We start from the raw sequence: 56,788 nt of genomic DNA, 5'->3' as shown, positions 1-56,788 counted from the left end.
CAGGCTCGCCCTGGCCGCGACGCTGGCCGCCGCGCCTGAGCTGCTGCTGCTCGACGAACCGACCAACGACCTGGACGACCAGGCCGTCGCCTGGCTCGAACAGCACCTGCGCGAGCACCGCGGCACGGTCGTCGCGATCAGCCACGACCGCGCGTTCCTCGACCGGGTCACCACGGTGATCCTGGAGGTCTCCGACGGGCGGGTGCGCCGCTACGGCGACGGCTACTCGGGCTACCTCGCGGCCAAGGCCGCCGAACGGGCCGCGCACGTGCGGGCCCACGAGGAGTGGCGGTCCGAGCTGGCCCGGCACGCCGGGCTGGTGGCGGCCAACGCGGGGCGGCTGGCGGCCGTCCCGCGCGTGATGGCGAAGGCCGGGATGGGCACCGGCGCGTGGCGGGCGAGGTCGCGGACGCACGGCGCCGCCGGGCGCGTCCGGCAGTCGCACGCGCGGATGCGATGGCTCGAAGAGCACCCGGTCCCGCCGCCCCCCGTGCCGCTCCGCTTCACCGCCACCATCACGCCCCCGCCACCCGCCGACGTGCGTCTGCCGGAACGGCCCCAGGACGACGTGTGCGGGCCGGGGCGGCGGTCCATGGTGGCCGTGCTCGACGGGGTACGGGTGTCGGGGCGGCTGCGGATCGACGGGCTCGCCGTCCGGCGGGGGGAGCGGCTGCTGGTCACCGGGCCGAACGGCGCGGGCAAGACCACGCTCATGCGGGTGCTCGCCGGCGAGCTGCGTCCCGACGCGGGGACCGTACGCCGGACCGGGCGGGCCGGTCTGCTCCGCCAGGAGGAACGGGCGGTCCGGCTGGACCGTACCGTCCTCGCGGCCTTCGCCGAGGGGCGGCCGGGCAGCCCCGGCGAGCACGCCGACCGGCTGCTCGGCCTGGGGCTGTTCCGGCCGGACGACCTGCGGCGGCGGCTGGCCGACCTCTCGTACGGGCAGCGCCGCCGGGTCGAGCTGGCCCGCCTGGTCACCGACCCCGTGGACCTGCTGCTGCTCGACGAGCCGACCAACCACCTGTCGCCGATGCTGGTGGAGCAGCTCGAGGAGGCGCTGGCCCACTATGAGGGCGCGCTGGTGGTCGTCACCCACGACCGCCGCCTGCGCGCCGCCTTCACCGGCACACACCTGGAGCTCGCCCCCGCCACGCTCACCGGCCGGGCCTGCTGACGGCCGGGCCCGGCCGCGCTCAGGGATCGGGCCTGCTGACGGCCGCGCTCAGCGGTCCGACTCCCTGATGGCCGTGCCCACCTCGCTCACCCGGTCGGCGAGGAGGCCGAGGGCGCCCACGGCTCTGGTCATCGGGTCGTCGCCGGATCCGCCGAGCGCCCTGGCCCTGAGGAAGGCCGCCTTGATCTCCGCCCAGCGCGCCGCCTGGGCGGGGGTCAGGCGCCCGCGCAGCTCGGCCAGCTTGAGCAGGTTGGCCTCGGCGTCCTGGGTGAGGGTCTGCGCCTCGCCCAGGTAGTGGTCGTCGATCACCGCCTCCAGCTCCTCGTCGTTCATGGCGGGCACGATGCGCTCGGCCAGCTTGTTCATGTTCCGGTACGACCCCTGCAACCGGTACGGCGGCTCGGTCCTGGACGCCTCCGCCTGGGACGCCGACGCGATGTAGGCCGCGTTGTTGGCCAGCACCACCTCCTGCGCCCGCACCAGCTTGCCCAGCACGCCGAGCACCTGCTCCAGCTCGGCCTTGCCGTACGGGTGCCTGAGCTGGTCAGGGCGGACCGCCGGGTCGCCCTTGGCCAGGCGTACCAGGAGTTCGACGTCGGCCCGGTCGCGACCCGAGAGTGGGGCCAGCACCGGGTTGGAGGTCAGCGCGTTGTCCACGTAGCTCAGCGCGAACAGCTCGTCCCTGCCGGAGAGCACGTCGCCCAGGTTCCACACGTCGGCGCGGTTGGCCAGCATGTCCGGGATGCGGAAGCGCTGCCCGGACTCGGTGTACGGGTTGCCCGCCATGCACACCGCGAAGCGCTTCCCGCGCAGGTCGTACGTGCGGGTCCGGCCGTTCCAGACGCCCTCGATGCGGCGCTGGGCGTCGCACAGCGAGATGAACTTCTGCAGCAGCTCCGGCGAGGTGTGCTGGATGTCGTCCAGGTAGAGCAGGGTGTTGTTGCCGCTCTCCAGCGCGAAGGAGATCTTCTCGACCTCCTGCCTGGCCGTGGCGTCGGGCGCGTCGGCCGGGTCGAGCGAGGTGACGCCGTGGCCGAGCGCCGGGCCGTTCACCTTGACGAAGACCAGGCCGAGGCGGCTGGCGACGTACTCCATCAGCGTGGTCTTGCCGTAGCCGGGCGGTGAGATGAGCAGCAGCAGGCCCATCTGGTCGGTGCGCTTGCCCGCGCCCGCCGCGCCGAGCTGCTTGGCCAGGTTGTCGCCGATCAGCGGCAGGTAGACCTCGTCCAGCAGCCGGTTGCGGACGAACGCGCTCATGACCTTGGGCCGGTACTCCTCCAGGCGCAGCCGGCGGCGTTCCTGCTCGATCAGCTCGTTGCGGCGGCGCTGGTAGGCCCGGTAGGCCGGGACCCGGTCCTGGCTGAAGGCGCGCGCCCTGGTCAGCAGCTCGTCGAGCCTGACCCGCAGCCTGCGGTCCCGCACCCGCGGATGCGCGCCGAGCAGGCCCTCGACGGTCTCCTCGACGGCGGCGCCGGAGTCGTGGCGGGGCAGGTCGCACAGGAGCACGGCGACGGCCTCGGCCACCTCGGGGCCCTGGCGGTAGGCGCCGATCCAGGCGTGGGCGAGCTGTAGCCGCTCGGGCAGGGGGAGCGCGGCCAGCTCCGCCTCGAACTCGCGCGTCCTGGCCGGGCCGAGCGCCTGCCTGAAGCCGTCGAGGAGGTCGCGCGCCGCCTTGCCGGTCACGAAGCCGGACGGCGTCGCGCCCAGCTCCTCGACCAGGTACTCGCCGGCCAGCGCGGCCGTGCTCTGGCCGGTGTCCTGGCCGGGGGAGAAGGCGGCGATCCGGGTGCCGAGCTCGGCGGCCAGCGCCTCCAGGGCGGGCGTCCGGCCGAAGACCGCGCGGGCGCGGACCAGGGAGGCGGCCCTGGTGGCCAATGTTTTACGTGAAACCTCGTCCGTGCCGAAGGCCCAGAAGAGCTGCGCCGCCGCGCGGGCCTCGGACGGATAGCGCAGCAGGCCGGCGCCCTCGCGCAGCCGGACCAGGCTCTCCAGGACGAGGATCGCGTCGTGGTCGTGCACGCCACGCTCGTAGCCCTCGTCGTAGCGCTGCTCGGCGGCCTGGCGTACCAGGTCGGCCAGGGGAGCGCCGGGCCCCGCGGACTCCAGGAGCGAGGCGGCCAGATGCTCGGCCCGGTACATCTCCGGCGTCTCCGACACCAGCAGCTGATCCCAGAACGGCCGCGTGTCGGCGAACGACGCCGGCACGGGCGCGCGGTAGTCGGTGCCCGTGATCGCGAAGTGCATCTCGCCGTCGTGCGGGACCAGCGTCAGGTCGATCGGCTGGGTGTTGACGGCGAACAGGTGACGGCCGAGGCGCAGCGTCTCGCCGCCGTCGGTGAACAGGTCCAGCCGGTCCCGCAGGGCGCGGCCGGCCTCCTGCTGGGCCGCCTTGACCCGGCCGTCCAGCTCCTCGGCCCGGACGGCGTCGCCCAAGGAACGCAGCTCGGCCGCCGCCGTACGGACCCGGCCGACCATCGGATCGGTGGCGAAGTACGTGTTGACCTCGTCCATCGACCCCAGCGACGCCAGCCGCCTGGTCACGCTGCCCAGGATGCGCCCGGCCGAGGCGAAGACCCGGTCGGCCCGCCGGGCCAGGCCGTCGAGCTGGGTCTGCTTCCTGGCCGAGAACGCCTCGTAGACCTCGTCCCGCTTGCCCGCCAGCTGGGCGGCGAAGTCGTCGAACTCGCCGAACCGCGCCTCCAGGTTCTCCACCTGGAGCATCAGGCGGCCGAGCTGCTCGTCGCACTTGTCCGGCGTGTCGGCCATCGCCAGCGCACCCGAGACGGCCTGCCCGAACAGGGCGAACTCGGCGGCGAAGGCCGCGCGGCCCTCCGAGCCCAGCAGCTCGCGGCGCCGCCCGTCGAGCACGGCCCGCGCCCGGTTCACCCCGGCCAGCACCTCGGCGATCCGGCCCAGGATCGACGTGCGGACCGTGGCGTCGGCGATCTCCAGCGAGCCGACGACCTCCGTCACCACCTCCAGGCCCTCCGCCTGCTCGGCCAGCCGGTCGGCGACGGGCGCGGCCTCGGCCACGGTCGCGATCGCGGCGGCGTCGGCGGCCAGCCGTTCGACCGCCGCGTGGTAGGCGGTGAACGCCTCCGCGCCCTCCAGGAAGGCGACCGCGCGCCTGCCGGTCGCGGCCAGCTCCGCGGTCAGGGCGGCGGACAGCTCGTCCAGGCGGGCAGGGTCCAGGTAGCGGACGTCGCGCAGGGTCACCAGGCGGCCCTGCTGCCTGCGCAGGCCGGCCAGCGTGGTGACCCAGGCGTCGGCGGTGGCGGGGGTGTCGGCGGCGGCCTCGCGTAGCAGGTGGGCGGTCTCCTCGGCGGCCGCCGCCAGGGTGTCGGCGGCCTGGCGGGTGAGCTGCTCGACGTTCTCGTACTCGTCGAGCACCTGTTCGGCGGTGGCGCGCACGTCGGCGAGCGGCGCGGCGAGCCCGTGCTCGCCGAGCCAGTGGTAGGAGTCGGCGGCGCGGGTGCAGGCGGCGATCAGCGCCTCGAACGTGGCCTCCGACGCCGCCATCTCCTCGACCATGCGGGCCACGGACAGGCAGTCGGAGATGCCGCGCACCAGCTCGGCGTTGCCGATGCGCTCCAGGGGCCCGGTCCCGGCGGGCTGGGCGGCGGCGTAGGTGTCGGACACGTACGGCGTCTGCCACACCTGCATAGGGTGGACCCGGGTCGGCTCCTCGGAGAGGGCGCGGAAGACCACCATCGTGCCGTCGTCGAACAGGGAGTACCCGTGGCAGACGATGGGGTTGGCCACCTCCTTCCTGATCACGTTGTACGGCAGCAGCAGCGAGCGGCCGTCGCCCCGGGCGTGGAAGACGTACAGGACGTCCTCGCCGTTGGGCGAGCGCACGACCCGCTCGAACTCCAGGTCCGTCACGTCCGTGTCGAACGTCTTGCTGATCCCGGTGGCCAGGTAGTAGCCGCCCGGGAAGATCAGCCCCTGGTCCTCGGGCAGCCGCTGGCAGGACTGGCCGATGCCGTCGAGCCTGGTCACCGCCTTGGTACGGGTGTTGAACACCAGATGCCGCCAGTCCGGCTCCTTGTACGGCCTGATCCGCATGAGGACGAGCGGCCCGACCCTGGCGTACTCGACGTCGGCGTCGGCCAGCGACTGGAGGCGTTCGGTGACCGGCTCGGAGTAGACGCCCGCGCCGGTCTCGGTGTTGTTCTCGACCTTGATGGTGAGGTCGCCGCCGATCGTCTCGACGAAGACCTCGCCCTGGATGGAGATGTGCGGATGGCGGCCGAGCACGTGGTCGTCGCGGGTGGCCGGCGTCCACTCGAAGTCGTGGGACGGGGGGAAGACGTGGTCCCGCTCCCCCCTGTTATCCAGATATTTCGGGATACCGCCGTTGCTGACCGTCCACCTGAGCACCCGCGTGTCCGCCGGGCCCGTCCGGAACACCGCCAGCAGCTTGCCCTCGACCCGCCGCAGCTGCTGGAGCCTGGTCTCCTTGTAGTACCGGTACAGCTCGGCGAAGTCCTTCCTGAACGCCGGCTCCTCCAGCGTCTCCAGCTTCCCGGTCTCGAACGTGAACGCGTCCCCGTCCCTGGTGAAGCGGTGCACGGCGAACACGTCGGCCACGGTCGTCTCGGGCTTGAGCCCGATGAAGACGTTGTAGCCGAACAACATCACCTCGCCCAGCGAGACGATGTCCCTCGGGACGCAGTTGTTCTCGGTCCTGATCCGCTCGGTGCCGAGCAGGCGCAGCTCCGCGCCGCCGAAGACGCGCAGCCGCTGCCCGTTGATCTCCTCCGTCGCGACCGCGAGGGCCTTGGCCTGCGACTGGAGGCGGTTCCGGAGAACCTCGTAGGTCCCGGCTTCCAGCTCGGTGATGCTCACGTCAGCCCTTCGCCGCCGCCAGCGCGGCCACGGGGGAGTCGGCCACGCCCAGCCGGCGCGCGGTGTCCAGCAGCTCGCCGAGCGCCGACGACTGCGGGCCGCCGTCCTGGATGAGCCGCATGAGCAGGGCCGAGACGGTCAGGTTCTTGATGTCCTCGGTGCGCACCCCGCCGACCACGCTCGCGATGTCCGCCGCCAGGCTGGCCGTCCCGTTGAGGTACGGCGCCGCGAGAGCCCCGGCCACGTTCGAGTGGCCGACGAAGCCGTCCACCGCCTTGCCCATGGTGATCGAGCCGACCACCTTGTCGAAGAACATCGTGTCGCCGCCGACGATGTCGATGTTGGCCTTGGCCAGGCCCGCCGCCAGCACGCTGGCCTGCGACTCGGCCACCTGGCGGGTGACGTCGATGTGCTTGAGCCTGATCTCCTTGTCGGCCTCCAGGCGCAGGCGGTACTCCTCGTGGCCCCGGCTGGCCTCGTCCAGGGCGGCCATCGCGGCGGCCTTCTGGGTCAGGCCCTCGGCCTCGGCCTTCAGCTTCTCGCCGATCGCGGTGGCGCCGGCCAGCGCCATGGCCTGCTCGCCCTCGGCCTGCGCCTTGAGCCGGTCGCCCTCGATCAGCGCCATGGCCCGCGCGCCCTCGGCCTCGGCCCGCAGCTTCTCGCCCAGGGACAGGGCCTCCGCGCGGCCGACCTTCTCGATGGCGTCCGCGTCGCGCTCCTTGACCTGCACCTGCGCCAGCCCGGCCGCGGCGGACTCGGCCTGCACGCCCTCCGCGAGCCGGATCTTGGCCCGCGCCTCCAGCTCGGCGGCCTGCTGCCGGGCCTCGGCCAGCACCAGCTCCTCGCGGGCCCTGAACTTCGAGGCCGCCTCCGCGGCCTCGGCCGCCTTGATGTCCTTGACCAGGTTCTCCTGCGCCTCGGCCTCGGCCGCGATGATCACCTGCTGGCGGGTGCGCTCGGCCTCCTCGACCACGCGCAGCCGCTTGATGCTCTCCTCCTGCTCGGCCACCGTCTTGTCGACCGCGATGCGCTCCCGGATGACCTCGGCGATCGACCGCTTCTCGGTCTCGACCTCCTTGTCCTTGGCGATGCGCGACAGCTCGGTCTCCCGCTCGCGGGCGATGACCTCCAGCAGGCGGTCCTTCTCGATGCGCTCGCTCTCGATCGCGATCACCCGCTCGCGGTTCTTCTCGGCGACCGCCACCTCGCGGGCCTGGTTCTCCCGCTGCACGCCGATCTGCTCGTCGGTCTTGATGCCGGCCGTCTGCGCGCGCAGCCGCTCCTCGGCCTGCACGCGGGCGATCTCCGCCTCCTCGCGGGCCTTGACGGTCTCGATCTCGCGGCGCTGCTTGAGCTCGGCGTCGGTCTGGCGGCGCTGGAGCTCCAGGATGGCCTCGCGGGCGTCCACGTTCTGGCGGGTGATCTCCTTCTCCTCGGCCCGCTGGAACTCGTTGGTCCGTACGTGCTCCAGCGCGGTCAGCTCGGTGATCTTCCTGATGCCCTGCGCGTCCAGGATGTTGCTGGAGTCGAGCTGGGTGAGCGCGGTCTGCTCCAGGTAGTCGATGGCCGCGTCTTCGAGGCTGTAGCCGTTCAGGTCGGTGCCGATGAGCCGGATGATCTCGTCGCGGAACTCGTCCCGCTTGGTGTAGAGGTCGACGAAGTCGAGCTGCTTGCCGGCCGTCTTCAGCGCTTCGGAGAACTTGGCGCTGAACAGCTCCTGGAGGGTGTTCTCGTCGCTGGCCCGCGCGGTGCCGATGGCCTGGGCGACCTTGATGACGTCCTCGGCGGTCTTGTTCACCCGGACGAAGAACGTGATCTTGATGTCGGCCCTGATGTTGTCGCGGCAGATCAGCCCCTCACGCCCGGTACGCGTGATCTCGATGGTCTTCACCGAGATGTCCATGGTCTCGGCCTTGTGGACGACCGGCAGCACGATGGCGCCGGTGAACGTCACGTCCACCTTGTTGACCTTCGACACGATCAGCGCCTTGCCCTGTTCCACCTTGCGGAAAAGGCGGCCGATGATGACGAGCAGGCCAATCACGATGACCAGGACGACGGCGAGAAATACGCCGAAGCCCGTGGAGATGACGTCCATCAGATCTCGCTTTCGTAGGGCATGACCCAGAAGAATTCGCCGTCTTTGTCGTATTCGAAGATGAGTGCTTTGTCGCCGCGGCCCAGGCGGTCCCGTCCGGTCGTCCGGACCTGGACGACCGCGGTCGAGCCGTCCTCGGCGGTGACCTCGGCCTGGCCGAAGTCGGGGGTGGCGGCCCCGGTGCGGATGACGCACGGGCGGCCCACGAGATCGCCGCGCGAGTGCTGCCCGCCGTCCTGGAACGCCCTGCGCAGCGGCCCGATCAGGGCGCGCGTGGCGAGCCAGCCGCCCGCCGCCGCGGCGAAGGGCACGGCGGCCAGTGCGGCGTCCGGCAGCACCTGGCCGCCGACCAGACTCAGCAGCCAGGCGACCGCGACCAGCAGGGAGATCACGATCCCGGCGGGGACGCCCCCGAGCCCCAGCCATGGCGCGTCGTGGTCGAGGTCCAGCAGGCCCGCGATGACGGCCAGCCAATAAGCCAGGACCGCCGTGAGGAGGAAAGTGAAAATGACGGTCGGAAAGCCCAGAGCGGCGTGGAAGAACTCGGTCATCAGCCCTCGGTTTGCCCCATCCCCCGGTGTGTCCTGACGGACTATATACATATAAAGGGCGACTAAAGCGGAAAGTTCCCGACTTCATATCGAAAGTTAGCCGACTTGACCTCAAGGGCGGTTGAGGTAGCACGCTCGACGACATGACTGACGTGATGAGGGCGGCGGCGTTCGCCGAGCCGGGCGGCCCCGAGGTGCTGAAGGTGATGGAGGTGCCCGCGCCGCAGGCGGGCCAGGGACAGGTGCGCGTCCGCGTGCGGGCGGCCGGCGTGCAGCCGTTCGACGCGGCCGTACGGGCGGGGTGGCTGCCGCCGTACATGGAGGAGGTGCCCTGGCCGCGCATCCCGGGCAACGAGTTCGCCGGTGTGGTCGACCAGGTGGGCGACGGGGTCGCCGGGGTGTCGGCGGGGGACGAGGTGCTGGGGTTCTCGCGCCTGTTCGCCTACGCCGAGTACATCGTGGTCCCGGCGGCCGACGTGGCTCCCAAGCCCGCCGGGACGCCCTGGGAGGTGGCCGGCGGGCTGACCTCCGGCGTGCAGACGGCCGAGCTGGCCCTCGACGCCCTGGCGGTCGGCGCCGGCGAGACCCTGCTCGTGCACGGCGCGGCCGGGTCCGTGGGCACGGCGGCCGTGCAGATCGCCCGCATGCGCGGCGCCACGGTGATCGGCACCGCCCGCGAGGTCAACCACGACCACCTGCGCGACCTCGGCGCGATCCCGGTCGCCTACGGTGACGGCCTCGTCGGCCGGGTGCGCGCGCTCGCCCCCGGCGGCGTGCACGCGGCACTCGACGGCGCCGGCGGCCACGCCCTGGAGGTCTCGCTCGACCTGGTCGCCGACCGCGGGCGCATCGTCACGCTGGTCGAGCACGGCCGGGCGGCCGAGCTGGGCGTCAAGCTCGTCCAGGGCGAGCGCACGGCCGAACGGCTCGGCCGGTACGCCGCCCTGTACGCCGAGGGCCGCTTCGCCTTCCCGGTGCGGCGGACGTACCGGCTGGAGGAGGCCGCCGACGCCCACCGCGAGATCGAGACCGGCCACGGCCGGGGGAAGGTCGTCCTGGTGACGGACTGAGCCCTCCCGGCCCCCTCGCATTCCGGGCGGGCCGGTTCAGCCGGCGTTCTTGTGGCGCTGGTTGAACCGGCCCGCCTTCGCGCGGTTGCCGCACACCTCCATCGAGCACCACCTGCGGCTGCCGTTCTTGCTCACGTCGAGGAACCACAGGACGCAGGCCGGGTTCGCGCACTTGCGCAGCCGTTCGGGACGTTCGCGCAGCAGGGGGACGACGGCGGCGGCCGCCGTCCAGGCCGCCGCCCAGGCCGGATCGCTCACCACGACCGTGTCGCGCGGCCCGTCGTCGCCCACCTGCGGTCTGGTCGCGCCCTCGTCGAGCACCGCGTTGAGCCGGTCGTGCCCGCCTCCTTCGAGCAGCCCGCGCAGCGCGTCCCGTGCCAGGACGAGGCGGTCGCGCACCCGTTCCAGATCGTCCTCGCCCGGCAGGCCGTGGTCGCCGAGCCAGGCGCGCACGCCTTCAAGGTCGTCGAACTGGTCCAAGAGAGCGCCCTGGTCCACCCACACGGTGTCCACCAGGTCCAGAGCCAAGGGCTCGTCGCGGAGCGGCCGTATCCTCACTGCCTCTAACCCCTCAAAGCAATTTGACTGGTTAACTCTCGCCATGCTATCACTTAACCAGCAAAAGGGATTTAGCTGGTTAGGGAAGTGTTGACATGTCTGTTCAGTACCGCACCGCTGTGATCGACGGCCTCGACGTGTTCTACCGGGAGGCGGGCGATCCCTCGGCGCCCACGCTGGTGCTGCTGCACGGGTTCCCGACCTCGTCGGTGGCCTACCAGGAGCTGATCGCCGAGCTGGCCGACGAGTTCCACCTGATCGCGCCCGACTACCCCGGATTCGGCCACAGCTCGGCCCCCGCCGCCGACGAGTGGGACTACACCTTCGACCACCTGGCCGACGTCGTCGACCAACTCCTCGACACCCTCGGCCTCACCAAGTACGCCCTCTACGTGCACGACTACGGCGCCCCGGTCGGCTTCCGCCTCGCCGTCCGCCATCCGGAACGCGTCACCGGCATCGTCACCCAGAACGGCAACGCGTACGAGGAGGGTCTGACGCCCTTCTGGGAGCCGCTGCGCAAGGCGTGGGCCGACCCCTCCGAGGAGAACACCTCCGCGCTGCTCGGCCTGCTCACGCCCGAGGCCACCCACTGGCAGTACACGCACGGCGTCCGTGACGCCGGCCTGGTCAACCCGGACAAGGCGGTCCTCGACCAGGCCCGGCTCGACCGGCCCGGCAACCACGCCGTCCAGCTCGCCCTCTTCGTGGACTACGGCCGCAACCTGGGCCGGTACCCGGAGTGGCAGGAGTACCTGCGTGCCAACCAGACGCCGGTGCTGGCCGTGTGGGGGCGGCACGACGAGATCTTCGGCCCCGACGGAGCCCTCGCCTTCGACCGGGACACCAAGCGCGTGCAGATCCAGCTCCTGGACGCGGGCCACTTCGCCCTGGAGACGCGCGGCCCGCAGATCGCGGCCCTGGTCCGCGACTTCCTCCGCCGCCTCTCCGACTGACGGGAGCCTCCGATGGCCCAGCCCCGCCGCCGCGGGAACACCACGGCCCGCACCGGCTTGTCCGCCGCGGCCGTCCACGCGCACCGATCCCTGGGCTCCCGCCGCGCGCCGGGGCCACGGCGGCGCTGATCGGGCTCACCGTCCCCGACCCGGTGTACCTGCTCGACCCGGTCCTCGTCGCGAGCGTCGTGGTGATCGCCGCGGGGGGCTCGGAAGGGCGTTGCCGGGCCATGAATATCCCGCCTACTGGTGGTGACCCGTCACTGCCGGTGGCGCATGGCCTCGGCGATCACCAGGGCGATCTCGTTGAGCTCGTGCTCGCCGTCCTCGACGTCCCAGAGGGCGTTCTGCAGGATCCGGCCGAGGGTCCAGCCGGCCGCCCTGGCCGGGTCGAGGCCCAATCCATCCACCATCAGGTCGAACCGCCGCAGCACGCCCTTGATCGGGTCGCCGGTGGCGACGACGGCGTCCCAGCGGTTGTCCAGGGCGGGCCACAGGTCGAAGCCGGGGTCGCCGGCCAGCGGCTTGGGGTCGATGGCCAGCCACGGCTCCCGCTCGGCGGCCAGCACGTTGTCGTAGTGCAGGTCCCAGTGCAGCAGCCGGTCGCCCGGCTCGGCGACGAGTTCGGCGACCGCGTCGGCGCACCAGCGCAGCCAGTACCTGTCCTGCTCGCGGGGCAGCGCGGCCGTCGCGCGGTCGACGTCGGCCAGCATCTGCGCGGCGATGTCGCCCAACCGGCGCAGCCCCGGCGGGGCCGGGAAGGCGGTCAACCGGCCCAGCAACTCGGTCAGGATCCTCAGCGCCTCGCTGTCGTCCGGCACGGCCGACAGCGGGCGGTCGGAGTCGAGGCGTTCCAGCAGCAGGGTGCCGGTCTCGGGGTCGTCGTCCAGCAGCAGCACCGACCCCTTCCCGGCCCACGTGCGCAGGCCGGGCGCCTCGGTGGCGTTCTCGTCGGTGACGGGCTGGAGCTTGAGCGCCGCCCTGGTGCCGTCCTGCCGTACGACGGGCAGCACGAGGGAGACCACGCCGTGCATGGGGCGGCCCTCGTCCAGCCGCAGCCCCCACTCCTCCAGGTAACGCTCGGCCAGCGCGGGCAGGCCGGCCGACCAGGCCCGCCCCCGCTCGCCGTCGATCTTCACATGCGATGCGGTCAACGCCTCGGGAACCATGATCCTCATCGCCCCAGTCTGCCTCCGGCAGGGGCGCCCGCGGCTAGAAGTGCCAGGGGAAAGGCGACCAGTCGGGCGCCCGCTTCTCCAGGAAGGAGTCGCGCCCCTCGGCCGCCTCGTCCGTCATGTACGCCAGCCGCGTCGCCTCGCCCGCGAACACCTGCTGCCCGACGAGCCCGTCGTCGATCATGTTGAAGGCGAACTTCAGCATGCGCTGCGCGGTGGGCGACTTGCCGTTGACCTTGCGCGCCCACTCCAGCGCCGTGGCCTCCAGCTCCGCGTGCGGGACGACGGCGTTGACCATGCCCATGCGGTGGGCGTCGGCCGCGCTGTAGGTGTCGCCCAGGAAGAAGATCTCGCGGGCGAACTTCTGCCCGACCTGCCGCGCCAGGTAGGCCGAGCCGAAGCCGCCGTCGAAGCTGGCCACGTCGGCGTCGGTCTGCTTGAAGCGGGCGTGCTCGGCGCTGGCCAGGGTGAGGTCGGCCACGACGTGGAGGCTGTGCCCGCCGCCCGCGGCCCAGCCGGGCACCACGCAGATCACGATCTTGGGCATGAAGCGGATCAGGCGCTGCACCTCCAGGATGTGCAGGCGCCCGGTGGCGGGGGTGCCGTCGGCGTACTGGTAGCCGTCTTTGCCCCTGATGCGCTGGTCGCCGCCGGAGCAGAAGGCCCATCCGCCGTCCTTGGGGGAGGGGCCGTTGCCCGTGAGCAGCACACAGCCGACGTCGGTGGCCTGCCTGGCGTGGTCGAGCGCCCGGTAGAGCTCGTCGACCGTCTGGGGCCTGAAGGCGTTGCGCACTTCGGGCCGATTGAACGCGACCCGCACCGTGCCCTGGTCGAGGGCCCGGTGGTAGGTGATGTCGGTGAAGTCGAAGCCCTCGACGACCTGCCACATCTTCGGATCGAACAGCTCGGAGACCATGGGGGCGAGCCTAACGGATCTGTTCCTCGGCCCACTCGGCCCACGCCTTCTGGACGGCGCCGAGCCGCAGGCCGTACTCCAGGGCGAGCCGGCCGTAGACCGACAGGTTGTCCTGGCCGCCTTCGACGAAGCCCTTGATGGCCTCCATGTGCTCCAGCTGCTTGCCCACCATCTCGGCCTGGCGGCGCAGGTACGCGCGGGCCTGCTCGGGATCGACCTGGCCGAGGAAGAACACGCGCAGCAGCATGTCGCTGCGCCCGACCCTGACCGGCTCGACGTCGGTGATCCAGCGGCGCAGCTCGGCCCGGCCCTCCTGGGTGATCGCGTACTCCTTGCGGCCACGGGGGCCCTCGGCCGCGACGCTCACGAGACCGGCGTCGGCCAGCTTGCCGAGCTCGGCGTAGAGCTGGCTCTGCGTGGCCGGCCAGACGTTGGACAATGAGACGTCGAAGGTCTTCAGCAGGTCGTAGCCACTGGCCGGCCCCTCGGCGAGCAGACCAAGCACGGCGTGTCTCAAGCTCATATTCCTATATTGACATATCTCCACAGGAGGTTCTACATTCGACATGTCTACTTAGGAATGTCAAAGGAGTTGCGCGATGCGCGGTCTGCTCGGTTTCCTCCCCTGGGTCGTCTACGCGGTCATCGCCACCGGCGACGAGTGGCGCTGGGGCGCCATCACCGGCCTCGTGATCGCCCTCGCCCTCGTGGCCATCGACCGCCGGTCCGGCCGGGCCTGGGACGAGATCGTGATCGAGACGAGCGCCGCCGCCTTCTTCGCCCTGCTCACGGTGCTCTCCCTGGCGGCCCCGCACTCGCCGCTCACGCCGTACGGGCCCGCGCTGGTCAACGTCTGGCTGGCCGGCACCGCCTGGGGCTCGCTGGCCATCGGCAAGCCGTTCACGCTGGGCATCGCGCGCACGATGGCGCCGAAGGAGATCTGGGAGACCCCGGCGTTCCGCCGCGTCAACGTGGTGATCACGACGGTGTGGGCGGTGGCGTTCACGCTCGCCGCCGTCTCGCTGACGTTCGTGCTGGCCGCGGCCCCCCACGCCACCACGGTCGTCATCGCGATCAAGGTGCTCTCGTTCGTCGTCCCCGCCGTCTTCACCGCCCGCTACCCGAAGGTGGTCAGGCGCCGCGCCGAGGCCGCCGCTAGGTGACCTCCGCGCGCAGCTCGGCCAGGAGCTCCCCCTGGTCGGCCAGCATGTCGGTGAGGATGCGGCGGGCGGCTCCGAGCAGGTCTGCCAGCTCGGGAGTGGCCAGGGTGTAGACCACCGTGCTGCCTTCGCGGATTGCGCTCACGATCCCGGCCCTGCGCAGGACCGCCAGCTGCTGTGAGAGGCTCGACGCCTCGATGTCGATCTGGGCCAGCAGGTCCCTGACGGGCAGTGGACCTTCCTGGAGTAGCTCCAACACTCTGATGCGAGCGGGGTGGCCGAGCGTCCTGAAGAAGTCGGCCTTGGCCTGGTGGACCTCCACGTGCATATTGCAAGACTAATCGAGCGCAGTTGCATAATTCTTCAAGTCACCATGTTGTTGGATAGCATGACAGCGGGGACTAGGGAGTAGCCATGGGCCGAGGAAGAGCCAAGGCGAAGCAGACGAAGGTCGCTCGCCAGCTGAAGTACGCCAACCACAACATCGACTACGACCGGCTGCGCGAGGAGCTGGGCGCGGACACGCCGCGCGAGGAGATGTACCCGTCTACGGCGTCCGAGCAGGAGTCCGAGCGCGCGCAATGACGCGCGCCGGTTTCGCGGGGGCGTCCGCGACGTTCTCGGGCCGCCTGGCCTCCGGCACCTGACCGGTCGCCACGAGCTCCAGGCGGTGTTCCCGTGCCCGCCCGGCGGCGTGCCGCGGGGCGCGGGCCGGGCCGCCGTGGCCGGCGGGCTAGCCCGTCACCGCTTCGAGCAGGCGGCGCGCGTCGGCGAGCAGGCGGCCGGTGGCGGCCTGCGACGCCGGGTCGGTGTTCTGCTGGAAACCGTGCGTGAGGCCGGGCTCCCGGCGGCACGTGACCGGCACGCCCGCCTCGGCCAGCCGGCGGGCGTACGCCTCGCCCTCGTCCCTGAGGGCGTCGTGCTCGGCGGTGACCACCAGCGTGGCGGGCATCCCGCTCAGGTCGGGCACGAGCAGCGGGCTCAGCCTCGGGTCGGCGCGCCGCGCCGGATCGGGCGCCCACTGCCGCACCGCCCAGGCGAGGAAGCTCGCGTCGAGGCCGTGACCGGTGCCCTTCTCCCGCACGCTGGGCCGGGAGAGCGTGAGGTCGGTGTTGGGGCAGATCAGGATCTGGGCGGCGGGCGACGGGTCGCCCGCGTCCCGCAGCTCCAGGCAGGCCATCGTGGCCAGGTAGCCGCCCGCGCTGTCCCCGGCCACCGCGACCGGACGGGCCTCGCGCAGCACGTCCACGACGTCCTCGACGGCCGCCGGGTACGGGTGCTCGGGCGCCAGCCGGTAGTCCACGGCCAGCACCTCCACCCCGCACTCGCGGGCCAGCAGGCGGCAGATCCGGTCGTGCGTGTCCAGGCCGCAGAACACCCACGCGCCGCCGTGCACGTACACCACCAGCGGCCGCCGCTCCGGCGCGGGCCGGTAGTGCCGCAGCGGCAGCCCGCGCGGCCCGGTCAGGTCGGTCACCTGCGGCAGCTCGGGCCCCCGCGCACGCAGGTGCGCCCGCTCGGCACTGCCCCTGCGCAGCTCGTGGACGTCGGGATCGTTCATGAACGACGAGTGTAGGGATCACCAGGGGGCAAAGGTCTCGCTGCGCAGGCGCAAAGCCAGGCATGCGGGGAAGGCCGATGGGCAGGTGGCGATCGGGCCGACAAGGAGATCGAGACATGCGCGTAGGAATCGTGGGTTCGGGCCGGCTCGGCGCGCCGCTCGGCCGGCTGCTCGCGGCGGCCGGTCACGACGTGCTCTTCAGCGACGCCCGGCTGGCCCTCGCCGAGGAGGCCGCGGCCGCCGCCGAGGGGCAGGCGGGCGGTGGCTCGCCGATCGAGGCGGCGCGCTTCGGCGAGGTCGTCGTCATGGCGGTGTGGTGGGAGGCGTTCCCGACCGTGGTCGAGGAGCTGGGCGCGGCGCTGGGCGGCAAGATCGTCATCGACCCCAGCAACCCGATCACCCGGCTCGACGGCGCCGAGGCGGTGGTGGCCGTGCCGGACGGGCTCACCAGCCCGCAGTACCAGCAGCACGTGCTCGGCCGCGAGGTGCGGCTGGTGCGCACGTTCAACACCAAGTACCCCAACGAGCTGCTGGACCTGGGCACGGCCGGCCAGCGGGGCGGCCCGCGGGCCGACATGCCCTACTGGGGCGACGACGAGTCCGCCAAGAAGGCCGTGGTGCCGCTCATCGAGGACGCCGGGTTCACCGCCATCGACGGGGGCGGCCTCGCCGACGCCCTGTGAGCCGGGCCGAGCCGGGCCGAGCCGGGTCAGGCCGCGCAGGTGTCGTGGGTGGCGTCGAAGCCCTTGATCGCCTCGGTGTCGTCGGCGCGCAGCGGCTTGAGCCCCTTCCAGTCGTCGCCGATCACCAGTACCAGGTGGTTCGTCCGGGCGCCGGCGACCAGCTTGGACGTGGCGGCGAGCAGGTCGTTGGTGAGCGTGGGCACCCGCGTCTCGGCGTTGGGGCCGTAGAGCAGCGTGGTCTTCGGCTGGGGCTTCCTGGCCGTGTCGCCGATCTTGCTGATGTGGTAGCCGCGCTGTTCCAGGAAGGCGGCCACCTGCGTGCCGAGGCCGCCGCGGTAGGTGCCGTTGCGCAGCTCGATCTGGATCTTCGACCGCCCCACCTTGGCCTGCCCGCCCTTGACGCCCTGGACGCTCTGGTCCTTGGCGACGATCTGGAACAGCCGGCCCGCCTGCGGCTGCACCCACTCGACCCGGCCCGGCTGGGTCAGCGAGTAGTGCCAGGGCGTGGTGATGAACCGGATCTGCCCGGTGTTGAGGCCCTGGAGGCTGGTGGCGAGATCCTTCATGACGCCCACCGACAGGTCGTCGTCGACGGTCACCGACCGGGTGCCGGCGTCGAGGAAGCCGAACAGCTTGGACGGGTCGGCGAGCGTGTCGCCGCTCATCACCTTCTTGAGCATCGAGGCGATGAACATCTGCTGCCGCTGGATGCGCCCGATGTCGGAGCCGTCGCCGAGGCTGTAGCGGGCGCGGACGTAGCCGAGCGCCTGCTCGCCGTTGAGCGTCTGCCGCCCGGCGGGCAGGTGGAGCAGGGCCTTCTTGTCGTTCACCGGCGAGGGCAGGCAGACCTCGACGCCGCCCACGGCGTTGACCATGCTCTTGAAGCCGGTGAAGTCGACCTTCACGAAGTGGTCGATGTGGATGCGGGTGAGCGACTCGATCGTCTTCCAGGTGCAGGCGATGCCCCCCGAGTTGAACGACTCGTTGATCATGCCCAGGTGCGGCTGCTGGCCGGGCAGGCCGCCCGTGGCCCGGCAGGCGGGCAGCTGGACCAGCGAGTCGCGCGGGAAGCTGATCACCATGGCGTTGTCCCGCTTGGACGACACGTGCGCCAGCATGATCGTGTCGGTGCGCTCGCCCGCGATGCGGCGGCCGTACCTGGCGTTCTTGCCGTCGCGCTGGTCGGAGCCCACGATCAGGACGTTCATCGCCGAGTTGGCGACCTTGGGCGGCCGCGTCTCGCCGAGGTCCTCCTTGGTGACCGTGGAGCGCTTGAGGTTGCCGCTGAGTTTGGCGGTGACGCCGACGGCCACGCCGGCGACCAGGAGGACGACGGTGACCGCGATCGCGATCACCCAGCGTAGCCAGCGGCGGCGGCGCCGCTTGGGAGCGCCGGGGTCGCTGGAGGGCGGAGCATCGACAAGCCCGCTGCTCACGTGACTCCAGAGGGACGGGGGCCGAGGGGCCACCGCCCCGGGCCAAGAGCCTCGCCGTACAAGTCTCGGCCGTTGAACGTGCCGAGTGTACTCCGGGCCGGGACGGCTGTGCGGAGGGACCGCGATCCTTGACGGTCAAGACCATCCGGCCGGTCCCGGGCTAGCGCTCGCGCGGCGTCACCAGGCCGGACTCGTAGGCGAAGACCACGAGTTGTGCGCGGTCGCGGGCGTGCAGCTTGGTCATCGCCCGGCTGACGTGCGTCTTGGCGGTGGTCGGGCTGATCACCATCTGGGCGGCGATCTCGTCGTTGGACATGCCGCGGGCGACCAGGGCGGTCACCTCGCGTTCGCGGTTGGTGAGCACGTCCAGGCCCTGGGGTTCGGGTTCGGGGCGGCGGGCGACGTACTCGCCGATCAGGCGGCGGGTGATGGCGGGGGAGAGCAGGGCGTCGCCGCGGGCGGCCACCCTGACGCCCTGGAGCAGGTCCGCCGGCTCGGTGTCCTTGACCAGGAAGCCGCTCGCGCCGGCGCGCAGGGCGTGGAAGACGTACTCGTCCAGGCCGTAGTTGGTCAGGATCACCACGTGGACCTCGGCCAGGCGGTCGTCGGCGGCGATCCGCCTGGTGGCCTCGATGCCGTCCATGACGGGCATCTGCACGTCCACGAGCGCCACGTCGGGGCGGTGTTCCAGGGCGAGGGCGACCGCCTGCTCCCCGTTGGCGGCCTCGGCGACGACCTCGATGTCGTCCTCGGCCTCCAGCAGGGCGCGGAAGCCGCCGCGGATCAGGGCCTGGTCGTCCACCAGCAGCACGCGGATCACCGGGCCTCCTGCAGCGGCAGTTCGGCGCGTACGGTGAACCCGCCCTCGGGACGCGGCCCGGTCGCCAGCCGCCCGCCGAGCGCCGTGACCCGCTCGCGCATGCCCAGCAGGCCCACGCCGGGGTCGCAGGGGCCGCCGTTCGCGCGGCCGTCGTCGTCCACCTGCACGATCAGTTCCTCCTTGCCGTAGTCGACGCGTACCGAGGCGGTGGCGGGCCCGGCGTGCTTGGAGACGTTGGTCAGCGCCTCCTGGACGATCCGGTAGGCCGCCCGGTCGACCTCGGCCGGCAGGTCGCGGCGGTCGCCGGTGACCGTCACCGTGGCCGGGACGCCGGTCGAGCGGGCCCGTTCGACCAGGTGGGTGAGCCGGTCGAGGCCGCTGGCCGCGGGGGCGTCGTCGTCCTCGCGCAGCACCTCCAGCGTGGCGCGCAGCTCGCGCATGGCCTCGCCGCTGGCCTCCTGGATGGCCAGCAGCGCCGCCGGCACCTCCTCGCCGCGCTTGCGCGCGAGGTGCACGGCCACGCCCGCCTGCACCTTGATGACCGAGATGGTGTGGGTGAGCGAGTCGTGCAGCTCCCTGGCGATGCGCAGCCGTTCCTCGCCCGCCCGGCGCAGCGCCGCCTCCTCGCGGGTCCGCTCGGCCTCGGCGGCCCGCTGTTCGACCTGCACGAGGTACGCCTGCCGGTGCCGGGTCACGGTCGCGGTCACCCCGGCCGCCAGGAACCAGCCGAGCAGCAGCGTCGTCTTCTGCACGATCTCCTGCGCGGTCTGCCCGTCGGGGGTGGCCAGGTTGACCGCCAGGGTCCCGCCCAGGAACACCGCGCCCGCCACCGCCGCGAGCGCCCGGTGACCGGCTCTGACCGTGGCGAACACGGTCACCATCACGGGGAAGGCGGCCGGCGGGCCGGGCTGCGCGTGCGCGGAGTAGACCAGCATGCACAGCGTGGTGACCAGCAGCGCCGGGATCGGCGCCCGCCGCCAGGCGACGAGCGCGAACGACCCGGCGAGCACGGCGGCGTAGTCCGCGGGCCCCGCCTCCGGCGTGGCCACCACGGTCGCCGTCAGCAGCACGGCCACCACCGCCGCGAGCGCCACGTCCATGACGGCGGGGTGCCATCGCAAGCTCATGCCAAGCACAGTAGAGCCTGATGTGTCGATAATCGTCCTCACGTGGGCGGAATGGGGCACTACTCCCGCCGTCGTACGCCGCCCGCCTCTGCGCCCCGCGCCGTAGCCGCGGGAAGTCGTCCCGGGCAGGACGACTCCGGCCCTGCCCGCGCCCCACCATGGCGACCATGAACACGACGCCGACGGCCGCAGGCCGGTTCCGCTACGTCACGCCCGTCCGGCCGCAGGACGCCACGGGCCAGGTGGCCCAGGTCTACGCGCATCTCGCCGACGACTTCGGCATGGCCCGCATGGCGGTCTTGCTCGCCGCCCTGCCGCCCTACCGGGTCACCGACGCGGACGTCGCCGCCACGGCGACGCGGCACGCAGAGGCCCTTCTCACCGGTACACGCGTCGGCGCCGGCGGGAGGTCAGGCCGGTAGGCAGGCGGGCGGGCGGCCGGAGGCGGGCCAGACGTATTCGAGGTCGTCGGGCTCGTCGCCGAAGAGCGGGCGGTAGTGGCCGGGGTCCTTGCGCAGCAGGGCGGAGCGGTGGCTGCGGTGGAAGGCGTCGTCGCCGAGCCAGGGCGGCAGCTCGCCGGCCGCCGCCAGCTCGTGCTGGGTGCGGATGACGGGGGTGCCGCAGGCGCGGCCCAGCTCGACGGACATCGTGGCCGCGCAGGTGTCGGCCCGGCCGGTCGAGCACCAGCGGTCGCACACGTCGAGCCCGTAGCGCACGAGGGCCTCCTCGTAGCCGGCCCACATCTTGACGGCGGGGTGGTGGCGCCAGCCGTAGCCGGGGACGGTCAGGGCGCGCAACACCTGCAGGGCCTCCACCCGCTGCTTGCCCAGCCGCAGCGCATCCAGGACCCCGGCACTGGCCGTGAAATCCGGATATGGAAGAAAAGTCTGCATCGATACCCTCGCTGACCTGGTCTTTCCTGCCTGCCGCCCGGCGAGATCGTATATGGACCGCACGCCTCGCGACGCGCACAATCGGCCCATGGGCTATGTCGGCGCGCGGACGCCTCGCAGGGAAGACGCCAGACTGCTGACCGGAAAGGGGAGATACGTCGGCAACGTACGCCTGCCTGGCATGGCGTACGCGGTGGTGGTGCGCAGCCCCGTCGCGCACGGACGGCTCCTCGGCTGCGACGCCAAGGCGGCCTGGACGGTCGAGGGGGTGCTCGACGTCATCACCCCCGCCGACGCCGCGGGGCTGCGGCTGCCCTGCGTCACCCTCGCCCCCGGCCAGCGGCTGGTCTCCTACCGGGTGCTCGACGACACGATCAGGTACGCCGGCCAGCCGCTCGCCGTCGTCGTGGCCGGCGATCCCGCCGCCGCCCGGGACGCCGCGGACCTGCTGGACCTGGAGCTCGACCAGTCGCCCGCGACCGTCGGCGCGGAACGTGCCCTCGATGCGGACGCGCCGCTGCTCTACCCCGAGTGGGGCACGAACCTGGTCACCGACTTCCTGCTCGGCGACGCCGACTGCGCGGAGTTCGTCGAGTCCGCCGAGCACGTCGTCGAGATGACGTTCAGGATGGGCCGGATCTCGCCGCATCCCATCGAGCCGCGCGGCGTCGTGGCCTCCTACGCCGACGACGAGCTGATCGTGCACATCTCCTCCCAGGCCCCGCACCACGTGCGCGAGCACCTGGCCGACGCGTTCGGGCTCGCCCACGACCGGGTACGCGTGATCAGCCGGGACACCGGCGGCGGGTTCGGCGGCAAGGAGCACGTCTACCCCGACGAGGCGCTCGTCTGCCTGGCCGCGATGCGGACGGGCCGCCCGGTGAGCTGGACCGAGTCGCCCGGCGACCGGCTGGCGGCGACCCTGCCCGCGCGGGCCGCCGTCCACCGGGCCAGGCTGGCGCTCGACGGCGCGGGCCGGTTCGTCGCCCTGGACGCCGACATCCTCGGCGACCTCGGCGCCCATCCCTCGAACGTGGGCATCTCGCCCTTCGCGGTCTCGGCCACCCTGTTGCCGGGTCCGTACCGGTTCGAGCGGGTGGGCGTACGCGTGCGCGGGGTGGTCACCAACACCACCCCGACCGGCTCCTACCGCGGCTTCGGGCAGCCCGAGTGCACCTGGACCAGGGAGCGGCTGATCGACGAGGCCGCCCGGCGGCTCGGCCTCGACCCGGTCGAGCTGCGGCTGCGCAACATGCTGGCGCCGGACGAGTTGCCGTGCACGAGCCGGGTGTACCAGCAGTACGACTCCGGCGACTACCCCCGGGCCCTGCGCACCCTGCGCGACCTGGTCACCCCGGTCACCGGCGTGGACGACGGCCGCCGGCGCGGCGTCGGCTACTCCTGCCACGTCGAGACCACCGGCCTGGGCCCGTCGATGGAGATGAAGGCGTCGGGCATCCAGGCGGGCGGCTACGAGACGGCGGTGCTGCGGATGGAGCCGGACGCGTCGGTGGTGGTGTCGTCCGGGGTGGTCTCGATCGGGCAGGGCATCGAGACCGCGCTGGCCCAGGTGGCGGCCGACCGGATGGGGGTGCCGATCGAGCGGGTGCGGGTGGTGCTGGGGGACACGGCGGCGACGCCGTACTCGTCGATCGGGTCGATCGCCAGCCGGTCGCTCGCGGTCGGCGGCGGGGCGCTCGTCCAGGCCGCCGCCCGGCTGCGGGACAAGCTGCTGGCCATCGCCGCCCACCGGCTGGAGGCGGCGCCCGGCGACCTGGAGATCGCCGAGGAGTCCGTGCGCGTCAAGGGCGACCCGCGGGCGTCGGTGTCGCTGCGGGAGCTGGCCACGTCCGCCTGGCGGGCCTGGGACCTGCCGGAAGGCGTCACGCCGGGCCTGGAGGAGCGGGTCAGCTACGATCCGGCCGCCTACACCTTCGCCTACGGCGCGCACGCCGCCGCCGTCGCGGTGGACCCCGAGACCGGCGCGGTCGAGGTGGAGCGCTACTGGGTGGTCAACGACGCCGGGACGCTGGTCAACCCGTCCCTGGTAGAGGGCCAGATCCGCGGTGGGGTCGCGCAGAGCATCGGCATGGCGCTGACCGAGGAGATCGTCCACACCGAGGAGGGGCAGCCGCTCGCCGAGTACCTGCTGCCGACCACCCGCGAGGTGCCCGACATCGAGGTCGTGCTGCTGGAGACCCCCTCACCGCTCACGCCGGGCGGCATGAAGGGGGCGGGCGAGGCGGGCACGATCGGCCCTCCCGCCGCCATCGGCAACGCGGTCGCCGCCGCCATGCCCGAGCTGGCCGGACGCCTCACCGACGTGCCCCTCACCCCGCAGGTCGTGTGGAGGTGTCGACACCCCTGACCTGGGCACGGGGAGCCTGAAGGTTCGGATCGGGGGACGAATCATGGAATATCGTGCACTCTTGGCGTCCATCGGCCGCATGACGGGCCTGGGCGCCGGCCCGGCCAGAGCGGCGGCGGAGGCCACGCTGACCACGCTCGCCCGCACGCTCGACGACGACGACCGGCGCGAGCTCATCGACGCCCTGCCGCCCGAGCTGACCGACGACTTCCCCATGGACCATCCGCGCAACGACGGCACCGAGGAGGGCTTCGTCCGGCAGGCGGCGCTGCTCGGCCGCCGTCCGCCCGAGCAGGCCAGGATCAGGGCCCAGGCCGTGCTGGCCGCCGTCGCCGAGCAGGATCCCGAGCTGATCGCCCGGCTGCACATCCCCGAGCAGGTTCGCCCCCTGTTCGACCCGCCGGACAGCGGCGGCGGCATCACCGGCCCCAAGGGGCACACCGCCCCGCTCACCACCGGCGAGATCGCCGCGGCCCTCGCCACCCTGCCGCTGTGGAGCGGCGACCGCTCGGCGCTGCGCCGGGAGATCTCCCTGCCGCGGGAGAACCTGCGGGCCGTCCGCCGCGCGCTCGACCGGCTCAAGGTCACCCACGGCCGGCAGCCCCAGCTCCAGGACACCGAGGGCGGCCTGGCCATCGTGGTCAGGACCGTCTCCGTGGGCGCGGTGACGGCCCTCGACGTGGAGCTGGCCAGGCGGGTCGACGACCTCATCGAGGAGGTGGGCGCCGGCATCGGCCGCCCGTAGCCGCGGTCCCGTCCGGTCCCGGGGCGCTCGCCCCGGGCCTGGCCGGTCCTAGCCGCGCGGCCGGTCGGGCGTCTCGCCGGTGAGGTCCTCCAGGTGTTTGCCCGCCTGCGACAGGGCCTGTTCCAGCGCCGCCTGCCCGGCCGGCTTGTGCTCCGCCACGATCTTCCCCGCCCCGCCCGGACGCCCGGCCGGGCGCTCACCCGGACGTCCGGCCGGACGTTCGGCCCGACGCCTGGCCGCGTCGAGGGCCGGCGTGGTGTCGGTCTTGGGGGTGCTCTCGTCAGGACTGCTCATGGCCCTGTCCGTACCCGCTGACCTGGGAAGACATGTCGAGCTGCGAAGAAAGTCAGGATTTCTCGGAGAACGTTCGACCCGAACGGCCCTTGCGTGCGTACAGGTTTGGACAGCCGCATGTCCGACAACTCGGAGGCAGGTCTCGTGTTGACTGAAACGAGCATTCGTCGCCGCCCTTCCCAGGATGGAGAGGCCATGTCCAGGCTGCGGTCGGCCCGGCGGAGCCGGATGCAGTACGTATGGCCGTTGCGCGCGGACGCCCGGACCGTCGGCCACGCCCGGTCGATCATCCGGGACGAGCTGTCCGGGCTCGACCTGCACGACGACGTCGTGGACGACGCCGTCCTCATGGTGAGCGAGCTGGTCACCAACGCGTTCATGTACGGCGAGGGCCCCTACGAGCTGCTCCTCCACGTGGACGCCAAGGAGGTCATGTGCGTCGTCGTGGACGCCGGCCCGCCCCTGCCCGCCCCCTCGGTCCCCGACCCGTCCGCCGAGCACGGACGGGGGCTGCGCATCGTCGCCCGGCTCTCCGACGGCTTCTACGGCTGCCATCCCCAGCGTTACCTGACCCACCCCGACCTGGTCGGCAAGGCCACCTGGTTCGCGCTGCCACGCCGCGGCGGGCCCGGCAACGTCGTGCCGATCAGGGCGGGCACGTAGAGGGTTCCAGTCTCCTTCAAGTCGGCCCGACCATACTGTGATCAATTAGGACGAAGCCGATGAGTGGGACAACGTGGAATTCCGAGTTCTGGGGCCGCTGGAGGTCCGCGACGCCGACGGGGGCGCGGTCGGTCTCGGCGGCCCCCGTCCGCGGGCCGTGCTGGCCCGGCTGCTGGTCGCGCAGGGGGCCGTGGTCCCCGCCGAGACGCTGATCGACGACCTGTATGGCGACGCCCCCCCGCCCAGCGCCCTGCCCACCCTGCACTCCTACGTCTCCAACCTGCGCCGCGCGATCGAGCCGGGCCGAGGGCCGCGCGCCCGGCCGAGGACACTGATCGCCCGCCCGCCCGGCTACCTGCTGGCCGCCGGGGACGTGGACGCGCTCCGGTTCGCCGAGCTGGTGAACCGGGCCGAGTTCCGGTCGGCCGAGGAGGCGCTGGCCTGCCTGGAGGAGGCGCTCGGGCTGTGGCGCGGCGCGCCGTACGAGGAGTTCCAGGACGAGCCGTGGGCGATCATCGAGGTGAGCCGCCTGCGCGAGCTGCGCCTGGTCGCGGTCGAGCGGCGGGCTCGCGCGCTGCTCGACCTGGGCCGCCCCCAGGCGCTGATCACCGAGCTGGAGGCCGAGACCGTCGCCAACCCGTTGCGCGAGCGCCTGTGGTGCCTGCTCGCGCTGTCCCTGTACCGCACCGGGCGTCAGGCCGAGGCGCTGACCGTGCTGCGCACGGCGGCCAGGCGGCTGTCCGACGAGCTCGGCCTGGATCCCGGGCCCGAGCTGCGGTCGCTGGAGTCGGACATCCTGCGCCAGGCCGGCTCGCTCGCCCCGGTGGACGACACCCCGGCGCTGGTGGCCGCGCCACGCCCCCTGGACATCCCGCACGGGCGGGCGGCCCAGCTCGCCGAGCTGGTGGCGGTGGCCGAGCGGGCCGCGCCCGCCGGGCTCGCGGTCGCCGAGGTCAGCGGTGAGCCGGGGATCGGGAAGACGCGGCTGCTGGAGGCGTTCGGCGAGCACTGCGCGCGGCTCGGCCGGCTCGTGCTCCGTGGACGCTGCCACGACGCCGAGGGCACGCCCGCGCTGTGGCCGTGGACGCAGGTGTTCCAGGCGCTGGAGCCGCACTGCCCGCCGCCGGACCGCGAGCCCCTGTCCGGCCTCCTCGACGCCTGCCCCGAAGCGCCGCCGGACGCCGGGGGCCCGGCCGAGGCGTTGTTGTCGCGCCGGAACCAGGCCGCCGCCCGGTGGCTGGTCACGGCCTCGCGCGCCCAGCCGCTCGTCATCGTCCTGGACGATCTCCAATGGGCCGACCCCGCCTCGCTCGACCTGCTCAGGCACCTGGTCATGCTGCTGCGCGGGGGCGCGGTCACGCTGGTCGCGGCCTTCCGCACCGGGACCGGCGACGTGCTCGGGCGGCTGGTCCGCTACGACCTGTCGCGGCTGCGCCTGACCGGCGTCGGCCCCGAGGCGGTCCGGGCCATCGCGGCCGACCTCGGCGTCGAGCTGGACGACGAGTCGTGCGCCAGGATGGCCGACCGCACCGGCGGCAATCCGTTCTTCCTGCGCGAGAGCATCAGGCTGCTCGCTCGGAACCCGGATGTGGACGGGGTGCCCGAAGCGGTGACCGAGCTGGTCCGGCTGCGGCTGGACGCGCTCGCCGGGGTCACGGACGTGCTCGCGGTCGCGGCGCTGGCCGGACGGGAGTTCGACCCGGCCGTGGTGGCCCGGGTCGCGGGGGAGGAGGCGTACGGGCCGCTCGACCGGGCCGAGCGCGGCGGCCTGCTGGCGGCGCGGCCCGGCGGGCGGCTGGCGTTCGTGCACGACCTGGTGCGCGAGGCGCTCGTCAGGGACCTGCCGCCGCTGCGCAAGGCCGCGCTGCACCGCGACCTCGCCGCCGCCCTGTCCGCCCGCCCGGCGACCGACGTCGAGGTGATCGCCCACCACGCCGTGCAGGCCGGGCCGGTGGCGTACGGGGAGGCCGTGCGGTGGGCGCGGGCCGCGGCCGAGCAGGCCGAGCTGCGCCTGGGCTACGCCGAGTCCGCGTCCTGGCTGGGGCACGCGGTGACCGCGCACGACGCCTGCGGCGGCGACCCGGCCGAGCACGTGGAGCTGCTGCTGCGGCAGGTGCGCGCGCTGCTCGCGGCGGGCGAGCCGGCCAGGGCCCGCCGGGTCCGGGACCAGGCCGTGCGGGCGGCCGACCGCATCGGGGACGGGGGAGCGGCGCTCCGGGTCCGGGCGCTGACCTCGTTCGACACGCCGTCGATCTGGACGCTGCGCGACCCGTACGGCTCGGCCGACCCGCTGCTCGTCCGCCGCTTCGAGGACGCGCTGCGCGAGCTGCCCGAACCGGACGGCCCCGAGCGCGCGATGCTCCTGGCCGGGCTGGCCCAGGAGCTCTACGACGCCTCCGGCGACCCGCGGGCCCATGGGCTGTCCGCGCAGGCCGTGGCCATGGCCCGGCGGCTGGGCGACCGGCGTCTGCTGATGCGCGCGCTCAACGCCAGGCACCTGTCGCTGCCGCGTCCCCTGCACGTGCACGAGCTGGCGGACCTGGCCGCCGAGCTGCACGCGCTGGCGGACGGCGAGCCGGCCTACCAGCTGCTCGCGAACATGATGGACACCCACAACCGGATGGAGCTCTTCGACGTCACCGGCGCCGACCTGGCCGCGGCCCGCTGCGACGACCTGCTCGACCGCCTCCCGCTGCCCTGGCCGCGCTTCCAGCACACGCTGTGGCGGGCGGGCCGGCTGGTGCTCGGCGGCCGCTTCGACGAGGCGGACGACCTGTACGCCGACGCCGCCGACCAGGCGACCGGCCTGGGCATCTGGCACGCCACCCGCGCCGTGACAGCCGGCCGCCTGGCCCTGGACTACCACCGGGGCACGATGGCCGCCGCGGGCCCGCTCATCGACGTCCTGAGCGGCGCGAACCACGCCCTCGACCAGGCCGCGCGCACCCTGCACCTGCACGCCCAGGGCCGCATGGACGAGGCCCGCAAGCTGAACGGCCAACCGCTGCTCGACCGGTCGCGCCCGTCCACCCTGTGCCTGCGGGCCGCCGCCGCGGCGGCGCTCGGCCGGGTGCACGAGTGCCGCGTGCTCTACGAGGCGCTGCTGCCCTTCGGCGGCCGGATCGCCGTCCTTTCGGCCTGTGCCTGGGTGGGGCCGGTGGACTGGCATCTCGCGCTGCTGGCCGAGGCGACCGGCCGGCACGAGAGCGCGGTCCGGCACCTGACCGAGCTCGAACGGCTGGCCGCCCGCAACGGCCTGACCTGGTGGCGCGACCGGGCGGCCGAGGCCCGCCGGGGGCCCGGCCGCAAACACCTGCAACTGGCCACCAGCGGATGACAAGGACGTCCTGATCGACTTGCGCACCGGACGGCCTCCGGATCGCCAGGAATCCGGCTCCGAACTGGGGAGATGACGAATCAGTCAAGTCGTAACAAAGCAGCCATCAGTGCCAAACCTCATTTAAGCTTCCTTGACCCGGGGCGGCCCGGGCCGCTGAACCGAGGTGGAAAGTGGCGCTGCGCGTCAAGGTGCTGGGGCCCATCGTGGCCGAGATCGACGGGGTGGAGGTCGCGCTCGGCGGCCCGAGACAGCGCGCGGTGCTCGCCGTGCTGGTCGCGGCGCGCGGGCAGGTGGTCTCGGCGGAACGCGTGCTCGACGCCGCCTGGGACGAGGGCGAGCCCGCCTCGATGCCCACCCTGCACTCCTACATCACCAGGCTGCGCAAGGCCCTCGAACCCGGCCGGACCAGCCGGTCGCCGCAGAGCGTGCTGGCCCGCGTCGGCAACGGCTACACGCTGCGCGTCGAGCCCGACGCCGTGGACGCCGAGCGGTTCGCCCGTAAGGTCGCGGAAGGGCAGCTCCTGCTGGAGTCGGGCGACCACAGCTCGGCGCTGGCCGTGCTGAGCGAGGCCGTGGAGTTGTGGGGCGGGCAGCCGTACGGGGAGTTCGCGGGCGCGGCCTTCGCCGTGCCGGAGATCGCGCGGCTCCAGGGGTTGTTCCTGTCGGCGCGGGAGAGCCTGTTCGCCGCGCAGCTCGCGCTCGGGCGGCACGCGGCCGTGCTGCCGGAGCTGGAGAAGCTCACCGCCGAGCAGCCGATGAGCGAGCGCGGCTGGGAGCTGCTGGTGCTGGCCCTGTACCGGTCGGGCCGCCAGGGCGACGCGCTGGCCGCGCTGCGCTCCGCCCGTCGCGTGCTGGCCGAGGAGCTGGGCATCGACCCGGGGCCAGGGCTGCGCGAGCTGGAGGCGGCGGTGCTGGCCCAGGACGACGCGCTGCGCCCCGGTGTCGCCGCGCCGCTGCCGGCACGCGGCGGCAACCTGCCCTTCCCCGTGACCGCGCTGGTCGGCCGGGCGGCCGAGGTCGAGCAGGTGGCCGCGCTGCTCGCCGAGCACCGGCTGGTCACGCTCAGCGGGCCGGGCGGCATCGGCAAGACCAGGCTGGCGCTGGAGACCGCGCGGGCCAGGCACGACGCCGACGGGCCGTGGCTGGTCGAGCTGGCCGGGCTGGCCGACCCTTCGCTGGTGGCCGGGGCCATCGCGCAGGTGCTCGGGCTCACCGGGCCGGTCACCGGGCAACGCCTGGCGTACGCGCTGCGCGGCCGGAGCCCGCTGCTGGTGATCGACAACTGCGAGCACCTCGTGGCGGCCGTCCGCGACACGGTGTCGGAGCTGCTGGCCGGGGCGGGCGGCGTACGCGTGCTCGCCACCAGCCGCGAGACGCTCGGCGTGCCGGGCGAGGCCCTGTACGACGTGCCGCCGCTGTCCACGGCGGACGCCCGCGACCTGTTCCTGAGCCGGGCCAGGGCCGCCGCGCCCGGCTGGGAGCCGACGCCTGCGGAGCGGGCCAACGCCGAACGCCTCTGCCTGGGGCTCGACGGGCTGCCCCTGGCGGTCGAGCTGGCCGCCGGGCAGTGCCGCATGTTGTCGGTCGAGCAGATCCTCACCTCGATGGACGACAGGTTCAGCGTGCTCACCGACGGCGCCGGCCCGCGACGGCACCGCACGCTCGCCCGTACCGTGGAGTGGAGCTACGACCTGCTCGAACCCGCCGAGCGCGAGCTGTTCCACCGGCTCGGCGCGTTCGCCTCCGGCTTCGACCTGGACGCCGCGGCCGCGGTGTGCGGGCGGCCGGTCCTGGGCGGCCTGGGCGCGCTGGTGCGCAAGTCGCTGGTCGCCGTCGAGCCCGGCACCTCGCCGCGCCGTTACCGGCTGCTGGAGACGATCAAGGAGTTCGCCCGCGCCCGGCAGGACCCGGCCGAGCTGGCCGAGGCCCAGGCCGCGCATCGCGCCTGGGTGCTGGGCCGCGCCGAGGCCGCCGACGCCAGGATCCGCGGCGAGGGCGCGACCGCCGCGATGGAGGTGCTCCTGGCCGACCAGGCCGAGCACCGGGCCGCGTTCACCTCGGCGATGCTGGCCGGCGACGGCGGGTACGCGCTGCGGCTCACCGGCCTGCTGTCGTGGTTCTGGTACCGCAGGGGCCACGTCGCCGAGGGGCTGGCCAGCCTGTCGGCGGCCATGGAGCTCTACCCCGACGCCGAGCCCGGCGTGCGCTCCCAGGCGCTGATCGGCATGGCCGGCCTGCACTACCTGGCCGGTGACTTCGCCGCCGCGAGCCGGCGGGCCAGGGAGGCGGCCGAGATGGCCCGCCTGGCCGACGACCTGGTCGCCGAGGGGCGCGCCCTCACCTACCGCGCGCTGTTCGGCGGCCTGTGCGGGGCGCCGAACGCCCTGGCCGACGCCCGTGCCGCGCTCGACCTGGCCGAGGTGGCCGGCATGGAGTGGCTGCACGCCGAGGCGCTGATGGTGCTCGGCATGCTGCTGGTGTTCGCCCGGGAGACGGGCGAGGCGGCCGGGTGGCTGACCCGGTCGATCGAGGTGGCCACCAGGACGGGACACCGCTTCGTCACCGCCTCCTCGACCTGGCTGCTGATGAAGATCGACCTGCTGAGCGGCCGTACCGACCGGCCGCTGGCGTCCGGGCTGCCGATCCTGCGCATGCTCGACGAGGACAAGGACGTCACGTCCTGGTTGGTCATGGCCCACACCCTGGCCGGGGTGCTCACCGCGGGCGGGCTGCCGCGGGACGGCGCCCGGCTGCTCGGCGCGGTCGAGGCGGTCGGGGCCCGGGTCGGCTTCTCGCCGCCGGAGCTGGACCCGGCCGACGGCGCCGAGCGGGAGCAGCTGATCCGGCACGCGCTGCCCGCCGCCGAGCTGGCCGAGTGCCTGCGCCAGGGCGCCGCCCTGTCACCCGCCCAGGTGCACGGCCTGCTCGACCGGCTGATCCGGAGCCGCGTCCACTGACCTGGGATTCTTGCGCCGGGCGGGCCGGCAGGCTTTGGTACAGGTATGCCCCCAGGTGATCGGCTCGCCGTGCAGACCATCGAGTTCCACGGTGACAAGGTCGCCTTCGGCGAGGCCGGCGTGACGGACGAGGAACGCGCCGCCGCCGGCCGCGAGACGCTCGCCCAGCGCAACCAGGCGCTGCTGCGGGGCAACCGCCGCCGGGCCAGGCGCCGCTACGCCCACGAGCTGCCCGACGGCGTGCACTTCGCGCGCGTGTGGCGGCGGCGTGCCCTGGCCGAGCTGCGACCCATGCTGACCGGCGGGCCGCTGGCCGTCTGGGGCGAGGACGACGACGTGCTGCACGTGCTCTGGCAGGGGCCGAACGCGCAGCTCGGCTCGGGCGTGCGGTTCCCGATGTGGCCGGTCAAGGGTGCGGCCGACCTGTGGGAGCTGTCCCTGCGCGTACGGCACCTGGACCGGGCCGTGATCGGCGTCACCGCGGTGCCTCCCGGCGGCCGGCCGGTGGAGCGCGTCTGGCACGGCTCCCGCGCCGCCCCGGCCCCCGCGACGGCCGCCCGGCTCGCCGGCACGCTCGTCACCCGCGAGATCAGCAGCGTCCACCTGGGGGAGCGCCGCGCGATCACCGTCTACCGGCCGCCTGGCCCGATCCGCCCGATGCCCCTGTGCCTGCTGGCCGACGGGCAGGCCGCCGAGTCGTACGCCCGGGTGCTGGAGCCGGCGATCCTGGCCGGCGCGCTGCCGCCGCTGATCCTGGCCGGGCCGCACGCCGCCGACGCGCCGGGGCCGTACCCGGACGGGCGGGCCAGGGAGTACCTGCCCTACGCCGACCCGCGGCGCTTCGCGGCGCACCTGGCCTTCGTCATCGGCGAGGTCCTGCCCGGCTTCCCCGAGGCGAGCCACGTGATCAGCGCCGGCTTCTCCGACGGCGCCGGTTTCGCGCTGACCGCCGCCGACCGGTGCCCCGGCAGGATCGCCGCGGCGGTCGCCCTCAGCCCCAACCTGCTGCCGCAGCTCCTCGACACCTCCGTACGGGTGCCCCGCTACCTGGCGGCGGGCACGCTCGAACCGGCCCTGCTCGACTGCGCGCGCTCGCTGGCCGCACGCCTGGCCGGGGCGGGCGTGGCCCACCGGTGCGAGGCGTGGATCGGCGGCCACGACGGCTACTGGTGGCGGGTGCACCTGCTGGCCGCCCTCACCTGGCTGGCCCGCGAGCCGCTGCCCCGCTCACGCTGACCGCGCGGGCCGGACGGCGGCCAGCACCAGCAGGCCGGCGAACAGCCCGGTGACCGCGGCGGCCAGGTAGACGGCGTTCAGCGCCGAGGGGAACGAGCCCGGCCCGGTCATGCCGTCCTGGAACAGGATGCCGAACGCGGCGATGCCGAGGGCGTACCCGAGCTGCCTGACGGTGTTGACCGCGCCCGCCGCCATCCCGGCCCGGTGCGGCGGGACGTGCGCCATGGCGGCCGAGCTGAGGGCCGGGATGGCCAGGCCGACGCCGATCCCGGTCACCACCAGGCCCGGCGCGAGCGCCGTCCACGTGGAGTGCTCGTCGAGCATGCCCTGCAGGAGCGCGCCCGCAGCGATCAGCAGCAGCCCGCCGCCGACCGCGGCGCGCGCCGTCAGCCGGGGGAGCAGGCGGGCGGCGGCGACCGAGACGACCAGCGAGGTGCCGGCCATCGGCGTCAGCGCCAGCCCGGCCTGGACCGGCCCGAGGCCCAGCCCGCCGGCCTGCTGCAACCACAGCGAGGTGAAGGCCAGGCAGGCGAACGCTGCCGGCATGAGCAGCCCGGCCCCCGCCATGATCCCGCTGAACGCCGGGTTCGCGAACAGCCGCAGGTCCACCATGGGATGCGCGCCGCGCGACTCCACCAGCACGAACGCGGCGAACGCGACCACCGCCGCGGCGAGCGGCACCAGCGTGCGCGCCGACGTCCAGCCGTTCGGGCCGGCCTCGATCAGCCCGTACGTGAGCGCGCCCGCCGCCAGGGTGAACGTGCCCATCCCGGCCCGGTCCAGCCGGCCCCCGCCCGGCAGGCGGGACTCGCCGACCGTGCGCCAGGTCATCCAGGCGGCGGCCAGGCTGATGGGCAGGTTCACCAGGAAGACGGCCCGCCAGTGCAGGTGCTCGGTGAGCAGCCCGCCGAGCACGGGGGCGAGCGCCGCGGCGGCCCCGTTCACGCCGCCCCACACGCCGAACGCGATGCCGCGCTCGCGGCCGTGGTAAGTGGCGCTGATCAGGGCCAGCGTCGTGGCCATCATGGCGGCGCCGCCCGCTCCCTGCAGCACGCGGGCCGCCAGCAGCAGGCCCCCGGTGGGCGCGAGGCCGCAGGCCAGGGAGGCGAGCGCGAACACGCCGAGGGCGATCAGGTACACCTTGCGCCGCCCGGCGTGGTCGGCGACCGAGCCGGCCGCCAGCAGCAGCGCGGCCAGGGCCAGGGCGTAGCCGTCCAGGAGCCATTGGGCGCCGGTGAAGGACATCTTCAGGTCGGCGGTGATGCCGGGCAGGGCCACCATGACGATGGTCACGTCCACCAGGAGCATGAAGGCGCCCAGGCAGGCGGCGGCCAGCGGCCACCAGCTCGTACGGGTAAGTGTCGTGGTCATGGCGGCAAGAGTCCGGCCCGGACGGGGGATAACCCTAGCCGGCGAGGCCGTTCTGCCGGTTTTCCGCGCTCTGTAGCCTGCTCTGGTGGAAAACGTCACGCTCGACGAGGTCGACCGCGGGCTGCTGCACGCGTTGCAGGTGGACGGGCGGGCCTCGTTCAGCCGGATCGCCGAGGTGCTGGGGGTGTCCGACCAGCGGGTGGCCCGCCGCTACCGGCGGCTGCGCTCCAGCGGCACGGTCCGGGTCGTCGGCGTGGTGGACCGGCAGCGGCTCGGCCACCAGTCGTGGGCCATCCGGTTGCGCTGCACGCCCGACGCCGGCGCCTCGATCGCCGAGGCCCTCGGACGGCGGCCCGACACGTTCTGGGTGCACCTGCTGTCCGGCGGCACCGAGATCTCCTGCGGCGCCATCCAGCGCCTCGACCGGGAACGCGAGCCGCTGCTGCTGACCAAGCTGGCCAGGACCAACCGGGTGCTCGCGGTGTCGGCGCACCGGACCCTGCACATGTTCGTCGGCGGCCGCATCGGCTGGGCCGGGCTCGCCGCGCTCTCCGCCGACCAGGTCGCCCACCTGCGGGCCGGCCGGGTGTACGGCCCCCGCGACACCGGCGAGGACGTGACGCTCGGCCCCGGCGACGACGTGCTGCTGACCGAGCTGTCCCGCGACGGCCGCACCAGCCACGCCGACCTGGCGGCGGTGACCGGCTGGTCGGAGTCCACGGTCAGGCGGCGGACGGAACAGCTCTGCGCGGCCGGCGCCCTGTTCTTCGACATGGACGTGCTGCCCCGGCTGCTGGACTACCGGGTCGAGGCCCAGCTGTGGATGTCGGTGCCGCCCGCCGACCTCGACGCGACCGGCCGGGCGCTGGCCGAGCACCCGGAGGTCGCCTTCGCCGGGGCGACCACGGGCCCGACGAACCTCGCGGCCAGCGTGGTGTGCCGCGACGACACCGCCTTCTACCGCTACCTCACCGACAGTCTGGGCGCGCTGCCCGCCATCCGGCACATCGAGACCGCACCGATCATCAGGACCATCAAGCGGGCGGGCGCCGGGCTGACGAATTGACCTCAAGTCGTCTTGAGGTTGCACGCTGGGCGTGGAAGTCGTTCCGGATGAGGAGTGGTCATGAGAGTGGTGCAGGTGACGAGGTTCGGCGGGCCCGAGGTGCTGGAGACGCGGACCGTCCCGGACCCGGTGGCCGGGCCGGGCGAGGTCGTGGTGCGGGTCGGCTTCGCCGAGATCAATTTCATCGAGACGCAGCTCAGGCGGGGGTTCACACCGGGACCGCCGCTGCCGGAGCTCCCGTACGTGCCGGGTGCGGGCGTCGGCGGGCTCGTGCTCTCCGTGGGCGATGACGTCGATGCCGGGCTGGTGGGGCGGCGGGTGGTGACCCGTACGCCGGGCTTCGGCGGCGGGAACGCCGAACTGGTCGTGGCCAGGGCCGCGGACCTGATCGAGGTGCCGGACGGGCTCGCGCTGGCCGACGCCACGGCGCTGCTCGTCGACGGCAACACGGCCGTGGGCCTGTTCGCGAACGCCGCGATCCGGCCCGGCGAACGGGTGCTCGTCCAGGCCGCCGCCGGTGGGCTCGGCAGCCTGCTCGTGCAGCTCGCGCGCGGGGCCGGCGCGCGGGTGGTCGGGGCGGCAGGCGGTGCGGCCAAGCTGGCGGTGGTCGCCGGGCTCGGCGCCGAGGCCACCGTCGACTACTCGCGTCCCGGCTGGACCAAGGAGGTGCTCGACGCGACCGGCGGGCGCGGCCCCGACGTGGTCTTCGACGGCGTGGGCGGCGAGCTCGGCCGCCAGGCGTTCGAGGTGACCGCGCGCGGCGGGCGGTTCTCCGTGCACGGCGCGTCCAGCGGCAGCGCCACGACCGTCGACCCGGCGGAGGCCGACCGCCGGGGCGTCACCGTGATCGGCCTGGAGCAACTGGCGACCCTGGGCCAGGACGGGAACGAGCGGACCGTACACGCGCTCGCCGAGGCGGCGGCCGGGCGGCTCAAGGCGGTCGTCGGGCGCACGTTCCCGCTGGAGCAGGCGGCCGAGGCGCACGCGGCGATCGAGGCCCGCGCGGTGAACGGCAAGACCCTGCTGGAGGTGTGACCGCCCGCGGGCCCTCGGTGGGGTGCCGGGGTCATAATCGAGGCGTGCACCGGCCGTCCAGGCGACTCCTCCTCCAGGCGGGCGCGGTCGCCGTGGCCGCCGTGGCGGGGGCGCTCGCCCGGTCCGAGCCCGCCCACACGCCCGACGACTCCTTCGTCAGGCTGCGCCGCCGGTGGCGCGAGGTGACGGCGGGGTCGGGGTTCGACGCGGGCGCGGAGCCGTACCGGACGCGGCTGGCCGAGATGGGGCGGCGGGCGGCCCGGCACCGCGCGGCCATGGCGTACACGGGCACGTCGCTCTGGGCGGACCAGCCGTTCCCGTCGTTCGCCGCGACGCCGCGGCGGCTGCTGGCCATGGCCCGCGCGTACGCGCTGCCGGGGACGGGGCTGACCGGCGACGCGACCCTGGCCGCCGCCGTGGCCGCCGGGATCGACCACTACCGCCGCCACGTGTACGCCGACGGCGCCGACCCGGCGGGCAACTGGTGGCACTGGGAGATCGGCGTGCCGAGGGCGCTGCTCGACGCGGCCGTGCTGGTCGGGCCGCACCTGGGCGAGCGGCGCAGCGCCGCGCTGCGGGACGCGGTCGACCACTTCGTGCCCGAGAGCCGCCTCGGCGACTACAGCGGCACCAGCACCGCCGCCAACCGCGTGGACCTGTGCGTGGTGATGTTGCTGCGCGCCATGCTCAGGGCCGACCCCGGCAAGGCGGCGCTGGCGGTCTCGGCGCTCGCCCCGGTGTTCCGCACGGTCTCCGAGGGCGATGGTTTCTACCGGGACGGGTCGTTCGTCCAGCACTCGACCGTGCCCTACCAGGGCGCCTACGGGGTGACGCTGCTCACCGGGCTGGCGACGCTGTTCGCGGTGCTGCGCGGCACGCCGTGGGAGGTGGTGGACCCGACCGTGTTCGCCATGGTGGAGCGGTCGTTCGCGCCGTTCGTGCACGACGGGTTCTGCATGGACCTGGTGCGCGGCAGGGGGATCGGCAGGAAGCCGTTCGGCGACCACGACAGGGGCCGCGAACTGGCCGCCGCGATCCTGCTGCTCGGCGAGGTGGCCCCGGCCGCCGACCGGGCCCGCTGGCAGGCGATGGTCAAGGGCTGGGCGGTACGCCGGACGTGCCGGCCCATGCCGGACGAGGCCGACCCGGCCTTCCACGCCCGCCTGACCGCCGTCCTGGCCGACGACGCCGTGCCCGCCGCGCCGGAGCCCGTCGGCCACCGGCTGTTCCCGATGAGCGCGCGGGCCGTGCACCGCAGGCCGGGCTGGTGCGCGGCGCTCAGCATGGCCTCCGCCACGATCGGCCACTACGAGCACGGCAACGGCGAGAACCTGCGGGGCTGGCACACCGGCTCCGGCATGCTCTACTGGTGGGCCGGCGGCCACGCCGACCAGTACTCCGACTCGTTCTGGACCACCGTCGACCCCTACCGGCTGCCCGGCACGACCGTCTCGACCCGGCGGCTGCCCGACGGCGCGGGCCCGGCCTGGGGCGACACCTGCCCGCCCGGCCGCTGGGTCGGCGGCGCCACGGACGGCACGTACGCCGTCGTCGGCCAGCACCTGAACGGCCTCGACAGCACGATGGAGGCGTTCAAGTCGTGGTTCTTCCTCGACGACGCGGTGGTCTGCCTCGGCGCGGGGATCAGCGGCGCGGACGGCGTGCCGGTCGAGACGATCGTGGACAACCGCAGGACCGCCGCCCCGCTGACCGCGGATCTCCGGGCGGGCTGGGCGCACCTCGACGGCCACGGCGGCTACGTGGTGCCGGACGGCCTGCGCACCCTGCGCGAACGGCGCGGCGACCGCGACTACGTCACGCTCTGGCTCGACCACGGCGTCGACCCCGACCAGGCCGGCTACGTCTACCTGCTCCTGCCGGGCGCGAGCCGCGAGCGCACGGTCGCCAGGGCCGCCGATCCCGGGTGGGCCCGCGTGCTCGCCAACACCGCGCGGCGGCAGGCCGTCCGGGTGGACGCGCTGGGCGTCACCGCGGCCGCCTTCTGGGACGAGGGCGCCGCCGGCCCGCTCTCCGCCTCCGGGCCCTGCGCCGTGCTGGTCAGGGAGCACGCCCCGGGCACGGCCACCGTGACCGTGGCCGATCCCCGGCGCGACCTGGACGGGCTGACCGTGGCCTGGGACCGGCCGGTCGCCGGTGTGCTGCGCGGCGACCCGCTGCTCGCGGGGGCGACGACGGGCGACCGGCTGGCGCTCACCTTCGGGCCGACGGCCGACCTGGAGGGCGCTTCGGTGACGGTGACCGTCCGGCTGTCGTGACGGGTCAGGAGAGCACGGCCTGGGCGGCGACCAGCTCGGCGTACTTGCCGCCCGTGGCCGTCAGCTCGTCGTGGGTGCCGCGTTGCACCACCCGGCCCGCGTCGATCACGAGGATCAGGTCGGCGTCCCTGACCGTGCTGAGCCGGTGGGCGATCACGATCCTGGTCTGGACGAGCCGGCTCAGGTTGGCCTCGATGACCGCCTCCGTGGCGCTGTCGAGGTTGCTGGTGGCCTCGTCGAGCAGCAGAACCTTCGGGCGCGACAGGACGGCGCGGGCCAGGGCGAGCCGCTGCCGCTGCCCGCCCGACAGGCCGCCGCCGTCGGTGAGCATCGTCTCGTACCCCATGGGCATGTCCATGATCTCGTCGTGCAGCGCCGCCAGGCGGGCCGCGGCGACCACCCGCTCCAGGGACGCGCCCGGCTCGTTCAGCGCGATGTTCTCCCTGATCGAGCCGCTGAACAGGGACGGATCCTGGGTGACCACGCCGAACTGGCGGCGCAGCGTGCGCAGGTTCAGCTCGGCGGCCGGGACGCCGTCGTAACGGATCTCGCCGAGCACGGGCGTGTGCAGGGCGAGCAGCAGCCGGGCCAGCGTGCTCTTGCCCGAGCCGGACGCGCCCACCAGGGCCACCTTCTGACCGGGGCGGACGGAGACCGAGACGTCGCGCACGGTCCAAGGGGCGCGCGGGTCGTGGCGGAAGCTCACCCCGCGCAGCTCGACCGCGCCCCGCAGCCGCAGCACCTCGATGCCGTTGCTCGGCTCCGGCTCCGAGGCCAGGATGTCGGACAGCCGGTCGAAGTGCGCGCCCGCCTGCTGCAGGCTCTGCAGCCCGGTCATCAGCGAGCCGAGCGGGGTCAGCGCGCCGAGCGCGATGGCGTTCAGCGCCACCAGCGCGCCCACCGTGAGCTGCCCGTCGAGCACCCGCCAGGCGCCCAGCCACAGCAGCCCGAGCGGCGCCGTCACTCGGATCGCGGCCAGCGCCGACTCCAGCAGCCCCCTGGTCAGCCCGGCCCGCACGTCCGCGCTGAGCTGCCTGGCGAAGTGCGACGACCACTGGTCCACGGCCCGCTTCTCGGCGCCCGACGCCTTCAGCGTCTCGATGCCGGTGATTGTCTGGATCAGGCTGGTCTGGGACGCCGACAACGCCGTCAGCTCCTGCCGGGTGAGCGTGGCGATCCGGCTCGTCGTGGCCAGCAGCAGGACCGTCTGCAGCACGGCCAGCCCGGTCAGCGCCAGCCCGAACACCGGGTCCCAGAGGTAGACCAGCACCAAGTAGCCCACGGCCAGCGGGCCGTCCAGCAGCGCCGCCACGACCTGCCCGGTGAGGATGTCGCCGAGCGTCGAGACGCTGCCCGCCCTGGTCACCAGGTCGCCCTTGCCGCGCTGCTGGAAGTACCGGTACGGCAACGTCACCAGATGGCCGACCAGGCTCTCGGTGAGCTCCTGGTCGGCACGGGCCCGTACGGCGACGAGCAGCGCCGCCCGCAGGTACCCGATCACCAGCTGGGCCGCCCCCGCGAGCAGCACGGAGACGCCCAGCAGGGACAGCACGTCCACCGCCCGCCCGGGCACGATGGAGTCCAGGAGGAGCTGCGAGAACATCGGCAGCGCGAGCCCGAGCACCTGCAGCAGCAACGAGGCCACGATGAGCTGCGCGAGCAGCCCCCTGCGCCGCCGGAACAGCGTCCGCACGAACTCCCTGCGCCAGGCCCCGGCCGCCGAGGTCGTGCCGCGCCGGAACCCCTCGCCCGGCTCGAACACCAGCAGCACGCCGGTGAACCCGGCCCCGAACTCCTCCGGCGTCAGTCTGCGGCGGCCGTGCCCGGGGTCGACGACGTCCACGCGGTCGGGGGACCAGCGTTCGACCACGATGAAGTGGTTGAACTCCCAGTGCGCGACGGCGGGGAGCGGCACGCGGGCCAGGTCCTCGGGGGCCAGGGAGAAGGCGCGGGCCTTGAGGCCGTGGTCGCGGGCGCCGTCGACGACGGCCTTGGCGCTCAGGCCGTCCCTGCCGACCTGGAGCCGCTCGGCGACCTGGTGGAGCGTGGTGCGCTGCCCGTGGTGGCACAGCACCATGGCCAGGCAGGCCGCGCCGCACTCGGTGTCGGTGTTCTGGAGCAGTACGGGCAGGCGGCGGAACATCAGGCGACCGCCTCGACCGCGACCATGGTCAGCAGGAGGCCGGTGGCGAGGAGCGCGGCCACCAGCAGCCACAGCGCGAGGAACGACGGGGTGCTGATCACCGGCGGCATCCGGCTGACCCGCGACATCGCCCGGTGCCGCAACGCCTCCTCCCGGTAGATGCCCTGCGCGTCCCGCTGCCTGCGCATGTCCGGCGCTGCGTGGCGCGGGGCCGGGCGCGTCGTGCCGTACGGATCGTTCAAGGCCGGCGCCCCCCGCCTGGACCCGCCGCCCGCCACCCCCATGGCTTACCTGCCTCTCCACTCAAGTCCCGGCCAGCCTAGGAACGCCTACTTGGAAGCCACTTGGGATCCACTGCTTGACGCATGAAACCCTTGATCAGAGCGTGGCGGCGTGCAAGGAGTTCACGGTCTGGGGCTTCACCGACCACCACTCATGGGTGCCCGGCTGGTTCGACGGCGACGGCGCCGCCTGCCTCCTCGACGAAAGCCTCGCCCCCAAACCCGCCTACAACGCCCTCCTGACCACGAACGCCTGACACTCGGGTCAGCGGAAGAGGAGGTCGCCGAAGTTCGGGTCGGCCGGCTCGCCCGGGTCCCTGTCGGTCGGCGAGGGCAGGGCGGTGGGGGCCGGGTCCGAGGGGGTGGCGTCCGGCGTGGCCGTGGGGGAGGGGCCGGCCGAGCCCGTCCCGCCCGGCGTGGGCGTCGGCGTGACCGCGGCCGGCACGGACGGCGTGGGCGTCGCGGCCGGGCCGGTGGACGGCCCTGGTGACGGCGTCGGGCTCGGCGGCCGGGTCGCGGGACGTTCGTGCCGCGGCTCGCCGGCCGCCCGCCCGTCCCGGCGGTCCTTGCGGCCGGGAGCCTTGCCGGCCTCGCCCGGGGCCCGTCCGGCGACCTGGTCGGCCACCGTGCGGTCCACGATGACCTCGTAGATCACGATGCTCCCCATGCTGACGGTGAACACCAGGGCCGCGGCCCCGCCCACCCTGGCCCACCGCGGCCTCCTCCCGCGCAGGGTGACCGCCGTGCGTTGCTTCACCCTGTCGCCCGTGCGCTTGAGGTAATGCGTGTAGACGTCGGCGATGACGGTGCTGGCCACGCTCATCATCGCGGCGCCGATCACCGTCCCCGCCGTCCCCAGGTAGGAGGCCGCGACCGCGGCGGTGACCGCGGCCAGGGCGCTCCCCACGATCTGCGGCACGCTCAGCTCCAGCTTCCGCTGCTTGCCGCTCATAGCCAGGATCGTCCCCTCTTGTGGTGCGACGAAGGTGAACAAGCCACCTTGGCCCCCACAGGACGGGACGCCCACGGCGACGCGCGGCACTTTGCCGCGTCCTCGACCCGCCCTTGACGAGGGCGGGAACCGGTTGCCCCAGGCCGCGGGCGGCGGGGTCACCGCACGAGCGGAAGCCGGTTCACCCCCGTCATGGTCGGCGTGGGCATGAAGACCACCGGGTCGCCGGGATCGGTGCGCAGGACGCCGACCCGGTCGAGCAGGATGTTCAGCGCCACCCGCCCTTCCAGCCGGGCCAGGGGAGCGCCCAGGCAGAAGTGGATGCCCCGGCCGAAGGCGAGATGCGGGTTGGGGTCGCGGCCGGCGTCGAAGACGTCGGGGTCGGGGAACTGCCTGGGGTCCCGGTTGGCCGCGCCGAGCCAGAGCATGACCATCTTGTCGGCCGGGATCGTCACCCCGCCCAGCTCGACCTCGCGGGTGGTCGACCGGGCCAGCCCGGCGAACGGGGTGAACAGCCGCAACGACTCCTCGATCACGGCCGGCACGGTGGAGCGGTCGGCCCGTACCTTGTCCTGCTGCTCGGGGAAGGCGTCCAGGCACACCACCGTGTTGCCGAGCAGCATCGTCGTGGTGATGTGCCCGGCCAGCAGCAGCAGAATCGCGAAGTTGACGACCTGGTCCTCGGGCAGGCGCTCGCCGTCCACCTCGGCCTCGACCAGCTTGGTGAGCAGGTCGGCGCGGGGCCGCGCGCGGCGCTCCGCGGCGTGCCCGGCGAGGTAGTGCGTCATCTCCCGCCATGGTTTGAGGGTGTTGGCCACGTTCGCGCTCTGGTTCTCCACCGGCTCGGCGAGCGAGACCTTGGCATCGCGCTGGAACAGCCCGTCGGCCCACTGCCTGAACAGGGCCCGGTCGCTGCTCGGGACCCCCAGCAGCTCGGCGATGACGATGACGGGGAGCGGGTAGGCCAGGTCGGCCACCAGCTCCAGGCGGTCGCGGCCGTCGGCCGCGTCGAGCAGCTCGTGGGTGAGCTCGGCGATCCGCGGTTCGAGGTCCGCGACGACCTTGCGGGTGAACGCGCTGCTGACCAGCTTGCGCAGCTTGCCGTGCTCCGGCGGGTCGATCTGGGTGATGAACCCCTTCATCGAGAAGTCGTCGCCCTCCGGCAGCAGCCCCTTGGGGATCAGCCGCATGGTGTCGGAGGAGAACGTGCCGGGGTCGGCGAAGACGTCGTGCACTTCCTGGTAGCCGTGGACGTTGTACATCCCGGCGGCGGCGTCGTACTCGACGGACGGGCCCGATCGCGGCCCGTGCAGCCAGAAGTGCTGCTTGGAGATGTTGTACCATTCGACGATGTCGGACATCGCCTCTCCTTAGTCGTAGATCCACTTTCGGTAGGGCGGGATCAGTTCCTCGAGAATTGCGATGAACTCCGCCGCCGCCGCCTCCAGAACCTCGGCGGACGGCTGCACGGCGGGCTCGAAGGCGTGGCGCACGGTGAAGGCGAGCGCGTCCGCCTGCTCCTCCACGCTCAGCGCCGTCCCGACGGTGTCGATGCCGTCGAGCAGGTAGAAACCCGTGGAGGCGGCGCTCCACGTGTACCGGGGGTGCGGCATGTCGGGCCTGAGCAGGCCGTACCGCTCGGCCACCCGCTGGAACCGCTCGGCCGCGAGGACGTCGTGGCTGCGCAGCGGGTGCTTGACCAGTTTGCCCAGCAGCTCGATGTCGGTGGTGAACAGCGCCCGGAGCAGCGGCCTGCGGCTCATGGAGACGAAGGCCGCCCGCGAGAAACGATGCGGCAGCACCTGGGCGGGGTCGTGCCGCAGCAGCGCCGCGAACTCCTCCAGGACCTCGATGGACTCCCGCAGCAGCAGCGCCTCGAACAGCTCGTTCTTGGTCCGCCAGTGCAGGTAGATGGTGCCCTTGCCCACCCCGGCGCGGCCCGCGATGTCGTCGACGGTGACCCTCCGGTAGCCGTGACGCAGGAGCAGCTCGCCCGCGGCGTCGAGGATCCGGTCCGCCCTTTCCACCATGCGCTACACCTCGTGACTAGATATGAAATCTGGTCATCAGTCACGCTACGCCGCACCGGGGCCGCACACAAGGGACCGCTCAGCCCAGGACGGCCGGCCGCAGCTCGTCCTCGCACCACTGGCGGAAACCGGTGGGCGTGGTGGCGTCCGGGGTGCGCGGCTCGGCGTTGTCCAGCCCCTGGTTCTTGGCCTCCATCATGTCGGCCATCCCCTGGGCCATCGCCTCCGACCTGCCCTGCTCGGCCATCATGGCCCTGAACGCCGCCATCGGCACGTGCCGCAGGCCGACCGGCCGTCCCAGCACCTCGGACATGATCCGCGCCATGTCCTCGCCCGACACGTCCTCCGGACCGAGCACCGGGACGTCGGCCCGCCCGGTCCAGCCGCGGTCGAGCAGCAGCCCGGCGGCCACCGCCGCGATGTCGCGGGTGGCGCAGGCGGGAGCCTTCAGGTCACCGTGGATCGGCGAGAAGAACACGCCCTGCTCCCTGATCACCGCCGCCTGGTCGAGCAGGTTGTCCATGAACGAAGGCAGCGTCAGGGCCCGGTAGTGCACGCCCGTACCGGCGATCAGGTCGTCCATGGCCAGCGAGGCCGTCACGAGACCGGCGTTCAGCGGCAGGCCGCGGCCCAGGGCCGAGACCCCGACCACCCGGCCGACCCCGCGGCGCACGAACGCCTCGCAGGCCGGACGGCTGAAGTCCAGGTAGGCGGCGTCGAGGCTGACGGCCCGCGGATTCGGCGGAACGACCCAGAACACGGCGTCAGCGCCCGCGAACGCCTCCTCCACGACGCGGGCGTCGCCGTGCGAACCCGGCACGACCTCCACCCGCTCCCGCACGGGCGCAGGCAGACGGGCCGCGTCCCGCACGACGACGCGGACCGGCTCGTCCGCGGCCAGGACGAGGTCGAGAACCTGCCGGCCGATCCGGCCGGTGGGCGTGGTGATGACGATCAAGGAGAACTCCAGGGGGAATCGGGGATGTCGTGCTGGGGGGCACGGCCAGTCAACCGAGCGCGGCGGCGAACCTGAAGGACCGATCCGATCACCATTGATACCCTGCGGATATGAATGACCTGGAGGTCCGCGAGCTCCGCTACTTCGTGGCCGTGGCCGAGGAGCTGCACTTCGGGCGGGCCGCCGAGCGGCTGGGCATGGCGCAGCCCCCGCTGTCCCGGGCGATCCGCGAGCTGGAACGCCGGCTGGGCGTGCGCCTGCTGGAGCGCACCACGCGGCAGGTCACGCTCACCCCGCCGGGCGAGGTCTTCCTGCGCGACGCCAGGATCGCCCTCGACGCGGTCACCGCGGCGGCCCGCCGGGTCCGGCACGCGGCCCGTCCCGAGCCGGAGCTCCGGGTGGCGCTCAAGGCCGACTACGACGCCGGGCTGCTGCCGCGGATCCTCGCGGCCTACCGCGACGAGGAGGGCGCGCTCCCGGTCGAGCTGCTGCTGGGCGGGCGCAACGAGCAGGCCCCCGCCTTGCGCGACGGCCGGGCCGACGTCGCACTGCTGGCCACCCCCTTCGACGGCCGCGACCTCGACACCGAGCCGCTGCTGAGCGAGCCCCGCCTGGTCGCGCTGTCGGCCGCCGACCCGCTGGCCGCCCGGCCCGTCCTGGCCATGGCCGACCTGGCCGGGCGGCCGCTGCCCGACGGCACCCCCGCCGAGCGGGACGGCGCCGAACCCCTCCCCGGACACCGGCCGCGCCGCACCGGCCTGGACCTGGCCCAGATCTGCAACCTGGTGGAGCTGGGCAGCGCCGTCTGGTTCGTCCCCGTCTCGGTGGCGCGGCGCCACCCCCGGCCGGGCATCGCCTACCGGGAGGTCGCCGACCTGTCGCCGTCGGTGCTGGCCGTGGGGTGGCCGCAGGGGTCCCGCTCACCGGCCGTGGCCGCGTTCGTCCGCGCCGCCGTCGCCGTCGCGGTGGGTCTGGGCCCACTTCGTACGGGGGCGTAGCGGGATACCGGGGGAGGGCTCTGGAGCCGTACGTTCTCCCAGGTCGGGCGGCACCGCCCGGGAACCGGAGAAGACAGACGTGACAGCCCGATGGGGTGCCCGACATCACCAAAAGGGGCAGCCTGGCACAATTGGCGCCGTGCCGAAGGACGCTGGCAGGTGAGATCTCCCGCGAGGGGCGAGCCCCTGCGCTGGGGCGCCGAGATCGTGCTCGGGCTCTGCCGCTCGGCCGTCCTGGTTCTGCTGACCTGCCTGATGCCGATCGTCGGCGTCGTCGTCGGCCACTTCGGCGCCGAGCTGGCCTACTCCTGGTCGGCGAACCTGACCGCGCCCCCGTTCGTCGTGGCCCTGGCGCTGCTAGGGGAGACGCTGGTGGTGATCCTGTGGATCGCCGTGGCCCTGTGGGTGGTGCACCCGCTGACCAGCCGCACCTTCAGCCAGGCCGCTCGCCGGCTCGCCGCGCGCTGGCTCGGCCTGCGCATCGAGGTCGCCTACCGCACCCCCTCACCGGTCACCCGCATGGCCACCGGCCACTGGTGGGACGGCGAGGAGTACCACAAGTCCGAACGGGAGGCCCGGCGCCGCGCCCGGATGAACGCCCGCTTCCACGACCCCCAGCTGCACTGGGACGGGCTGTGGTGCGTGCTCGCCGGGCTGACCGTGCTGCCGGTCGCGGCCCTGCCGCTGGTCGGCCTGGCCGGCGGCGTCCACCTGACGCTCGTCCCCGGCTTCCGCGGCCTCGGCATCGCCCTGATCGTCGCCGGACTGGCCGCCGCGCCGTTCGCGTGGCGCGTCCTCGGCCCCCTGGCCGGCCGGTTCCTCGGCCCGATCCCGGACTCGCGGCTCGGCCGGCGGGTGGCGGAGCTGGAGGCCGTGCGCGCCGACCTGACCCAGACCCAGGCCGCCGAGCTCGAACGCATCGAGCGCGGCCTGCACGACGGGGCCCAGGCGCGGCTGGTCGGCATGGGCATGTCGATGCAGGCCGCAGAACACCTCCTGGAGACCGACCCCGCCGCCGCCCGCGCCATCCTGGCCGACGCCCGCGCCTCGTCGATCGCGGCGCTGGCCGAGCTGCGCTCGCTGGTCCGCGGCATCAACCCGCCGGTGCTCACCGAGCGCGGCCTGGTCGACGCCGTCCGGGCCCTGGCGCTCGACGCGCCCGTCGAGGTCGCCGTACGCAGTTCCGTGCCCGCGCGGCCCGAGCGTCCGGTCGAGTCCGCGGTCTACTTCGCCGTCGCCGAGCTGCTGGCGAACGTGGCCAAGCACGCCCGCGCCACCCGGGTGACCGTCGAGCTCGGCTACGAGCCGCAGGCACGGACACTCACCGCGACCGTCACCGACGACGGCGCCGGCGGCGCGACCGCGTCCTCCGGCTCCGGACTGGACGGCGTCAGGCGCCGGATGGCCGCCTTCGGCGGCCGTCTGGAGATCGACAGCCCCCTCGGGGGTCCCACCCACGTCTCAGTGGCGGTGCCGTGCGAATTGTCATAGCCGAGGATCTCTTCCTGCTCCGCGACGGGCTCGTCCGTCTCGTCCAGGCGTACGGGCACACCGTCGTCGCGGCCGTCGACTCCGGGCCCGCGGCGCTCGAAGCGCTGGTCGGCAACCGTCCCGACGTGGCGATCGTGGACGTACGGCTGCCGCCGACCTTCTCCGACGAGGGGCTCCAGGCCGCGCTCGCCGCCCGCCGCGAGGTGCCGGGCCTGCCCGTGCTGATCCTCTCCCAGCACGTGGAGCAACTCTACGCCCGCGAACTGCTGGCCGACGGCCAGGGCGGCGTCGGCTACCAGCTCAAGGACCGCGTACTCGACGCCGGCCAGTTCATGGACGCGCTCGTCCGCGTCGCCGACGGCGGCACGGCGCTCGACCCGACGGTGGTCGCGAAGCTGCTCGGCCGCCCCGCCCACGCCGACCCCCTCGCCACCCTCACCGAACGCGAACGCTCGGTGCTCGAACTGATGGCCGAGGGCCTGTCGAACGCGGCGATCGCGGCCCGGCTGTTCCTCAGCGAGGGCGCCATCAGCAAGTACACGACCACGATCTTCGCCAAGCTCGGCCTCGCCGCCGACGACGACACCAACCGCCGGGTGCGCGCCGTCCTCACCTACCTGGGCGCCACCGGCCCCTAATGCTCGGCGACGCGCTCCGCCCGGGACGGCAGGAGCAACGCGGTCACCACCACCGCCACCGACAGGACCGCGCCCACCACGAACGCCAGCCGCATGCCGCCGAGGGTCGCCAGCGCCTGCGTGAGACCCTCGGCCCGCAGGGTGTCGGCCCGCGCGCTCATCACGGTGACCACCAGCGCGGTGCCGATCGCCGCGGCGACCTGCTGCAGCGTGCTCAGGATCGAGCTGCCGTGCGGGTACAGGTGCGGCGGGACCGCCCCGAGGCCCAGCGTGAAGACCGGGGTGAACGTCGCGGCCAGGCTCACCATGAGCAGCGCGTGCAGGCCGAGCAGCTGCCAGTAGGGCATCGTCATCGTGACCTGGGTGAACCCGGCCAGCGCGAGCATGATCCCGATCGCGCCGGGGATGACCAGCACCCGGCCGCCGTGGTTGTCGAACAACCGGCCGACGGCCGGGCCGAGCAGGCCCATCGCCAGGCCGCCCGGCATCACCAGCAGCCCCGTCTCCAGCGGGCTGAGCGCCCGGACGTTCTGCAGGTAGAGAGGCAGCAGGATCATCGACCCGAGCATCGCCATGAAGGCCACCGACATCAGGACGAGCGCCACCGTGTACGTGCGGTGGCGCAACGTGCGCAGGTCCATCAGCGGCGCGCCGCGCCTCTGCAGCACGAGCTGGCGCACCACGAAGACGGCGATGGTGACCAGCCCGGCCGCAGTGATCGCGGAGGCGACGCGCACGTCCCCGCCCTCGAACCGGCTGAGCCCGTAGACCAGGCCGCCGAAACCGGCCGCCGCCGTCACCACGCTGAACCAGTCGATCGTGCCGACCTCGGGCTCGCCGGTGTTCCTGAGCTGCCGCAGGCCGCTCCACGTGATCAGCCCGGCGATCGGCAGCACCACCGCGAACAGCAGCCGCCACGACCCGAAGTGCAGGATCACCCCGGAGATCGCCGGCCCCATGGCCGGGGCGACGGAGATCGCCAGCGTCACGTTGCCCATCACCCGCCCCCGGTCCTTCTCCGGCACGACCTGCATCAGCGTGGTCATCAGCAGCGGCATCATCACGGCCGTGCCGGACGCCTGGACGATCCGGGCCCCCAGCAGCACCCCGAACACCGGCGCGACCGCGGCCAGCGCCGTGCCCAGCAGGAACAGCCCCATGGCGGTGGTGTACGCCGTCCGGGTGGTGACCCGCTGCAGGAACCAGCCGGTGATCGGGATGACCCCGGCCATGGTGAGCATGAAGGCCGTGGAGAGCCACTGCGCGGTCTGCTCGGTGATGTGCATGGCGTCCATCAGCCGGGGGATCGCATTGATCATGATCGTCTCGTTGAGCACGACCACGAACGTCGCCAGCACCAGCAACCGGATCACGGCGGGCGTACGCCCCGAACCGGCGGACACGCCCTCGGTGGATGATTCGAGTTGTGGGCTGGACACGGTACCTCTATCGGTCTGGGGCCTGACCTCGTCACGGCCGGCCTGGCGGTTGTCGGTCTCGTCAGCAGTCCTCGTCACCCCCATACTGACCACCCCCACCGACGAAACTCATCGCCGCGTCCCGCCGGCCCTGGATCCTGGCCCCGGATCCTGGCCCTGGATCCGAACGGTCACCGATCGCCGGGTACACGTACCCCTCCTCGGCCATCTCCTCCAGGTCGCTGAAAAGCTCGATCGCGTCCGGCAGCCGCAACGTGACCTCGGCTCCACCGTTGATGTCCAAGATCGGAGTACCTCCGTACCGGAAATGGTCATGCGCGGCCTTGCAGCGGAACCGTGGCGGAGGGGGAGCTGAACGTGCTCACGGTGGCGCGAAAGTCCGCGGGCTCGGTGTCGCCGCACCTCGGGCTGAATCACTGCCCGGAAAGCAAAATGTGGAGGCCCGGTTGAACCGGTGCCTCCACATGTGTGAGGTGTGTGTCCGAGGGGGGACTTGAACCCCCATGCCCATCACTGGGCACTAGCACCTCAAGCTAGCGCGTCTGCCTATTCCGCCACCCGGACTTGGTGCCTGCACGCGGGACCGTCATCTCGCGTCGGCTCCGTAAGGTTAGCAAACTCTGGGGGGTGAGTCATACCAAGTATCGGCACAGGGGAGAGGTGCCGCCTCTCCTGCGGCTCGCCGCCGGCCCCGCCGGACCGTCCGGATGACCCTCCCAGGTGTCTTCCGTGAAGCGGGCCCGCGTGTCCTTGGCCATTTTCGGGGTCTCTGCTGAAAAGCCCTTGCGGCAACTTTGGGTGCTGCTACGGTTACGGATCGTTGAGGGGTGAGTCCACGGACCGGCCTCACGACGTGAGGCCGGTTCCGGAAGCTGGGAGGTCACGTGGCACGCACGAAGGTCGGGCAGTCGAGGGCGTCGTCCCTCGCTGTGCGCCGCGTGCCCACGACGCTCCCGGAGCAGGACACGACCACCGAGCGGGCCGACCGGATGGCGCGGTTCGCGGCCGGTGCCCGCAGGGTTGTCGTGCGGGCAGTCACCATGGGCGCCCTCGTGGCGGCCGGATGGCTGCTCGCCGTCGTGTTCGGAGCCATGTCCGCCGCTCCGGCGGCCGCGGATGCCACCGTGGCCACCACAGGAGCCGCCGACGCGGCCCCCGCTCCCCTTTCGGTTCCCGCCTACCTCTCGGCGTCGGACAACGCCGAGGCGATGGCGGGCCGCACCGTGGACGGTCTCAACAGCCAGCAGGATCCTGGTCTGCCACCACCATCCTCCGCCGGAAAGATCTTGGACACCGATGGACTGGTGCCCAACGGTGGTGGCAGCGGCCCGTTCGGGCCCGGTATGGGGGATGTCGCGAGGTCCGGTGTCGACCCGCGGCTGCAGTACCAGTCCGCCGTCATGGCGCGCGTGCTGCCCCCCGTCGTCCGCACAGCGGCGGACGACCCTTCCTTCTCACCTGACTGATCCCGCCATCTCAACACGCCCCGGACGTCCCGTCCGGAGAGCGACGGCGGAGCGTGGTCAGATCCCCTCCGCCGGCGGGTGAGACGTCAGTCAACCTGTTCGCGAATCCGAGGCCACCGTTGTGTGCGACCTCGCACGGCCTCGGCTGCCCGCGAACCGTTTCAGGTATCCCCCCAAGAACCACTAGGAGCATTCACCATGCGTACGTGGGCTAGAGCATCTACTCCTGCGGCCCTTCTGGCGGTCGCGGTCATGTCGTTCGGCAGCAGCGCGGCCATCGCCGACACCTCGGGGGACTCCTCCGTCGGCGGCGGCAACCAGGTCAACCTGCCGATCAACCTGCCCATCGACATCAGCGGCAACGCCGTCGGCGCGGCCGGCCAGTCGTCCGCCGGTTCCCAGGGCGGTGCCTCGGTCGAGAACGTCGGCCCGAGCGACATCCCCAACCGCACCTCCGGAAACTCCAGCGTGCTGGGCGGCAACCAGGTCAACGCGCCGATCACCGCGCCGCTGAACGCCTGCGGCAACGCGGTCTCCCTGTTCGGCAAGTCGGACGCGGGCTGCCGGGGCGGCGCGACCGTCCACAACAAGGGCAAGGGCGGCGCCGGGGGCAACCAGACCTCGGGCGACTCCAGCCTCATCGGCGGGAACCAGCTCACGGCGCCGATCACGGCTCCGATCAACGCCTGCGGCAACGCGCTGGCCATCTTCGGCGACGCGACCGCGGGCTGCAAGGGCGGCGCCTCCGTGCACAACAGCGGCGTCGGCAACGCGGGCGGCAACCGTACGTCCGGGCGCTCCTCCGCGCTGGGCGGCAACCAGGTGATCGCGCCGGTCAACGGGCCGATCAACATCTGCGGGAACGCGGTGGCGGTGTTCGGCCGGGCGTTCGCGGGCTGCCAGGGCGGCGCCAGCGTCACCAACTCGGGCGGCGGCGGCTGGCTGCACCACATGGCCGCGCCGGGCTCCACGGGCAACGACACCGACGGGCGTTACGGCGCGGGCAGCGGCAACCAGGTGATCGCCCCTGTCACCCTGCCCATCACGGCCTGCGGCAACGCCGTCGGCAACGCGGTGGCCAACTGCCGCGGCGGCGCGACGGTGCTGAACACCCGCGCCGGTTCGGGGGCGGGCGGCAACACCACCTCCGGGCGTTCTGGCGTGCTGAGCGGCAACCAGGTGATCGCGCCGATCACGGCTCCGATCAACGTGTGCGGCAACGCGGTGGCCGCGTTCGGCAAGGCGTTCGCCGGGTGCAGGGGCGTCGTCTCGGTCAAGAACGGCGGCCGGGGCGCCGGCGGCAACCACACCTCCGGGCAGTCGGGCGTCGGGGCGGGCAACCAGGTCGTGGCCCCGATCACCGCGCCGCTCAACGTCTGCGGCAACGCGGCCGCGGTGCTCGGCGCCTCCACCGCCCACTGCAAGGGTGGCGCGGCCGTCTGGCCGCACAACGGTGTGGGCGGCGGCGGCAACACCACCTCCGGGCGTTCTGGCGTGCTGAGCGGCAACCAGGTGATCGCGCCGATCACGGCCCCGGTCAACGTCTGCGGCAACGCCGTGGCCGTGCTGGGCGACGCCGCGGCGGGCTGCCTGGGCGGCTCGCACGTCGGCAAGCCGGGCAACCCGGGCGGCGGCTACAACCAGTTCCTGCGTTCCACCGGCCACCAGGCCGCGGCCAAGAGCGGGCTGCTGCCCGCGGTGCCCGCCGTCCCGGCGCTCAACGGTGTCAACGGCACCGGCGCCGTGCCCGGGCTGCCCGACGTCGGCGGCCTGCCGAAGGCGGGCGGCCTGCCGGTTCCCGGCAACGTGACGCAGCAGCTCCAGGGTTCTGGCCTGCCGATCGGCGGCGGCCTGTCCTCGTTGCCGCTCGTGGACGACGCGTCCAAGACCCTGGGTCTGCCCGCCCTGCCCGAGCTGCCCGGCCTTCCCGGCCAGGCACAGGCTCCGGCGCAGGGTCCGGCGCAGGCCAGGCCCGGCGAGGTGGACATGCCGGCCAGGTCCTGGGAGAAGCGGGTGCCCGTCCGGCCCGGCAAGCGTCACATGGCCGACAGGTCCGACAACGTGCGCAGGGGGCCGGGCCGCCCCTCGTCGCCGCTCTCCCCGGCCACCGACCTGCTCTCCTCCACCCCGGTCGGCGGCGCCGTGACCTCCGCCACCGGCGGCCTGCCGGTCGGCAACCTGGGCCTGATGAGCGCCGCCCAGCCCGCCGGTCTCACCGGGATGAACTCCAGCTCGCTGCTCGCGCTGCTGCTCGGCTCGATGTTCGCCGCCTCGGCCACGCTGTTCGCGACCGCCCGCCGGTTCCGGTTCGGCCGTAAGTAGATATACGGCATAGGTCGGTAACCACAGATACCGCTACCGCTCCACCGCCTGGGAGCGGTAGGCGATAGATGCTTTGCCCGTTCCGGGGGCGCGGCCCGGAGCGGGCAAAGCCATGTCCAGGCTCAGAGCGTGCTGCGGACACGGATGACCTTGCGTCGCAGCCGTACGTGCCGGCTCCCGTCGGGGTGCACCCGCACCCGCGCGAGCTCCCACTGGCCGTACTCTGCGTGTTCGGTCAGCAGTTGACGTGCGGCTTCGCGAGTGAGGTCGCGCGGAATGAAGATATCCATGTAGGAGTAGTCGAGCACAACGATTAGTCTCCAGGGTGAGTCAGGGCGCCATGCCGCTCGATGGGGCTTATTCTGCGTGCTTGTGGGTGGACCCGGAAGCTAGTGGGTAGCCCGGGGGAAGGAAATTTCCGCGAGTCGGGTTACCTTTCAGATCTATGCCGACTCCCGGCAGGGGGATTGCAAGCGAACAGTGAGGTAGGAAGCAGCGTGCCAGCCAAGAACGGCAGCTCCGGCGGAACACGCCTGGTGATCGTCGAGTCGCCCGCCAAGGCGAAGACGATCGAGAAATACCTCGGCGCCGGCTACACGGTCGAGTCCAGCATCGGCCACATCCGTGACCTGCCGGAGCGGGCCGACGACATCCCCGAGGCCTTCAAGAAGGAGTCCTGGGCGCGCCTTGGCGTGAACGTCGAGCACGAGTTCGAGCCGCTGTACGTCGTCAACCCTGACAAAAAGGCGCAGGTCAGCAAGCTGCGGCAGCTGTTGAAGGGTGCTGACGAACTCTACCTGGCCACTGACGAGGACCGGGAGGGCGAGGCGATCGCCTGGCACCTGCGCGAGGTGCTCAAGCCGACCGTGCCCGTCCACCGCATGGTGTTCCACGAGATCACGCCGCAGGCGATCCGCGACGCCGTCGCGAACCCGCGCGACCTCAACCTCCGCCTGGTCGACGCCCAGGAGACCCGCCGCATCCTCGACCGGCTCTACGGTTACGAGGTCAGCCCGGTCCTGTGGAAGAAGGTCAAGCCGCGGCTGTCGGCCGGCCGGGTGCAGTCGGTGGCGACACGGCTGGTGGTGGAGCGTGAGCGGGAGCGCATGGCGTTCACCTCCGCCCACTACTGGGACCTGCAGGCGCTGTTCGACTCGGGCAAGCCCGAGGAGCGGCCGCGTGACTTCACCGCGACGCTGACCTCGGTCGACGGCAAGAGGGTGGCCCAGGGGCGCGACTTCGCCAGCACCGGGCAGCTCAAGACGGCCGGCGTGCTGCACCTGTCCGAGGCCGCCGCCGGTGAGCTGGCCGGTCGGCTCCAGGGCACGTCGTTCTCGGTCAGGTCCGTCGAGCGCAAGCCGTACACGCGCAAGCCGTACGCGCCGTTCCGGACGACCACATTGCAGCAGGAGGCCAGCCGGAAGCTGGGCTTCTCCGCCAAGTACACGATGCAGGTCGCCCAGCGGCTGTACGAGCAGGGCTTCATCACCTACATGCGTACCGACAGCATCACGCTGTCGGAGACCGCGATCGCCGCCGCCCGCTCGCAGGCCATCAAGCTCTACGGCGCCGCGTACGTGCCCGACAAGCCGCGCGTCTACAGCAGCAAGGTCAAGAGCGCGCAGGAGGCCCACGAGGCGATCCGGCCCTCCGGCGAGGAGTTCCGCACGCCGGGCGAGACCGGGCTGTCCGGCGACATGTTCCGCCTCTACGAGCTGATCTGGCAGCGCACCGTCTCCTCGCAGATGAAGGACGCGGTCGGCGAGTCGATCAGCGTCAAGGTCGGCGGCCGTTCGGCGTCGGGCGAAGAGGTCGAGTTCAGCGCCTCGGGCCGGACGATCACCTTCTACGGGTTCCTCAAGGCGTACGTGGAGGGGGCCGACGACCCCTCGACCGACCGCGACGACTCCGAGAAGCGGCTGCCCAACCTGGCCGAGGGCGACGCGCTGACCGTGTCGCGGCTCGACGTGGCCGCCCACTCCACCAAGCCGCCCGCCCGCTACACCGAGGCCTCGCTGGTCAAGGAGATGGAAGACCGCGAGATCGGGCGGCCCTCGACGTACGCGTCGATCATCGGCACGATCCTCGACCGCGGCTACGTGTTCAAGAAGGGCACCGCGCTGGTGCCGTCCTTCCTGGCCTTCGCCGTGGTCAACCTGCTTGAGCAGCATTTCGGCAACCTGGTCGACTACGACTTCACGGCCGAGATGGAGAAGGTGCTCGACGACATCGCCAACGACCGCGCCGAGCGGGTGCCCGAGCTGCAGCGTTTCTACTACGGCGCGGGCGACGGCGACGAGGGCCTGAAGGAGATGGTCACCGACCTCGGTGACATCGACGCCAAGGAGATCAGCTCGTTCCCGATCAAGGGGACGGACATCGTCCTGCGGGTCGGGCGTTACGGGCCGTACCTGGACAGAGACGGCGCGCGGGTCAACGTGCCCGAGGACACCACGCCCGACGAGCTGACGGCGGAGAAGGCCGAGGAGCTGTTCTCGCGGCCGACCGGCGACCGCGAGCTGGGGCGCGACCCCGTGAGCGGGCACATGGTCGTGGCCAAGGACGGCCGCTACGGGCCGTACGTGACGGAGATCCTGCCCGAGCCGGCCGAGGACGAGACGCCGAAGAAGCGGACGAAGAAGGCAGACGCCCCCAAGCCGCGCACCAGCTCCCTGTTCAAGACGATGTCGCTGGACACGATCACCCTCGACGACGCGCTCAAGCTGCTGGCCATCCCCCGGGTGGTGGGCGAGCTCGACGGCGAGGAGGTCGTGGCGCACAACGGGAAGTTCGGGCCGTACATCAAGAAGGGCACCGACTCCCGCTCGCTCACCTCGGAAGAGGACCTGCTGACGGTCACGATCGAGCAGGCCAAGGAGCTGTTCGCGCAGCCCAAGCAGCGCGGCCGGCGGGCCGCGGCGGCGGCGCCGCTGCGGGAGCTGGGCGACGATCCGGCGTCGAAGAAGCCGGTCGTGGTCAAGGAGGGGCGTTTCGGCCCCTACGTGACCGACGGCGAGACGAACGCGTCGCTGCGCAAGGGCGACACGGTCGAGGACATCACCATCGAACGGGCCGCCGAGCTGCTGGCCGAGCGCCGCGATCGGGCGCCCGCGCCGAAGAAGACCACGCGCAAGGCCCCGGCGAAGAAGACGACCGCGAAGAAGCCGGCGGCCAAATCGTAAGTAGCATCGACGTGTGATCGTGCTGGTCTTCGTCGCTCTCGTCGTGGGGGCGCACTTTTATCTGTGGCATCGGATGGTGCGCTCCGCGACCCGCCCCGGGCGTGCCCGCAAGGCGCTGACCTGGGGCCTGGTCGGGCTCGTCCTGCTCGTGGTGGCCGCGTTCGCGGGCACGCGGATGGAGCTGGGCAACTGGCTGACCTGGCCGGGCTACCTGTGGGTGGCGCTGATGTTCTACCTCGTGGTGTTCCTGCTGGTGCTGGAGGTGCCGCGGGCCGTCGCGTCGATGCTCATCCGCAGGGGCGAGCGCAGGGCGGTGGCCGCCAAGGAGCCGGTCCCGGTCGTGGCGAGCCCGGTGCAGGAGCCGGTCCCGGCGGTGGCGTCCGCCCCCGCGCCGTCCGAACCCGCCACTGAGCCCGCCACTGAGCCCGCCACTGAGCCCGCCACTGAGCCCGCCACTGAGCCCGCCACTGAGCCCGCCACTGAGCCCGCCACTGAGCCCGCCACTGAG

Annotated in this window: 47 protein-coding genes, 1 tRNA gene and 1 pseudogene (1 of these 49 only partly in view); 24 read left to right on the top strand and 25 right to left on the bottom strand. The window is 73.1% G+C overall.

Annotated features, from left to right (window positions below):
- A protein-coding gene (gene abc-f / locus ABZ444_RS12400; protein WP_357995025.1) for a ribosomal protection-like ABC-F family protein crosses the window boundary here: on the top strand, window positions 1-1,174 show its 3' portion. It extends 482 nt beyond the left edge of the window; the window shows 1,174 of its 1,656 coding nt (coding positions 483-1,656); the start codon falls outside the window, past its left edge; its stop codon occupies window positions 1,172-1,174.
- 48 nt (window positions 1,175-1,222) lie between these two features.
- Here the strand turns inward: abc-f and ABZ444_RS12395 are convergent, their stop codons facing one another.
- From ABZ444_RS12395 to ABZ444_RS12385, 3 genes are read right to left on the bottom strand one after another with little or no spacing between them, the layout of a single operon-like run.
- Window positions 1,223-6,025: a DNA repair ATPase gene (locus ABZ444_RS12395; protein ID WP_357995023.1), complete on the bottom strand. Its 4,803-nt coding sequence runs from the start codon at window positions 6,023-6,025 to the stop codon at window positions 1,223-1,225.
- 1 nt (window position 6,026) lies between these two features.
- Window positions 6,027-8,123, bottom strand: coding sequence for a flotillin family protein (locus tag ABZ444_RS12390; protein WP_357995021.1), 2,097 nt, complete (start codon window positions 8,121-8,123; stop codon window positions 6,027-6,029).
- On the bottom strand, window positions 8,123-8,674 hold the full coding sequence (locus ABZ444_RS12385) for a hypothetical protein (RefSeq protein WP_357995020.1): 552 nt from the start codon (window positions 8,672-8,674) through the stop codon (window positions 8,123-8,125). The genes ABZ444_RS12390 and ABZ444_RS12385 overlap by 1 nt, the downstream gene beginning before the upstream one ends.
- Window positions 8,675-8,829: 155 nt before the next feature.
- On the opposite strand from ABZ444_RS12385, the gene ABZ444_RS12380 reads away from it, so the two are divergent.
- Window positions 8,830-9,744, top strand: coding sequence for an NADP-dependent oxidoreductase (locus tag ABZ444_RS12380; protein ID WP_357995252.1), 915 nt, complete (start codon window positions 8,830-8,832; stop codon window positions 9,742-9,744).
- Window positions 9,745-9,780: 36 nt separating this feature from the next.
- Here ABZ444_RS12380 and ABZ444_RS12375 read toward each other — a convergent pair whose 3' ends face one another.
- Entirely contained in the window at window positions 9,781-10,302 is a 522-nt protein-coding gene (locus tag ABZ444_RS12375; RefSeq protein ID WP_357995019.1) for a CGNR zinc finger domain-containing protein, read from the bottom strand.
- A gap of 95 nt (window positions 10,303-10,397) precedes the next feature.
- Between ABZ444_RS12375 and ABZ444_RS12370 the strand changes: the two genes are divergently transcribed.
- Window positions 10,398-11,258: an alpha/beta hydrolase gene (locus tag ABZ444_RS12370; protein ID WP_357995018.1), complete on the top strand. Its 861-nt coding sequence runs from the start codon at window positions 10,398-10,400 to the stop codon at window positions 11,256-11,258.
- A gap of 260 nt (window positions 11,259-11,518) precedes the next feature.
- Here ABZ444_RS12370 and ABZ444_RS12365 read toward each other — a convergent pair whose 3' ends face one another.
- From ABZ444_RS12365 to ABZ444_RS12355, 3 genes are read right to left on the bottom strand one after another with little or no spacing between them, the layout of a single operon-like run.
- Window positions 11,519-12,436 carry an aminoglycoside phosphotransferase family protein gene (locus ABZ444_RS12365; RefSeq protein ID WP_357995017.1) on the bottom strand — a complete coding sequence of 306 codons (918 nt, stop codon included), beginning with the start codon at window positions 12,434-12,436 and terminating at the stop codon, window positions 11,519-11,521.
- A gap of 34 nt (window positions 12,437-12,470) precedes the next feature.
- Complete coding sequence (locus tag ABZ444_RS12360) at window positions 12,471-13,349, bottom strand: 1,4-dihydroxy-2-naphthoyl-CoA synthase (protein WP_352366206.1); 879 nt, start codon at window positions 13,347-13,349, stop codon at window positions 12,471-12,473.
- A 10-nt stretch (window positions 13,350-13,359) separates the two neighbouring features.
- A complete protein-coding gene (locus tag ABZ444_RS12355) occupies window positions 13,360-13,872 on the bottom strand; it encodes a PadR family transcriptional regulator (RefSeq protein WP_357995016.1) in 513 nt (170 codons plus the stop codon).
- Between the two features lie 76 nt (window positions 13,873-13,948).
- Between ABZ444_RS12355 and ABZ444_RS12350 the strand changes: the two genes are divergently transcribed.
- A complete protein-coding gene (locus ABZ444_RS12350) occupies window positions 13,949-14,512 on the top strand; it encodes a hypothetical protein (RefSeq protein ID WP_357995015.1) in 564 nt (187 codons plus the stop codon).
- Here ABZ444_RS12350 and ABZ444_RS12345 read toward each other — a convergent pair.
- Complete coding sequence (locus tag ABZ444_RS12345; RefSeq protein WP_090938046.1) at window positions 14,505-14,837, bottom strand: metalloregulator ArsR/SmtB family transcription factor; 333 nt, start codon at window positions 14,835-14,837, stop codon at window positions 14,505-14,507. The genes ABZ444_RS12350 and ABZ444_RS12345 overlap by 8 nt on opposite strands.
- An 86-nt stretch (window positions 14,838-14,923) precedes the next feature.
- On the opposite strand from ABZ444_RS12345, the gene ABZ444_RS12340 reads away from it, so the two are divergent.
- Window positions 14,924-15,094 carry a DUF3073 domain-containing protein gene (locus ABZ444_RS12340; RefSeq protein WP_357973744.1) on the top strand — a complete coding sequence of 57 codons (171 nt, stop codon included), beginning with the start codon at window positions 14,924-14,926 and terminating at the stop codon, window positions 15,092-15,094.
- A 148-nt stretch (window positions 15,095-15,242) separates the two neighbouring features.
- Here the strand turns inward: ABZ444_RS12340 and ABZ444_RS12335 are convergent, their stop codons facing one another.
- A complete protein-coding gene (locus ABZ444_RS12335) occupies window positions 15,243-16,070 on the bottom strand; it encodes an alpha/beta hydrolase (protein WP_357995014.1) in 828 nt (275 codons plus the stop codon).
- A gap of 116 nt (window positions 16,071-16,186) precedes the next feature.
- Between ABZ444_RS12335 and ABZ444_RS12330 the strand changes: the two genes are divergently transcribed.
- A complete protein-coding gene (locus ABZ444_RS12330) occupies window positions 16,187-16,753 on the top strand; it encodes an NAD(P)-binding domain-containing protein (RefSeq protein WP_357995013.1) in 567 nt (188 codons plus the stop codon).
- A 26-nt stretch (window positions 16,754-16,779) separates the two neighbouring features.
- On the opposite strand, the gene ABZ444_RS12325 is transcribed toward ABZ444_RS12330, so the two are convergent.
- The 3 genes from ABZ444_RS12325 to ABZ444_RS12315 all read right to left on the bottom strand — a co-directional run bounded on the left by ABZ444_RS12325 (window position 16,780) and on the right by ABZ444_RS12315 (window position 20,136).
- Complete coding sequence (locus ABZ444_RS12325; protein ID WP_357995012.1) at window positions 16,780-18,189, bottom strand: LCP family protein; 1,410 nt, start codon at window positions 18,187-18,189, stop codon at window positions 16,780-16,782.
- Window positions 18,190-18,349: 160 nt separating this feature from the next.
- Window positions 18,350-19,009, bottom strand: a complete 660-nt coding sequence (locus ABZ444_RS12320) for a response regulator transcription factor (RefSeq protein ID WP_357995011.1) — start codon at window positions 19,007-19,009, stop codon at window positions 18,350-18,352.
- On the bottom strand, window positions 19,006-20,136 hold the full coding sequence (locus tag ABZ444_RS12315; RefSeq protein ID WP_357995010.1) for a sensor histidine kinase: 1,131 nt from the start codon (window positions 20,134-20,136) through the stop codon (window positions 19,006-19,008). The genes ABZ444_RS12320 and ABZ444_RS12315 overlap by 4 nt, the downstream gene beginning before the upstream one ends.
- 167 nt (window positions 20,137-20,303) lie before the next feature.
- Here ABZ444_RS12315 and ABZ444_RS12310 point away from each other — a divergent pair, with 167 nt between their 5' ends.
- Window positions 20,304-20,558: a hypothetical protein gene (locus ABZ444_RS12310; protein WP_357995009.1), complete on the top strand. Its 255-nt coding sequence runs from the start codon at window positions 20,304-20,306 to the stop codon at window positions 20,556-20,558.
- Here the strand turns inward: ABZ444_RS12310 and ABZ444_RS12305 are convergent.
- Window positions 20,547-21,029, bottom strand: a complete 483-nt coding sequence (locus ABZ444_RS12305; RefSeq protein WP_357973723.1) for an MSMEG_6728 family protein — start codon at window positions 21,027-21,029, stop codon at window positions 20,547-20,549. The two genes, ABZ444_RS12310 and ABZ444_RS12305, sit on opposite strands and share 12 nt — an antisense overlap.
- A gap of 88 nt (window positions 21,030-21,117) precedes the next feature.
- Between ABZ444_RS12305 and ABZ444_RS12300 the strand changes: the two genes are divergently transcribed.
- Entirely contained in the window at window positions 21,118-23,397 is a 2,280-nt protein-coding gene (locus tag ABZ444_RS12300; protein ID WP_357995008.1) for a xanthine dehydrogenase family protein molybdopterin-binding subunit, read from the top strand.
- 61 nt (window positions 23,398-23,458) lie between these two features.
- Window positions 23,459-24,142: a DUF2267 domain-containing protein gene (locus ABZ444_RS12295; RefSeq protein WP_357995007.1), complete on the top strand. Its 684-nt coding sequence runs from the start codon at window positions 23,459-23,461 to the stop codon at window positions 24,140-24,142.
- A 48-nt stretch (window positions 24,143-24,190) separates the two neighbouring features.
- On the opposite strand, the gene ABZ444_RS12290 is transcribed toward ABZ444_RS12295, so the two are convergent.
- Window positions 24,191-24,436, bottom strand: coding sequence for a hypothetical protein (locus tag ABZ444_RS12290; protein WP_357995006.1), 246 nt, complete (start codon window positions 24,434-24,436; stop codon window positions 24,191-24,193).
- 195 nt (window positions 24,437-24,631) lie between these two features.
- On the opposite strand from ABZ444_RS12290, the gene ABZ444_RS12285 reads away from it, so the two are divergent.
- From ABZ444_RS12285 to ABZ444_RS12270, 4 genes are all read left to right on the top strand, one after another.
- Window positions 24,632-25,099, top strand: a complete 468-nt coding sequence (locus tag ABZ444_RS12285; protein ID WP_357995005.1) for an ATP-binding protein — start codon at window positions 24,632-24,634, stop codon at window positions 25,097-25,099.
- A 73-nt stretch (window positions 25,100-25,172) separates the two neighbouring features.
- Window positions 25,173-28,436, top strand: coding sequence for a BTAD domain-containing putative transcriptional regulator (locus ABZ444_RS12280; RefSeq protein ID WP_357995004.1), 3,264 nt, complete (start codon window positions 25,173-25,175; stop codon window positions 28,434-28,436).
- Between the two features lie 173 nt (window positions 28,437-28,609).
- A complete protein-coding gene (locus tag ABZ444_RS12275) occupies window positions 28,610-31,396 on the top strand; it encodes a BTAD domain-containing putative transcriptional regulator (protein ID WP_357995003.1) in 2,787 nt (928 codons plus the stop codon).
- A 45-nt stretch (window positions 31,397-31,441) separates the two neighbouring features.
- A complete protein-coding gene (locus ABZ444_RS12270) occupies window positions 31,442-32,632 on the top strand; it encodes a hypothetical protein (RefSeq protein WP_357995002.1) in 1,191 nt (396 codons plus the stop codon).
- On the opposite strand, the gene ABZ444_RS12265 is transcribed toward ABZ444_RS12270, so the two are convergent.
- Window positions 32,624-34,003, bottom strand: coding sequence for an MFS transporter (locus tag ABZ444_RS12265; protein WP_357995001.1), 1,380 nt, complete (start codon window positions 34,001-34,003; stop codon window positions 32,624-32,626). The two genes, ABZ444_RS12270 and ABZ444_RS12265, sit on opposite strands and share 9 nt — an antisense overlap.
- A gap of 85 nt (window positions 34,004-34,088) precedes the next feature.
- Between ABZ444_RS12265 and ABZ444_RS12260 the strand changes: the two genes are divergently transcribed.
- Genes ABZ444_RS12260 through ABZ444_RS12250 form a run of 3 tightly spaced genes read left to right on the top strand, consistent with a single transcriptional unit; the run spans window position 34,089 to window position 38,380 of the window.
- Window positions 34,089-35,069 carry an Lrp/AsnC family transcriptional regulator gene (locus tag ABZ444_RS12260; RefSeq protein ID WP_357995000.1) on the top strand — a complete coding sequence of 327 codons (981 nt, stop codon included), beginning with the start codon at window positions 34,089-34,091 and terminating at the stop codon, window positions 35,067-35,069.
- A gap of 60 nt (window positions 35,070-35,129) precedes the next feature.
- Window positions 35,130-36,104, top strand: coding sequence for a zinc-binding dehydrogenase (locus ABZ444_RS12255; protein ID WP_357994999.1), 975 nt, complete (start codon window positions 35,130-35,132; stop codon window positions 36,102-36,104).
- Window positions 36,105-36,148: 44 nt separating this feature from the next.
- Window positions 36,149-38,380 carry a polysaccharide lyase 8 family protein gene (locus ABZ444_RS12250; protein WP_357994998.1) on the top strand — a complete coding sequence of 744 codons (2,232 nt, stop codon included), beginning with the start codon at window positions 36,149-36,151 and terminating at the stop codon, window positions 38,378-38,380.
- A 4-nt stretch (window positions 38,381-38,384) separates the two neighbouring features.
- Here the strand turns inward: ABZ444_RS12250 and ABZ444_RS12245 are convergent, their stop codons facing one another.
- Window positions 38,385-40,523 carry a peptidase domain-containing ABC transporter gene (locus ABZ444_RS12245; RefSeq protein WP_357994997.1) on the bottom strand — a complete coding sequence of 713 codons (2,139 nt, stop codon included), beginning with the start codon at window positions 40,521-40,523 and terminating at the stop codon, window positions 38,385-38,387.
- Window positions 40,523-40,711 (bottom strand): hypothetical protein, encoded by a 189-nt coding sequence (locus ABZ444_RS12240; protein ID WP_357994996.1) that lies wholly within the window; start codon window positions 40,709-40,711, stop codon window positions 40,523-40,525. Before ABZ444_RS12240 ends, ABZ444_RS12245 begins: the two co-directional genes overlap by 1 nt.
- A 170-nt stretch (window positions 40,712-40,881) precedes the next feature.
- Between ABZ444_RS12240 and ABZ444_RS12235 the strand changes: the two genes are divergently transcribed.
- Entirely contained in the window at window positions 40,882-41,061 is a 180-nt protein-coding gene (locus ABZ444_RS12235) for an endo-1,4-beta-xylanase (RefSeq protein ID WP_357994995.1), read from the top strand.
- A gap of 8 nt (window positions 41,062-41,069) precedes the next feature.
- Here the strand turns inward: ABZ444_RS12235 and ABZ444_RS12230 are convergent, their stop codons facing one another.
- From ABZ444_RS12230 to ABZ444_RS12215, 4 genes are all read right to left on the bottom strand, one after another.
- A complete protein-coding gene (locus tag ABZ444_RS12230) occupies window positions 41,070-41,756 on the bottom strand; it encodes a hypothetical protein (protein WP_357994994.1) in 687 nt (228 codons plus the stop codon).
- Between the two features lie 158 nt (window positions 41,757-41,914).
- Window positions 41,915-43,117: a cytochrome P450 gene (locus ABZ444_RS12225; RefSeq protein ID WP_357994993.1), complete on the bottom strand. Its 1,203-nt coding sequence runs from the start codon at window positions 43,115-43,117 to the stop codon at window positions 41,915-41,917.
- A gap of 9 nt (window positions 43,118-43,126) precedes the next feature.
- Window positions 43,127-43,786, bottom strand: a complete 660-nt coding sequence (locus ABZ444_RS12220) for a helix-turn-helix domain-containing protein (RefSeq protein ID WP_357994992.1) — start codon at window positions 43,784-43,786, stop codon at window positions 43,127-43,129.
- A 79-nt stretch (window positions 43,787-43,865) separates the two neighbouring features.
- Window positions 43,866-44,744 (bottom strand): NAD(P)H-binding protein, encoded by an 879-nt coding sequence (locus ABZ444_RS12215; protein ID WP_357994991.1) that lies wholly within the window; start codon window positions 44,742-44,744, stop codon window positions 43,866-43,868.
- A gap of 110 nt (window positions 44,745-44,854) precedes the next feature.
- Here ABZ444_RS12215 and ABZ444_RS12210 point away from each other — a divergent pair, with 110 nt between their 5' ends.
- The 3 genes from ABZ444_RS12210 (at window position 44,855) to ABZ444_RS12200 (ending at window position 47,871) form a co-directional block, all read left to right on the top strand.
- The gene (locus ABZ444_RS12210) at window positions 44,855-45,742 is read left to right on the top strand and encodes a LysR substrate-binding domain-containing protein (RefSeq protein ID WP_357994990.1); all 888 of its coding nucleotides are present in this window, start codon (window positions 44,855-44,857) and stop codon (window positions 45,740-45,742) included.
- 159 nt (window positions 45,743-45,901) lie between these two features.
- Window positions 45,902-47,233: a histidine kinase gene (locus ABZ444_RS12205; RefSeq protein WP_357994989.1), complete on the top strand. Its 1,332-nt coding sequence runs from the start codon at window positions 45,902-45,904 to the stop codon at window positions 47,231-47,233.
- Window positions 47,218-47,871 carry a response regulator transcription factor gene (locus tag ABZ444_RS12200; RefSeq protein WP_357994988.1) on the top strand — a complete coding sequence of 218 codons (654 nt, stop codon included), beginning with the start codon at window positions 47,218-47,220 and terminating at the stop codon, window positions 47,869-47,871. The genes ABZ444_RS12205 and ABZ444_RS12200 overlap by 16 nt, the downstream gene beginning before the upstream one ends.
- Here the strand turns inward: ABZ444_RS12200 and ABZ444_RS12195 are convergent.
- The 3 genes from ABZ444_RS12195 to ABZ444_RS12185 form a co-directional block, all read right to left on the bottom strand.
- On the bottom strand, window positions 47,868-49,310 hold the full coding sequence (locus ABZ444_RS12195; RefSeq protein ID WP_357994987.1) for an MDR family MFS transporter: 1,443 nt from the start codon (window positions 49,308-49,310) through the stop codon (window positions 47,868-47,870). The genes ABZ444_RS12200 and ABZ444_RS12195 overlap by 4 nt on opposite strands.
- 61 nt (window positions 49,311-49,371) lie before the next feature.
- On the bottom strand, window positions 49,372-49,593 hold the full coding sequence (locus ABZ444_RS12190) for a hypothetical protein (protein ID WP_357994986.1): 222 nt from the start codon (window positions 49,591-49,593) through the stop codon (window positions 49,372-49,374).
- A 195-nt stretch (window positions 49,594-49,788) separates the two neighbouring features.
- Window positions 49,789-49,874: transfer RNA gene (locus ABZ444_RS12185), tRNA-Leu, on the bottom strand.
- A 320-nt stretch (window positions 49,875-50,194) separates the two neighbouring features.
- Between ABZ444_RS12185 and ABZ444_RS12180 the strand changes: the two genes are divergently transcribed.
- Window positions 50,195-50,776 (top strand): hypothetical protein, encoded by a 582-nt coding sequence (locus tag ABZ444_RS12180; protein WP_357994985.1) that lies wholly within the window; start codon window positions 50,195-50,197, stop codon window positions 50,774-50,776.
- Window positions 50,777-50,974: 198 nt separating this feature from the next.
- Complete coding sequence (locus ABZ444_RS12175; RefSeq protein ID WP_357994984.1) at window positions 50,975-53,098, top strand: chaplin family protein; 2,124 nt, start codon at window positions 50,975-50,977, stop codon at window positions 53,096-53,098.
- Between the two features lie 122 nt (window positions 53,099-53,220).
- Here ABZ444_RS12175 and ABZ444_RS12170 read toward each other — a convergent pair whose 3' ends face one another.
- On the bottom strand, window positions 53,221-53,406 hold the full coding sequence (locus tag ABZ444_RS12170) for a DUF5703 family protein (RefSeq protein WP_125641854.1): 186 nt from the start codon (window positions 53,404-53,406) through the stop codon (window positions 53,221-53,223).
- 189 nt (window positions 53,407-53,595) lie between these two features.
- Between ABZ444_RS12170 and topA the strand changes: the two genes are divergently transcribed.
- Together topA and ABZ444_RS12160 are read left to right on the top strand one after the other, a co-directional pair.
- Window positions 53,596-56,280 (top strand): type I DNA topoisomerase, encoded by a 2,685-nt coding sequence (gene topA, locus ABZ444_RS12165; RefSeq protein WP_357994983.1) that lies wholly within the window; start codon window positions 53,596-53,598, stop codon window positions 56,278-56,280.
- Window positions 56,281-56,293: 13 nt separating this feature from the next.
- Window positions 56,294-56,788: pseudogene (locus ABZ444_RS12160) on the top strand (metallophosphoesterase); the annotation flags it as partial.

Source organism: Nonomuraea sp. NPDC005730 (genome assembly GCF_040630865.1).
In the GTDB taxonomy this organism is placed as follows: Bacteria; Actinomycetota; Actinomycetes; order Streptosporangiales; family Streptosporangiaceae; genus Nonomuraea.
This window is presented reverse-complemented; position numbering and strand designations above follow the sequence as displayed.

Coding starts and splice junctions, on each gene's coding strand:
- ABZ444_RS12390 (WP_357995021.1), bottom strand. CDS start 8,123: ATGGACGTCATCTCCACGGGCTTCGGCGTATTTCTCGCCGTCGTCCTG.
- ABZ444_RS12385 (WP_357995020.1), bottom strand. CDS start 8,674: ATGACCGAGTTCTTCCACGCCGCTCTGGGCTTTCCGACCGTCATTTTC.
- ABZ444_RS12380 (WP_357995252.1), top strand. CDS start 8,830: ATGAGGGCGGCGGCGTTCGCCGAGCCGGGCGGCCCCGAGGTGCTGAAG.
- ABZ444_RS12370 (WP_357995018.1), top strand. CDS start 10,398: ATGTCTGTTCAGTACCGCACCGCTGTGATCGACGGCCTCGACGTGTTC.
- ABZ444_RS12365 (WP_357995017.1), bottom strand. CDS start 12,436: ATGAGGATCATGGTTCCCGAGGCGTTGACCGCATCGCATGTGAAGATC.
- ABZ444_RS12360 (WP_352366206.1), bottom strand. CDS start 13,349: ATGGTCTCCGAGCTGTTCGATCCGAAGATGTGGCAGGTCGTCGAGGGC.
- ABZ444_RS12355 (WP_357995016.1), bottom strand. CDS start 13,872: ATGAGCTTGAGACACGCCGTGCTTGGTCTGCTCGCCGAGGGGCCGGCC.
- ABZ444_RS12350 (WP_357995015.1), top strand. CDS start 13,949: ATGCGCGGTCTGCTCGGTTTCCTCCCCTGGGTCGTCTACGCGGTCATC.
- ABZ444_RS12345 (WP_090938046.1), bottom strand. CDS start 14,837: ATGCACGTGGAGGTCCACCAGGCCAAGGCCGACTTCTTCAGGACGCTC.
- ABZ444_RS12340 (WP_357973744.1), top strand. CDS start 14,924: ATGGGCCGAGGAAGAGCCAAGGCGAAGCAGACGAAGGTCGCTCGCCAG.
- ABZ444_RS12335 (WP_357995014.1), bottom strand. CDS start 16,070: ATGAACGATCCCGACGTCCACGAGCTGCGCAGGGGCAGTGCCGAGCGG.
- ABZ444_RS12330 (WP_357995013.1), top strand. CDS start 16,187: ATGCGCGTAGGAATCGTGGGTTCGGGCCGGCTCGGCGCGCCGCTCGGC.
- ABZ444_RS12315 (WP_357995010.1), bottom strand. CDS start 20,136: ATGAGCTTGCGATGGCACCCCGCCGTCATGGACGTGGCGCTCGCGGCG.
- ABZ444_RS12310 (WP_357995009.1), top strand. CDS start 20,304: ATGAACACGACGCCGACGGCCGCAGGCCGGTTCCGCTACGTCACGCCC.
- ABZ444_RS12305 (WP_357973723.1), bottom strand. CDS start 21,029: ATGCAGACTTTTCTTCCATATCCGGATTTCACGGCCAGTGCCGGGGTC.
- ABZ444_RS12300 (WP_357995008.1), top strand. CDS start 21,118: ATGGGCTATGTCGGCGCGCGGACGCCTCGCAGGGAAGACGCCAGACTG.
- ABZ444_RS12290 (WP_357995006.1), bottom strand. CDS start 24,436: ATGAGCAGTCCTGACGAGAGCACCCCCAAGACCGACACCACGCCGGCC.
- ABZ444_RS12285 (WP_357995005.1), top strand. CDS start 24,632: ATGTCCAGGCTGCGGTCGGCCCGGCGGAGCCGGATGCAGTACGTATGG.
- ABZ444_RS12270 (WP_357995002.1), top strand. CDS start 31,442: ATGCCCCCAGGTGATCGGCTCGCCGTGCAGACCATCGAGTTCCACGGT.
- ABZ444_RS12265 (WP_357995001.1), bottom strand. CDS start 34,003: ATGACCACGACACTTACCCGTACGAGCTGGTGGCCGCTGGCCGCCGCC.
- ABZ444_RS12255 (WP_357994999.1), top strand. CDS start 35,130: ATGAGAGTGGTGCAGGTGACGAGGTTCGGCGGGCCCGAGGTGCTGGAG.
- ABZ444_RS12245 (WP_357994997.1), bottom strand. CDS start 40,523: ATGTTCCGCCGCCTGCCCGTACTGCTCCAGAACACCGACACCGAGTGC.
- ABZ444_RS12240 (WP_357994996.1), bottom strand. CDS start 40,711: ATGCGCAGGCAGCGGGACGCGCAGGGCATCTACCGGGAGGAGGCGTTG.
- ABZ444_RS12230 (WP_357994994.1), bottom strand. CDS start 41,756: ATGAGCGGCAAGCAGCGGAAGCTGGAGCTGAGCGTGCCGCAGATCGTG.
- ABZ444_RS12225 (WP_357994993.1), bottom strand. CDS start 43,117: ATGTCCGACATCGTCGAATGGTACAACATCTCCAAGCAGCACTTCTGG.
- ABZ444_RS12220 (WP_357994992.1), bottom strand. CDS start 43,786: ATGGTGGAAAGGGCGGACCGGATCCTCGACGCCGCGGGCGAGCTGCTC.
- ABZ444_RS12210 (WP_357994990.1), top strand. CDS start 44,855: ATGAATGACCTGGAGGTCCGCGAGCTCCGCTACTTCGTGGCCGTGGCC.
- ABZ444_RS12175 (WP_357994984.1), top strand. CDS start 50,975: ATGCGTACGTGGGCTAGAGCATCTACTCCTGCGGCCCTTCTGGCGGTC.